This is a genomic window from Pseudomonas sp. 3MAES_34.3B (genome assembly GCF_058145875.1).
The window spans coordinates 3,535,477-3,590,662 of record NZ_CM176960.1; the positions used below are offsets into that span (position 1 = coordinate 3,535,477).

A 55,186-nucleotide genomic window follows, 5' to 3' on the forward strand; every position below is an offset into this window, starting at 1 on the left:
GCCTGGGTGCGATCAAGCAACACACTGGCAGCTATCAGCTGGCGCTGTGGACCTTCGCGCTGCTGGCTGTGGTGGCCTGGTTCGGGCTGCATAGCGTGAAGCGTCGCTGGCGCACCACCTGGGGCGCGGCGGCTGTAACGGCGGCACGCGTTTGAGCACCACGCTGCGCCTGGAATGCGCCCAGGCTACGGCCACCGGCCCACGCTCGGAGAACCAGGATGCGCTGCGCATGGTCACCCCCTCCCCCGCCTTGGCGGCGAGCAAGGGTTACCTGTTCGGCCTTGCCGACGGCGTAAGCCAATGCGTGGACGGCGGCCTGGCCGCGCGGGCGACCCTGCAGGCGCTGGCGCTCGACTACTACGCCACACCGGAAACCTGGCCAGTGAGCCGTGCGCTGGACACGTTGCTAGGCGCACAAAACCGTTGGCTGCAGGCCAATGGCAGAGGCCAGCCGCTGCTCACCACCCTCACGGCACTGGTGGTGCGTGGCAACCGCTTCACCCTCGCCCATGTGGGTGACTGCCGCGCCTACCGCTGGGGGCCGGAGGGTTTGCACCGGTTAAGCCAGGACCACGTTTGGGACCAGCCGGGCATGCAGCATGTGCTCAAGCGTGCGCTGGGGCTGGACCAGCACCTGTTGGTGGATTACCTCGAAGATGATCTGCACGCCGGCGAGGCGTTTCTGCTGCTCAGTGACGGGGTGTGGAGCGCCCTGCATGAGCGGGAAATCAGTAGCGTGCTGCGTGAGGCGCAAACGGTGCAAGCGGCGGCGGACACGCTGGTCCGCCTGGCGCACGCCGCTGGTAGCCAGGACAACGCCAGTGCTCTGCTGGTACGCGTGCTGTCGCCGGGCAGCGTGAACCTGGCGGACAATCTCGCCCGGCTGCGCCAGTGGCCGCTTCCGCCTATGCTCAAGGCCGGGCAGCTGTTCGAGGGGTGGCGGGTGCAGGGGGTTCATGCGCGCAGCCGTCAGTCGCTGGTTTACCGCGTACTGAATATTGAAGGGGAGCCCTGGCTGCTGAAAACGTTGCCTGCCCAGTGTGCCGAGGATGATCAGGAGCAGCAGCGTTTGTTGTTGGAGGAGTGGTTCCTGCGCCGTGTGGCAGCTCGCGCCTTCCCTGAAGTACACAGCGGCACCGGGCGCCAGCACCTCTATTTCGCCATGCGTCAATACCCCGGTGCCACATTGGCCGAGCGCTTGAGTCAAGGCCCGCTGGCACTGGACGCCTGGCATCATCTGGCCGACCGGCTGCTCAAAGCGTTGGGGCTGCTGCATCGGCGCAATATGATCCATCGCGACCTCAAGCCGGAAAACCTGTTGTTCAGGGGGGATAATGAGTTAAAGGTGCTTGATTTCGGCTTGGCCTATTGCCCCGGCCTATCGGCGGTGAGTACGCAACAGGTGGCGGGGACGCCCAGCTATATCGCTCCGGAAGCGTTCCAGGGTGAGGCCCCCACCACCTCCCAAGACCTGTTCGCCGCCGGTGTGGTGCTGTACCAGGCACTCACCGGGCACTATCCCTATGGCGAGATCGAGGCTTTCCAACGCCCGCGCTTCGGCCAGCCGACGGCGCCCAGCCGCTACAGGCCAGAAATCCCCGAATGGCTGGATGCCCTGATGATAAAAAGCGTACAGGTTGACCCCGCCCAGCGCTTCGAAACCGCCGAGCAGTGGCTGCTGGAGCTGCAGCGTGGAGAATCGAAGGGCTTTGTGGCGGTGCGCAGGCCGCTGCTCGAACGTGAGCCGCTGAAGGTCTGGCGCACCGTGGCGCTGCTGTCGCTGGCGGCGAACCTGATTGTGGCGCTGGTGTGTTTGCACGGGTGATGAGAGACCGGTTCGCAGGCTGCGGCAGATGGCAGGCCCCCCCACTCCTAGGGGGCTTGGCGGACAATAAAAAAGCCCGGGCAATTGCCCGGGCTTTTTTGACGCTCAGCGCAAATTACTTGGCTTGAGCTTCTACTTCGGCTTCTACGCGACGGTTGATCGCGCGGCCAGCGTCGGTGGCGTTGTCAGCAACTGGGCGGGTTTCGCCGTAGCCAACAGAGTTCACGCGAGCGCCTTCAACACCGTACTGGTTGACCAGAACGTTACGAACAGCGGCAGCGCGCTTCTCGGACAGCTTCTGGTTGTAAGCGTCGGTACCAACGGAGTCGGTGTGACCTTCAACGGTGGTGGTGGTAGCCGGGTATTGCTTCATGAAGTCGGCCAGGTTCTTGATGTCGGCATAGCTGTTAGGCTTGACGACCGACTTGTTGAAGTCGAACTTCACGTCCAGCTCAACACGTACGGTTTCGGCAACGGCTGGGCAGCCATCAGCGTCAACGGTGGTGTTTGCAGGAGTGTTCGGGCACTTGTCGACGTTGTCGCAAACGCCGTCGTTGTCCGAGTCGGAGCACACTTCAGCAACTGGAGCAGGGGCCGCGGCCACTTCTTCCTGCTGCTTGGCGCCGCCACCGAAGTTCACGCCAACACCAACGCTCGGAGCCCACTCGGTCTCGCCACGGTCGATGTTGTACATGGCTTCAACGCCAGCACGTGCGTACACGTTTTCGGTGAAGTAGTACTTGGCGCCGCCACCAGCGTTGAAGAAGGTGGAGTGGTCACGGCCGCTGTGGCCATGAGCTTCGACGTTGCTGATGCTCTGCTGCGAGAAGCCAGCGGAGACGTACGGACGCAGGCCAACACCTGGGGTACCGAAGTGGTATACGGCGTCCAGAGCAGCGTCGCCGCCGTGGATTTTCTGGTTGCCGGTGCCGTTGTTCGAGCGAATGTTGTGGATGCCGTCGTAGCCCAGACGCAGCTCAACGTCGTCGGTCAGGAAGTAACCGATCGAGCCACCGTAGAGGTTGGCATCGTCCAGATCACGCGAACTGTCGGTGTAGTACTTCTTGGTGAACAGCTCACCCTCGACTGCGCCTTGGCCTTGTGCCAATACGCCGAAAGAGGTTGCGGCAACAAGAGAGCCAATGGCCAGGCCCAAGGTGTTTTTCAGTTTCATCCGTTAAATCCCCATCTGGTGATTGTTAAGCGATCCCACCAGGACTGCGTGGGACAACTCGGCGGCAAGTCTAGCAGAACTTGCACGCCAGTTAGAGAGATTCGCGTTCCGTTAAGTTTCCAGAACGTTGGCGAATTTCTCGCGCAGCTTGTCGAGCGCGCGTTTGTAGCGCATTTTGGTCGCGCTCAGACCCATGTGCATGATGTCCGCGATCTCCTGAAATTCAAGTTCCGCGACAAACCGCAGCACAAGGATTTCCCGATCTATCGGGTTCACATACACAAGCCAGCGGTCAAGACCGCCGCGCTCCTCGGGCTTCGGCGCCTTTTCCTCCGAAGCCTCCTCGACCGGATCAAGACTCAAGGCATCCATCAAGCGACGCTTGCGTCTTTCTTTCCGATACTGCGTGATGCATTCGTTGTAAGTGATGCTGTATAGCCATGTCTTGAACTTCGATTTACCCTCGAAGTTCTTCAAGCCGTACAACACCTTCAACATCACTTCCTGACAGACATCATCAGCGTCCCGATCGTTCCCCAGGTAACGCGCGCATACATTGAAGAGGGTGCGCTGATAGCGGCGCATCAGCTCTTCGTAAGCGCGGGTCACATGAAAAAGCTCTTCATGCGAACGTGCCACCAGTTCCTCGTCGGACAGCGCGCGTGGGTCGTATCGCAATGAAGGCGTTGGCACTTTAGTCAAAACGGTTCGGGCCGCAGGTCAGGTCAGGTCCACCCGCCACCCCGTGGGGGCCGGTGATTTTTCGCGGCGGGCATACTAGCAGAATATGCACGCTCAGCGGCTACTGACCTTCTCCGCAAGCAGGATCCGGTTCGACACCGACACCCATTCACCTTCCTCGGTCACCACCGTGGTTTTCACGGTGCCGATTTCCTCGATATGGCCCTCGAGCTCTCCAATACGCACCTGTTGGCCAACCTGATAAAGCTCGCGCACATAAATCCCGGCAAGGATCTGGCTGGCGATATCGCGACTGCCCAGGCCCATCGCCAGCGCAACCGCCAGACCAACGGTAATCAGCGCGATCACGATCACATGGTTGAGCAGGTCGGTCTTGATCTCCAGCTGGCTGATGGCCACGGAGATACTGATCACGATCACCAGCCACTGCGCCACGCGGCCCAGGCCACCGGCATACTCGATACCCACGCCTTCGGCGGCGCCGCGCACGATGCCATTGACCAGTTGCGCCAGCAGCACACCCACCAGCAGCACCAGCACCGCGCCAAATACCTTGGGCAGGTAAAGCGCCAGCACATCCAGGGTGGCCGAAACGCGCTGCAAGCCAAGAGACTCGGCCGCGGAAACGAAGAAGATAAGCAGCACGAACCAGTAAACGATTTTACCTACCAACGTGGAGATCGGCACCCTGATGCCGGCGCGCCCCATCAGTTTGGTAAGGCCGGTACCGGCCATCAGGCGGTCCAGCCCTACCTTGGCGAGCACCCGCGACAACAGGGCGTCCAGCAGCTTGGCGACCACAAACCCAAGCAGCACCACCACAAGGGCGCCGAACAGGTTGGGAATGAAGCTGGCGACTTTGGTCCACAGGGCGGTCATCGCAGTGACCAGGCTTTGGGTCCAGAGGTCGAGTTCCATGTTCAATCAGCCTTATCCGCGCGCTGCGCGGTACGGGTACGACGGTTCACCGGCGCCACATGCGGCGCCCCTTTGCTTACAGCGATCATGCCGGCCTGGAAGCAACGGCCGATCAGGCCGAACAGGTCCTGCGCGCCCACCTGGCGGTTCGCGGTTTTCAACACGCGGTCCAGGCAGGCGTCATCATCGCGCCCCTGGGGGCTGGCATTGAGCATGTCGCGCAAGGACTGTTCGAATGGGTCGTGCATGATCACCTCACGAATTTGACTCAAAGACGCAGGCCCCCGGAGCCGGGTCACATTCCACGGCAAAACCTTCACACCCAGCGAAGCCGCCGATAGAGCAACCACTGCCCCACCGCCACCGCAAGGGTGACGCTACAGGTAATGAAGAATCCTTCAGGGTTGTTCGCACCCGGCAAACCACCCACGTTCATGCCCAGCAACCCGGTGATGAATGTGATCGGGAGGAAGATCCCGGTCACCACGCCAAACCGGTACATGGTCCGGTTCATCCGCTCGCTGAGCTGCCGCTGCTCGGCCTCGAGCAGCAGGGCCACCCGTTCGCGGTTCAGCTCCAGCTCTTCCAGATAGCGGATCAGGCTGTTGTTCAGCTCGTTCCAGTAGTCACTGTCCTGGCCCGCGAACCAGCCAGGGCAATTGCGGGCCAGCAGTGCGAACAAGTCACGCTGGGGGGCAAGGAAGCGCCGCAAACCCGCCGCCCTGCGCCGAAGATGCAGAAGGCTGGAGTGCTCGGGGGCGTAGCCGTCTTCGGCATCCACACGCTCTTCTTCGGCATCCAGGGTTTCGGTGAGTTGGTCGACTACGGCCTGAATGCGCTCGGTGAGGCGCTCGGCAAGATAGAGCACCAGGTCGGCAGCGTTCCGGGGCCCATCGCCAGCGGCAAGGCGGGCAACCAGGTCTTCGGTGGCGCGCAACGAACGCAGCCGTAGGGAAATCACCCGGCGTTCCTCGGCGAAGATCCGCACCGACACCATGTCTTCAGGCTGGGCGCCCGGGTTGAGGTTGATGCCTCTGAGGAACAGCAAAAATTGCGAGTTGGGCAGCGGCACCAGGCGAGGCCGGGTGTTCTCCTCCAGCAGGAGGTCACAACTGAAGTCGTTCAGCCCGCTACGCTCGCGTAACCAGGCGTGGGTCTGGGGATGGCCACGATCCCAGTGCAGCCACAGGCTTTCGTGCTCGCCCAGGCTCAGGCCTGGGAGTTCATCGCGGGTGATCGTACGTGCACCGCCCTGCCCGTTCAGCACCAGGGCGTGCACCAACCCACCCGAATTGTCGTGTTCAACCATCAGTGACTGCAAATCCTCTGCTTTTTATTCAGGCATGCTCAGGGGAACCGCCGAAACGATCACACCGTTGTTGTCGGCGTACAGGTAATCGCCGGGCTTGAGTGTGACCCCTGCGAAGGTCACCGGCACATTGAGGTCGCCGATTCCGCGCTTGTCGGTCTTCATGGGATGGGTAGCCAGCGCCTGCACGCCAAGGTCGGTCTGCGCGATCATGTCCACGTCACGGATGCAGCCGTAGATCAGCACACCTTCCCAACCATTGTGTGCAGCCTTCTCCGCCAGCAAGTCGCCCAGCAGGGCACGGCGCAGCGAACCACCGCCATCGACGACGAGCACCTTGCCCTTGCCGTCGGTTTCCACCTGCGCCTTTACCAGCGAGTTGTCTTCGTGGCACTTGATGGTCACGATCTCGCCACCAAACGAGTCGCGGCCACCAAAATTGCTGAACATCGGTTCAAGCACTTGCACGTGTTCGGGATAGGCATCGCACAGATCGGGCGTCAGGTAGTGCATGGTGAACTCCTTTTTCGCGAGTGAGCAGGCCTGCTAGATGTCCAGGCCGAGACGATCGCCATCATAGGCCACCGGCCAGCGGATAAGCGAGCCACAGTGGCCTTGCCGTGGCCGGCCGCTGTGCACATCGAACTCAATACCGTGGCGACGGCAGCGCAGCACGCCGTTCGCCAGGGTACCGTCATGCAAGGGCGCGCCCTGATGCGGGCAGCGGTTCTCGAATAACAGGTGCTGGCCCTGGTCCACGATGAGTAATAACTGGCGGCCCGCCACGGCGAATGCCCGCTTGTAACCGTCATCGAGATTGACCAGACGCTCCAAGGCTACAAACACAAGGTTCACCTCATCGGGAAGTGGTTCAGAGCTTAGCCTCTGCCTCTGTTGCAACGCTAGCCTGAGGCAGCCTACGCGCAGGCGCGGCCAGCCAGCGCTGCACCAATGGCCATACTTCAGCCTGGGCGGCCTTGCTTACCAGCATGTCCACGTGGCCGAAATCCTGGCTGAAGCCCTGATCGCGGCCTAGCAGCAGGAACTGGCCCTGTGCGCCGAAACACTCGAACAGCTGCTCGCAGGCCCAGGGCGGGTCTTGCCGGTCTCCAGCCCCCGCCACCGCCAGCACTGGCAGGTGCACACCCGCCAACCCGTCACGCCAGTCAGGCGCCTTGCGCCCCATCCGTCGCCGCAGGCCGTGCCAATGCAACAGCTCCAACGCCACACCGGCAGGTTCATCTTCCGGGCCACGCTTGAGGCGAGGGCCGGACACATGGTCCATACCCCGCATGATCAAGCGCCCGAGCCAATTGAAGGGTGCCACCCGCAGCGGCCAAGGCGCACGGCTCACCTGGCTGCCGAACAGCGCCACGCCAGCAAGCTCATCGGCGGCAAGGGTTTGCTCACCCAGCGCCCTTGCCAGGGTGATACCGCCGAGGGAGTGGCCGAGCCAGTAGGGCCGCTGCCCGCTCAGCTCGGTCACGAAGGCGTTGATCACAGGGAGGTCATAGCGGGCGTAATCGGCCACACCGTTGTGCCGATAGGCCTGGTTGCGCGGCGACAGGCCGTGCCCGCGCATCTCGGGAATCCACACGTCGTACCCCGCCCGCGCCAGGGTCGCGCCCAGCCCGATGCCTTTGGGGGAATACCAGAAGCGGCGATTGGAAAAACTGCCATGAAGCAGTATCACCGGTGCACCGCGCCCTCCGGCAGCATCGGCCAGGCCCAGGCGCGTAACGGCCAGTTCCACGGTAGGGTCAGGGCTGTTGGCAGCCTTGATCCGGTAGACGTCTTCACTGAGGTCGCCGCATCGCTCCGCACGGAGCAAGGCGACTGGAAATAAACGGCTGCTGCTTTGCATGGTTCAGAGGCTTTCGAAGGAGAAAAAACACACCCCCGGCTGGCGCTGAGGCCAGGCGGGGGCGTGATTATCTGCTTAAGCCTGCCCTTCTGCCAGGAAGAACCAGGTTTCCAGGACAGAATCGGGGTTCAGCGACACGCTTTCGATCCCCTGCTCCATCAGCCAGCGGGCAAGGTCCGGGTGGTCCGAAGGCCCCTGGCCGCAGATGCCGATGTACTTGCCAGCCTTGTTGCACGCCTGGATGGCGTTGGCCAACAGCTTTTTCACGGCCGGGTTTCGCTCGTCGAACAGGTGGGCAATGATGCCCGAGTCCCGATCCAGCCCCAGGGTGAGCTGGGTGAGGTCGTTGGAGCCAATGGAGAAGCCGTCGAAGAATTCCAGGAACTCCTCGGCCAGGATGGCGTTGGACGGCAGCTCGCACATCATGATCACCCGTAGGCCGTTCTCCCCACGGGCCAGGCCGTTGGCCGCCAGCAGGTCGACCACCTGGGAGGCCTCGCCCAAGGTGCGTACGAACGGCACCATGATCTCAACGTTGTCCAGGCCCATGGTTTCACGTACACGCTTGAGGGCGCGGCATTCCAGCTCGAAGCAATCCCGGAACGATTCGCTGATGTAACGCGAGGCGCCACGGAAGCCCAGCATCGGGTTTTCTTCTTCGGGCTCGTACAGCTTGCCGCCGATGAGGTTGGCGTACTCGTTGGACTTGAAGTCCGACAGGCGCACGATCACCTTTTTAGGATAGAACGCGGCAGCCAGGGTGCTGATGCCTTCCACCAGCTTCTCGACGTAGAAGCCTACCGGGTCGTCGTAGCCAGCGATGCGCTTGTCTACGCTGTCCTTGATTTCCACCGGCAGGTCGGCGTAGTTCAGCAGCGCCTTGGGGTGCACGCCGATCATGCGGTTGATGATGAACTCCAGCCGCGCCAGGCCCACGCCGGCGTTCGGCAGCTGGGCGAAGTCGAAGGCACGGTCGGGGTTGCCCACGTTCATCATGATCTTGAACGGCAGCTCCGGCATGGCATCGACGGAGTTTTTCTTGATGTCGAAGCCCAGTTCGCCTTCGAAGATGTAGCCAGTGTCGCCCTCGGCGCAAGACACCGTCACGCCCTGCCCGTCCTTGAGCAACTGGGTGGCATTGCCGCAGCCCACCACGGCAGGAATGCCCAGCTCACGGGCGATGATCGCGGCATGGCAAGTGCGGCCGCCGCGGTTGGTGACGATGGCGCTGGCGCGCTTCATCACAGGCTCCCAATCCGGGTCGGTCATGTCCGACACCAGTACGTCACCGGGCTGCACCTTGTCCATTTCGGACACATCACGGATCACCCGCACCTTGCCTGCGCCGATGCGCTGGCCAATGGCGCGACCTTCCACCAGCACCGTGCCTTTTTCCTTGAGCAGGTAGCGCTCCATCACATTGGCGCTGGAACGGCTTTTCACGGTTTCCGGGCGGGCCTGCACGATGTACAGCTTGCCGTCGTCCCCATCCTTGGCCCACTCGATGTCCATCGGGCGGCCATAGTGTTTCTCGATGATCATGGCCTGCTTGGCCAGCTCGCTGACCTCGGCGTCGGTGAGGCAGAAGCGCGCGCGCTCGGCCTTGTCCACGTCCACGGTTTTCACCGAGCGGCCTGCCTTGGCTTCATCGCCATAGACCATCTTGATGGCCTTGCTGCCCAGGTTGCGGCGCAGGATGGCCGGGCGGCCGGCTTCCAGCGTGCCCTTGTGCACATAGAATTCATCAGGGTTCACCGCACCCTGCACCACGGTTTCGCCCAGGCCATAGGCGCCGGTGATGAACACCACGTCACGGAAGCCCGACTCGGTGTCCAGCGTGAACATCACGCCTGCGGTACCGGTTTCGGAGCGGACCATGCGCTGTACGCCTGCCGACAAGGCGACCAGCTTGTGATCGAACCCCTGGTGAACCCGGTAGGCGATGGCGCGGTCATTGAACAGCGAGGCGAACACTTCCTTGGCGGCACGGATCACGTTTTCCACGCCACGGATGTTGAGGAACGTTTCCTGCTGGCCGGCGAAGGACGCATCGGGGAGGTCTTCAGCGGTGGCCGAGGAGCGCACGGCCACAGCGATGTCCGGATTACCCTGGGACAGCAGGGCGAAGTGCTTGCGGATTTCGTTGTTGAGCTGCTCGGGGAATTCGGCTTCCATGACCCATTTGCGGATCTGGGCACCGGTACGCGCAAGAGCGTTGACGTCATCCACGTCCAGGGCGTCGAGGGCGGCGTGGATCTGCTCGTTCAGCCCACTCTGCTCAAGGAAGTCCCTGTAGGCCTGGGCAGTGGTGGCGAAGCCACCAGGTACCGATACACCGGCGCCCGCGAGGTTACTGATCATCTCGCCCAGGGATGCGTTTTTGCCCCCCACGTGCTCCACATCATGGACGCCGAGCTTATCGAGGGAAACTACGTAATCTACCAAGGTGATGTCTCCGCAAAAGGATTTGGACCAGGCGCCTTCATGGCGCCCTACGGGGCACAGTGGCCCGAGTCTTCGAAATGCGTGAGAATGCGAGACTCGAGCCCAACGAAACGGGCCGATGATATCTCAGGATTCTTCCGCAGCCTAAGCCCCGGGGCGCAAATGAAACGATCAGCTTTCTTTATCTCTGACGGCACCGGCATCACTGCTGAAACGCTTGGCCAGAGTTTGCTCGCGCAATTCGAAACCATAACGTTCAACAAGTTCACCCGCCCCTATATCGACAGCGTGGAAAAAGCGCGGGCAATGGTGCAACAAATCAACGCTGCGGCGGACCGCGACGGGGTACGGCCGATCATATTCGATACCATTGTGAATCAGGACATTCGCGAGATTCTCGCCACCTCCAATGGCTTCATGATCGACATCTTCTCCACCTTCCTGGCGCCGCTGGAAATGGAACTGGGGTCCCATTCCTCCTACTCCGTAGGCAAGTCCCATTCCATCGCGCGCAACTCCAACTACATGGATCGCATCGAGGCGGTGAACTTCGCCCTGGACAACGACGACGGCGCCCGCACCCATTATTACGACAAAGCCGACTTGATATTGGTGGGCGTGTCGCGATCAGGCAAGACCCCGACGTGCCTGTACATGGCAATGCAATTCGGGATCCGCGCAGCCAACTACCCGCTCACCGAAGAAGACATGGAGCGGCTGCAATTGCCCGCCGTATTACGTGCTCATCGGCACAAGCTGTTCGGGCTGACCATCGACGCTGATCGGCTTACCGCCATCCGCCATGAACGCAAGGCCAACAGCCGTTACTCGAGTTTCGCCCAATGCGAGTTCGAAGTGCGCGAAGTAGAGGCCCTGTTTCGCCGTGAGAATATTCCTAATATCAACTCCACGCATTTTTCGGTAGAGGAAATATCCGCAAAGATTCTCGTGGAAATGGGTGTGGAACGGCGCTTCAAATAACAGGCTGGTTTTCGACAATGCACATACTGCAGTGGGTAAGTTGTCACTGGATGTGCCGACACGTCGCAGGCGTCGCATCCCTGGCATGATGGCACCGTGCTTCAACTGGCGCCATAAAACTACCGTGCTAGAATGCGCCGCCCCGAAAGGCCGGCCGTTGGCTGTTCCTTCCGCCCTGACAAGCCACCGCCCAGGTCACATGAGAACACCCAGACTCCCTTCCCTGCTCGGCCTGCTGCTGGTACCCGGCCTGGGCCTGGCCTCAGAGAAAACCACCTACGGCCTGAACGAGTACGCCCGCCTGGACGAAATCGACCTCGAGGTGGCGGCAAAGCTCGACACCGGCGCCATCACCGCTTCGCTCAGCGCGCGGGACATCAAGCGGTTCAAGCGCAACGGAGAGTCCTGGGTACGGTTTTATCTGGCAATCGACGAAGCCCATCAGCATCCTATCGAGCGCCCGCTGGCCCGGATCAGCCGGATCAAGCGGCGCGCCGGCGACTATGATCCAGACGCAGGCAAGCACTACACGGCGCGGCCGGTGATCGCGCTCAACGTGTGCATGGGCAAGGCCATGCGGCGCATAGAGGTGAACTTGACCGACCGCAGCGCATTCCAATATCCGCTTCTGGTGGGCTCCGAAGCGCTCAAGCGGTTCGACGCCCTGGTCGACCCCGCCTCGAAATACATCGCCGGCAAGCCCGCCTGCGCCCCTGACGTTTCCATCGCCGAGTAGCCTGAATGCGTTCGCTCACCCTTCACCTCAAGCTGCTGATCCTGATCCTGCTACTGCTGGGCGCCGGCATCACGGGCTACCAGATCTTCGCGCTCGGCATCCCGGTTTCGGAAGACGAAACCGACGACTTGTGGAACATCGACGCCAAGGTGGAATTCGTGCCCACCCCGAAAACCCCGGTAAAGGTGCAGATGTACGTACCCCCGCTCACCAGCGACTACGTGAGCCTCAACGAGAGCTTCATTTCCAACAACTATGGCGTGAGCGTCAACCGCATCGACAGCAACCGCAAGGTCACCTGGTCCTCGCGCCGGGCGTCGGGCAACCAGACCCTCTATTACCGGCTGGTACTGACCAAGCGCTACAGCAACGAGAAGCCCAAGTACAAAGGTGCGATGTTCCGCGACAGCCTGGTGCTGGAGGGCCCGGAAAAGATCGCCGCCGAGGCCTTGCTCGCACCGATCCGCCAGCACTCGGCGGACGTGGAAACCTTCATCAGCGAAACCATCCGGCGGGTGAACAACCTCAACGACGACAACGTGAAGCTGCTGCTTGCGGGCGACCCTTCTCCCCAGCACAAGGCCGGCGTGGTCGACCTCCTGCTCTCCATTGCCCATGTGCCGATGGAGCGCGCCCACACGCTGCGCCTGGTAGCCGATCAACCGCAGTCTCCCGAGCTGTGGTTGCGCAGCTTCAATGGCAACAAATGGTTGTACTTCAACCCCGATACCGGCGAGCAGGGCCTGCCCGCCGATCGCCTGTTGTGGTGGACCGGGGACGATCCGCTGGTCACGCTCGAAGGTGGCAAGAAGGTCACGGTCACGTTCAGCCTCAACAATAGCGAGATGAATGCCATCCGCCTGGCCAAGCTTACGGACGAAAGCACCGACGCCGACTTCCTCGCCTATTCGCTGTACAGCCTGCCGCTGCAAACCCAGCAAACCTTCATGGTGATGGTGATGATCCCCATCGGAGTGCTGGTGATTCTGGTGCTGCGCAACCTCATCGGCCTGCAAACCCTGGGTACCTTCACGCCGGTGCTGATCGCCCTGGCGTTCCGGGAAACCCAGCTGGGCTACGGTATCGTGCTGTTTACCCTGATCACCGCGCTGGGCCTGTCGCTGCGCTCGTACCTGGAGCACCTGAAGCTGCAAATGCTGCCCAGGTTGTCGGTCGTGCTCACGTTCGTGGTGGTGCTGATTGCCGCCATCAGCCTGCTCAGCCACAAGCTGGGGCTTGAACGCGGGCTGTCGGTGGCACTGTTCCCGATGGTGATTCTCACCATGACCATCGAGCGGCTGTCCATCAGCTGGGAAGAGCGCGGCGGCGCCCATGCGATGAAGGTAGCAGCGGGTACCCTGCTGGCCGCGTCGCTGGCACACCTGCTGATGACCGTGCCGGAGCTGGTGTACTTCGTGTTCACCTTCCCTGCCGTGCTGTTCATCCTCGTCGCCTTCATGCTCGCCATGGGCCGCTACCGGGGCTACCGCCTTACCGAGCTGTTGCGTTTCAAGGCATTCGTCAAGGATCGCGGGGCAGGCGCCTGATGTTCGGACTGTTCAAAACCTGGAAGGCCCTGCAGGCACGGGGCATCATGGGCATCAACCGTCGCAACGCCGACTATGTGCTCAAGTACAACGACCGGCGCCTGTATCCGGTGGTGGACGACAAGATCATCACCAAGGAGCGGGCGATCGCTGCGGGGATTCAGGTGCCAGAGCTGTACGGCATCATCTCCACGGAAAAGGAAATCGAGCGGCTGGACCAGATCGTGGGCGATCGCCCCGATTTCGTGATCAAGCCTGCCCAGGGGGCTGGCGGCGACGGAATCCTGGTGATCGGAGATCGCTTCGAGGATCGCTATCGCACGGTGTCGGGCAAGATCGTCAGCCGCTCGGAGATCGAATATCAGATTTCGAGCATCCTCACCGGCCTGTATTCCCTCGGCGGGCACCGGGACCGGGCGCTGATCGAATACCGCGTGGTTCCCGATCCGATTTTCAAAAGCATCAGCTATGAAGGCGTGCCGGACATCCGCATCATCGTGCTGATGGGTTATCCGGTGATGGCCATGGTTCGCCTGCCCACGCGGCAGTCCAACGGCAAGGCCAACCTCCATCAGGGGGCGATCGGCGTTGGGGTCGACCTTGCCACTGGGGTTACCTTGCGCGGCACCTGGCTCAACAGCATCATCCACAAGCACCCGGACACCACCAATGACGTCCAGGGCGTGCAACTGCCCTATTGGGACGGCTTCATGGCCCTGGCTGCGGGTTGCTATGAGCTGTGCGGCCTGGGCTATATCGGTGTGGACATGGTGCTGGACCAGAACCAGGGCCCGCTGATCCTCGAGCTCAACGCCCGCCCGGGGCTGAACATCCAGATCGCCAACGACTGCGGCCTGGCCCATCGTACCGAAGCCGTCGAAGCCCATGTGAACGCGCTGAAGGCCGACGGGCGCAGCGAAACGCCCGAGGAGCGCGCCCGCTTCGCACAGGCGGCATTTGGTCACGTGCGCCCCTGAATGGCTGGAGGCGCATCGGCCTTGGCACTACAATCGGCGCCCCTGCGTAAACCGCCGATGCCCTCATGCCCAGCTGTAGCCTCCATCCCCTGCCGTACCTGGCAAGCCCCGCTACATACTTTGCCGCTATCCGCCATGCACCCGGCGCCATCCTGCTCGACAGCGCCAGGCCAGTTGCCGAGCGCGGCCGATTCGACCTGCTCAGCGCCTGGCCCGTAGCAACCCTGCAACCGGCCCTGGATGAAACCGGCGCGGCGTACTTTCAGCGGCTACGATTGGCGCTCGCCAGCCTGGGGCCCGCCGAACTTCCCGCAGGGTGTGAGCTGCCTTTTGCCGGCGGGCTGATCGGCTACCTGGCGTACGACTTCGGCCGGCGCCTGGAAGCCCTGGCCGAGGGCCCCGAGGCTGACTTCAGCCTGCCGGACGCCCAACTGGGGGTTTATAACTGGGCATTGGCCAGCGATCACCTCAAGAAGCAAAGCTGGCTGGTGTTTCATCCCTCGCTGGCAACCCACGAGCGGGAACGCTTGATCGAGCTGTTCGAGGCCTCGGTCGAATCCCCGCCAGGGCCGTTCCGCCTTACCGAAACCTTTACCCATGAGGTCAGCGAGCCGGCGTATCAGCACGCGTTCGATCAGGTACAGGCCTATATCCGCGCCGGTGACACCTACCAGATCAACCTCACCCGCAAGTTCAGCGCCAGGTGCGAAGGGGACGCTTGGGCGGCCTACCTTGCCCTGCGCCGCGCATGCCCCACGCCGTTTTCCGGCTTCATGCAGGTGAATGGCGACACCGCCATCCTCAGCCATTCCCCGGAACGGTTTGTGCGGATACACGACCGGGCGGTAGAAACCCGACCAATCAAGGGCACACGCCCGCGCGGCCAGAATGCAGCGGAAGATGCCGCCCAGGCCGCGCAATTGCTGGCCAGCGAGAAGGATCGGGCAGAAAACCTGATGATCGTGGACCTGCTGCGCAACGACTTGGGCCGCAATTGCGCCATCGGCAGCGTGCGGGTGCCGGAGCTGTTCGCGCTGGAGTCCTACCCCAACGTGCACCATCTGGTCAGCAGTATCGAAGGCACACTCGCCAGCGGCCGGGACGCTCTGGACCTGCTGGCGGGCAGCTTCCCCGGTGGCTCGGTAACCGGCGCGCCGAAGATCCGCTCCATGCAGATCATCGATGAACTGGAAGCGCATCGGCGAACTATTTACTGCGGGTCGTTTCTGTACCTGGACGTGCGCGGCAACCTGGACAGCTCCATCGCCATACGGACCTTGCTGATCGAGCGCGGGTGCATTGCCTGCTGGGGCGGCGGCGCGGTGGTGATGGACTCGCAGGCCGACGACGAATACCAGGAGTCGCTGATCAAGGTGAGTGTACTGCTCGATACGCTCGAGGCGTTGCAGGGCTGATCCAGCAACCGCCGGCACAATTTGATAACCTTGCAGCCATTCGAGCGCGACAAGCGCCAGCACACTGGAACCGCCTGATGAACCACCTCTTTGATGTCGCCGAAGCGGCGGCTGGCTATGCGAGCAAATCCCCGCAGGATGTACTCAAGCTTGCGTTCGAGCACTTCGGCGACGACCTGTGGATATCCTTCAGTGGCGCGGAAGACGTGGTGCTGCTGGACATGGCCTACAAGCTGAACAAGCAGGTCAAGGTATTCACCCTCGACACCGGCCGGCTTCACCCGGAAACCTATCGCTTCATCGAGCAGGTGCGTGAGCACTACGGTATCCCTATCGAGATCCTGTCGCCTGACCGTGAAGCCCTTGAGGCCATGGTGAAGGAAAAGGGCCTGTTCAGCTTCTACCGCGACGGCCATGGCGAATGCTGCGGCATCCGCAAGATCGCGCCCCTGCGCCGCAAGCTGAGCACCGTTCGCGCCTGGGCCACCGGCCAGCGCCGCGACCAAAGCCCCGGCACCCGCAGTCACGTGGCGGTGGTGGAAATCGACACAGCCTTCTCTACGCCGGAGAACACCCTGTACAAGTTCAACCCGCTGGCGCAGATGACCAGCGAAGAAGTGTGGGCCTATATCCGCATGCTGGAGCTGCCGTACAACAGCCTGCATGAGCGCGGCTTCGTCAGCATCGGCTGCGAACCCTGCACCCGCCCGGTATTGCCTAACCAGCATGAGCGCGAAGGCCGCTGGTGGTGGGAAGAAGCGACCCAGAAGGAATGTGGGCTACACGCTGGCAACCTGATCGCCAAGGTGTAGCGAAATAGTGGGATCGCAGGAGGCCGCAGGCGGATTCTGGAGGGGCGTTTAACTCTGTAGGAAGTGGCGGGCCCCGCCACTTCCCACAAGGTCCATGAGAGCCCTGCTACAGCGCCAACCCCACCAGCAGCGCCACCTCCAGGCACTCAAGCATCGCGCCGGCGGTGTCGCCGGTGGTGCCGCCCAAGCGGTGCAGCAGTAGCCAGCGCAGCCACGCAAAGGCGGCGATGCCTACCAGCAACACGCTGCCCAAGCTCAGCCAGCCCGCCAGCAAGCACCCCGCCAATACGACCCAACCCGCCGTGCGCGGCAGGTGATTGGCCAACGCCTCGCCTAGCCCACCGGCCCGAACGTACGGCATGGTGAGAAACACGCCCAGCAATGCGGCCCGCCCAAGCACCGGGACCATCCACCAATAGTGGCCGTGCACCGCCTGCAGCACGGCTACCAATGCTGCGAACTTCAATAGAAGCAGCACAATCAACGCCACGACGGCCATTGGCCCGCTGCGCGGGTCTTTCATGATGGCCAGGGTGCGCTCCCGGTCGCCGTAGCCACCCACCCAGGCATCGGCCGTGTCCGCGAGGCCGTCCAGATGCAATCCGCCGGTGAGAAAGATCCATACAGCGAGCAGGATCGCCGCATGCAGCAACAATGGCGAGCCAGCCAGTAACGAATCCACACCCGCCAGCAACGCGGCGAACAGCAGCCCCACCATCGGATACCACAACAGCGACCTGCCGGTTTCTGCGGGCGTGGGCATACGCCGCAGCCGCACCGGCAGGCTGCTCAGAAATTGCAGTGCGATCCACCACGGCATCACAGGGTCACCAACGCGCCAGCATGGTTGATGGCAACCCGATGCAGCGCGCCATGGGCCACTTCCACTTGCAGCAGGTCGCTGTCCGGCAAGCCTCGGGCGCGCGCTAGCAACAGCCTCATCACCCCGGCATGGCTCACAACCAGCAAGCGCTTACCCAGGTGTTCTTCTACCAATGCTGCCAGCGCGCTTTCGATCCGCGCGATGAATGCCAGGAGAGGCTCTCCGCCAGGCGGCGTGTAAGCGAACGGGTCCTGCCAGAAGCGCCCCAGCGCCTCGGCCTGGTCCACCATCAGGTCGGCGGCGCTGCACCCTTCCCATTCACCGAAATGCAACTCGCTCAGGCCGGGCACGGTGATACAAGGCAACGCCAGCCTCTGCGCCAAGGCACAGGCAAAGGCCGCGCAACGTTGCAGCGGCGACGTGACGATGCCGTCCCACGGCCCCTGCCCTTCCACCGCCGCCTCCAGGGAAGCCCATCCAGCAGGGGTAAGCGCGTCATCCAGGCTGCCTCGGAAGCCACCGCCCCGCTCGGTTTCGCCGTGACGAAGCAGGTCGAGCCACAGCTTCATTCCGGACGGTCCGCCACGGCTGCCTCGGCAAACGTGGCCATGCCGCCGTGCAGCTCACACGCCAGGCGCATCAGCGGCACCGCCAGCGCCGCGCCGCTGCCTTCACCCAGGCGCAAGCCGAGCGCCAGCAGCGGCTCGGCGCCCAACGCCTGAAGCACACGTTTGTGGCCAGGCTCGGCACCCTGATGCGCGAAGAACAGCCACGGCTCGCAGCCCGGGTTCAGGCGAGTGGCGACCAGCGCCGCCACGGAACAGATGAACCCATCCACCAGCACGGCCACGCCCGCCTGGGCGGCACCAATATAGCTACCCACCAGCGCGGCGATCTCGAAGCCGCCATAGCAGGCGAGCGCGCTCAACGGATCAGTCGCTTGTTGCTGGTGAAGCCGCCTGGCAGCTTCGATCACCTCGGCCTTGTGCGAAACCCCTTTGGCGTCCAACCCGGTGCCTGGCCCCACCAGCTCCGTGGCGGGGCAATCCAGCAACACGCAACCCAGGGCGCTGGCCGCCGTGGTGTTTCCGATGCCCATTTCCCCACCAATGAACAACTGGGCGCCCGCGGTTGCCGCATCCTGGGCAGTCTCTCGACCGACCTGCAACGCCTGCTGGCATTGCCCCTCGGTCATGGCCGGGGTTTGCGCAAAGTTGTGGGTGCCTGCGCCAAGGCGCACCTGTCGCACGCCGGGCAGGTCCAACGGCGCCACGGTGCCCAGATCTACCACCGCCATGTGCGCACCCAGGCTGCGCGCCAATACGCTGATCGCCGCGCCACCGTTGATGAAGTTGCGCAACATCTGGCCGGTAACGGCCTGTGGATAAGGCGATACCCCTTCGGCCACGATGCCATGATCCCCGGCGAACAGCCCGATGTGCACCTCGGCGACGCGCGGGTGCGCCTGCCCTTGCAATGCGGCAAGCCGCACGGCAATGGCTTCCAGCTGGCCAAGGGAGCCCGCGGGCTTGGTAAGTTGGCGCTGGCGCTCCAGCGCGCCTTCAGCGAAGCGTGCGTGCGGCGTGGCGCAGGGCTGCTGCCACCAGGCAGTGGTCATGGGGTCGGTCCTTTAAGGGTAAGAGGAAGGCCGGCAACGGTAAGCACTACCTGATCGCAGCGCTCGGCGATGGCCTGGTGAAGCCAACCGGCTTCATCCACGTATCGGCGGGTAAGCTCGCCCAGCGGCACGATACCCATGCCGGTCTCGTTGCTCACCAGAATGATCTCACCGGGCAGCTCCGCCAGCGCCGCCAGCAGGGCGTCGCGCTCTGTGCCAAGGCGTTCAGGGCTGTCCAGCATCAGCAGGTTGGTGAGCCACAGGGTAAGGCAATCCACCAACAGGCAATGCCCCGGCGCGGCATGGCTGGCCAGGGTGCTTGCCAACGCCAGAGGCTCCTCGACCAGCGCCCAGTGGGCGGGGCGCCGCGCCTGATGAAGGCGTACCCGTGCATCCAGCTCGGCGTCCCGGGGCTCGCTGGTGGCAATATAGGTCACGGCCAGGCCGCTGGCGGCTGCCAGGGTTTCCGCCAGCCGGCTTTTACCGGAGCGCGCGCCGCCCAGGATCAGTCGCAACATGTCAGGGCTCCCCCGCGCACAGGTCGCGCAGCCGGGCAGTGTCCATGTGCTGTTCAACGAGATCTGCCAGGCGCTCGATGTCGCGCTCGCGCAGCGCGTCGTAATCCAGCTGCGTCGCGCCCTTCAATCCCGCCCAGCGCAGCACGGCGGCGCAGGCCGCAGGCTCCTCGAACAGCCCGTGCACGTAAGTACCCATCACCTGGCCGTCAGTGCTCAGGGCTCCGTCGCCGCGGCCGGGGGCCAGCCACAGCGCGGGCCGTGACAGATCCGGGCCCTCGCTAACGCCGGCGTGAATTTCATAACCGCGCACCGGTGCGTCGTCGAACACCAGCCGACCCTGCACGTTGCGCAGCTGCTTTTCCGCCGCCAGGGTGGTTTCCAGCGCCAGCCAGCCGAGGCCCTGGCTGTCACCGGCGGGGCCTTCGACGCCCAAGGGGTCAGCGATGCGGGTGCCCAGCATCTGCAAGCCGCCGCAAATCCCCAACACCTTGCCGCCGTAGCGCAGGTGGCGAGTGATTGCTTCCTCCCAGCCGCTGTCTCGCAACCGGGCCAGGTCTGCCCGCACGCTCTTGGAGCCCGGCAGTATGATCAAGTCGGCAGGCGGCACTGCCTCGCCAGGGCGGATAAAGCTGAGCGCCACCTGAGGGTGCAGGCGCAACGGGTCGAAGTCCGTGTGGTTGCTGATACGCGGCAGCACCGGGACCACCGCCCGCAGCAGCTCGCCTTCCTTGACGGGCTGGCGGCTGTCCACGGCGTCTTCGGCTTCCAGATGGAATTCGTTCAGGTAAGGCAGCACGCCCAGCACAGGTTTGCCGGTATGTGCTTGCAGCCAGTCCAGCCCGGGCTGGAGCAATGCCAGGTCGCCACGAAACCGGTTGATCACAAAGCCCTTCACCCGGGCCTGCTCGCTATCGGACAGCAGCGCCAGCGTGCCAACCAAATGCGCGAACACCCCGCCCCGGTTGATGTCAGCCACCAGAATCACCGGGCAATCCACCGCCTCGGCGAAGCCCATGTTGGCAATGTCCCCTTCGCGCAGGTTGATTTCGGCGGGCGAGCCGGCGCCTTCCACCACCACCACTTGGTAGGCCGCATTCAGGCGCGCATGGGATTCCAGCACAGCCTGCATGGCGGTCGCCTTGTAGCCGTGATACCGCAGCGCGTTCATGTTACCCACGGCCTGGCCATGGATGATCACTTGCGCGCCGGTATCGCTGTTGGGCTTGAGCAGCACCGGGTTCATATCGGTATGCGGCGCCAGCCCGCAGGCCTGGGCTTGTACCGCTTGCGCCCGGCCGATTTCGCCGCCGTCGGCGGTTACCGCGCTGTTCAACGCCATATTCTGTGGCTTGAACGGCACCACCGTGACGTTCTGCCGGCGCAGCCAGCGGCACAGTGCAGTTACCAATGTGCTCTTGCCCGCGTCCGACGTGGTGCCTTGCACCATTAATGTAGCCATCAGCTTTCCTTGTTGAACGCGGCAAGCCCTTCACCGAGCCGCTGCCAGTGAGCGGCTTCAAATGGCAGACCGAAGCGCAGGCTGGACGTAGCACGGAACAGCCGCACCAGAATGCCCTGCCGGGCGAGGCGAAGGTACAGGGCTTCGGCCTGGGGGGTGCGCACCCACTGGAACAACCCGCAGCCGCCGGCCGGGGGCCAACCGTGATCACTCAACATTGCCGCCAGTCGGGCGCAAGCGGCATTACAGCGGTCGATCTGCTGGCGATGGCCTGCGTTATCGAGCAGGCAGGCTTGCCCCAGCACACGGGTGGGCCCGCTCACCGCCCAAGGGCCCAACTGCTCCGCCAGGCCAGCCAGCAAGCGGGCCTCCGCCAGCACAAAGCCCAGGCGCACCCCCGCCAGGCCGAAGAACTTGCCGAAGGAGCGCAGCACGATCAGGCCCGGTAGGTGTGCCTCGGCCGCCAAGCTGAAGGCAGGCGTGAGGTCCATGAAGGCTTCGTCCACAACCAGCCAGCCGCCGCGTGCAGCGAGCCGGGCGTGCCAGGCAAGCAGGCGTTCACGGTCAAACAGGCGGCCGGTGGGGTTGTTCGGGTTGACCAGCACCAGTACATCCAGCCGGTCCAGGTAGCCCTCGACTTCTTCGTCGTTGATTTCACGGACCACATGGCCACCTTTGCGCCAGGCTTCGGCATGCTCGGCATAACAGGGCGCCAGCACGCCAACCTTGCCGCTGCGACGTAGCCGCGGCAAGGCCTGGATGGCGGCCTGGGAGCCTGCCACCGGGAGCACCTGTTCGGCGCCGTAGTAACCACAGGCGGCCGCTTCTAGGCCGTCGTCGGTTTCCGGCAGGCGAGCCCAGGCGGCGACCGGAATTGGCGGAATAGCCCAGGGCCAAGGCGCGATCCCGGTGGACAGGTCCAGCCAGGCCGGGGCTTCGATGCCGAATTCCCGAGCCGCGGCTCGCAAACGCCCGCCGTGTTCAAGCATAGAATTGCCCTCCTAGACAGATGAGCAGCAGCCATAGCCATACGCCCCGCTGCACCAGCGCCCAGGCCCGCTCGATCGCCCCGGCATCCGGCTCTGGGCCTTCGCCCAGCTGCGGGCGCTCGTGTAGCTCACCGTGGTAGGTGGCGGGCCCACCCAGCGCTACGCCCAGGGCACCCGCACCGGACGCCATCACCGGGCCGGCGTTGGGGCTGTCCCAGAGCGAACCCTGACGCCGCCAGCAACGCAGGGCCAGCGCCGTCTTGCCCAGCACTGCATAGGTGAGCGCAACGAGCCGGGCAGGAACGAGGTTCAGCAGGTCGTCAATGCGCGCGGCGGCCCAGCCGAAACGTTCGAAGCGCTCGTTACGATAGCCCCACATGGCATCGAGGGTGTTGGCGAGGCGGTACAGCACTACGCCGGGCACGCCACCCACCACGAACCAGAACAGCGCCGCAAACACCGCATCGCTGCCGTTCTCCAGCGCCGACTCGGTGGCGGCCTTGGCTACCCCGGTAGCGTCCAGTGCATCGGTATGGCGGCTGACCAGCCGGCTTACGCGCTCGCGGGCCTTGCCCAGGTCGCCCTCTCGCAATGCGCGAGCCACTGGCTCAAGGTGCTCACCCAGGCTGCGCAGGCCCAGCGCCCAATACAACACCAGCACTTCCACCACACTGCCAATCACCGGCAACCAGGACAGTAGGGTCAGTACCAGCACCGGTGGCACCACCGCCATCAGCCAGGCCGTGACGCCATGACTGCGCCAGCCATGGCCGGCGGAATTAAAGCGCTGCTCCAGCCGCTGGGCCAGGTTGCCGAAGCCCACCAGCGGATGCCAGCGGCGTGGCTCGCCCAGTAGCGCGTCCAATGCAATTGCCGCGACACAAGTAAGGGCGAGGTTCACGGCTGCGCCCCCCAAATATCCTCGAACATCAATTCATGTAGCGGGCGCTCTTGTGCCCAGCCTTCCAGTACCAACATTGGCGCGGCGTAGAAGTCAGCCACCGGCCCGAGACACAACACCGCCATGGGGCGGGCGCCGGGTGGCATGTTCAACAATTCGCCGAGGCGGTCGGGATCGAACAGCGACACCCAGCCCATGCCCAGCCCTTCGGCGCGCGCCGCCAGCCACAGGTTTTGCACGGCACACGACAACGACGCCAGGTCCATCTCCGGCAGCGTACGGCGGCCGAATACATGCTGCTCGCGCCCATCGCCCAGGGCGACCACCAGCAGTTCGGCGCAATCACGCACGCCTTCCACCTTGAGCTTCATGAAGTCATCCGAGCGCTCGCCCAAGGCCTGGGCCGTGTTCAGCCGCTCGGCCTCCACCAGTTGGTGGATGGCTTCGCGCAATGCAGGGCGGCGGATACGAATGAACCGCCACGGCTGCATCAGGCCCACGCTCGGGGCTTGGTGGGCGGCGGCAAGCAAGCGGTGCAACACCTCGGGCGCCACCTCGCCACCGCTGAAATGGCGCATGTCCCGGCGCTCTGCGATGGCACGGTACACCGCCGCCCGCTCTGCGTCGCTGAAGGCGTGCTCAGTCATCAGCAGGGCCTCCCGGCTGTAACAGCGCCGCGGCTGCTGCAAGGTTCGAAGGGAAATAAAAATGGACGTAGGAGGCCGTGAGCCTGCCGCAACGGTACACCGCCTCGGCACCCCGCCCGCCGTTGGGGCTGCGCCCACGGGCAACAGCTTCCCATGGCGTGGTAGTCAACGAATGATGGTAGGTATGGCCGCGCAGGGTGCCCTCGTCCAGCGCCACCTCCTGCAGGGCCAGGGCGGCAAGGCGTTTTTGCAGCGTGGCCTCGCCTGGCATCAGGCCAAGCAGTGGCGCCCGCTCGCCGTCTACATCGGTAAGGCCTTCCAGCAAGTAGAGCATGCCACCGCATTCCGCCAGCAACGGCTTGCCCGCCTGATGATGGGCGCGAATGCTTTCCAGCATGCCGGTATTGGCCGCCAGGCGCTGGTGGTGCAGCTCAGGGTAGCCGCCAGGTAAATACAAACTGTCGCAGGGTGGCAGCGCGGTATCGCTGATGGGCGAGAAAAACCGCAGCTCTGCCCCCATGGCACGCAGGGCGTCGAGGTTGCCGTTATAAAGGAAGGCAAACGCCTGGTCCCGGGCCACCGCCACGCGCACGCCTGTGAGCAACGGTGCCACAGGTTCGTTCTCAGGCGGATAGAAGCTGACCGGCGCCGGCAAGGCGTCATCGCAGGTTGCCGCCAAGGCCTCGGCGGCTGCATCCAGCCGACGGTCCAGGTCCTCGAGCTCGCTGGCTTGTACCAACCCGAGATGACGGCTAGGCAAGCCGATGGCTTGCTCACGCGGCAGGCCACCGAACCAGCGCAGGCCCTCTGTGAGGCTATCGCGCAGCAACTGGCCGTGACGCTCGCTGCCTACGCGGTTGGCAAGCACGCCCGCGAAGGGCAGCTCCGGGCGGTATCGCGCCAGCCCCAACGCCAAAGCCCCGAAGGTTTGTGCCATGGCCGTGCCGTCGATCACACCGAGCACCGGCACTCCCAGCTCGATGGCCAAGTCTGCGCTCGACGGGGTGCCGTCAAACAGTCCCATCACCCCTTCCACCAGAATGAGGTCAGCGGTCTCGGCCGCTTCCCAGAGCAGCCGGCGGCTTTGCGCCGCACCTACCATCCACAGGTCCAGTTGATACACCGGCGCACCGCTGGCGCGTTCGAGGATCATGGGGTCGAGGAAATCCGGGCCGCACTTGAACACGCGCACCCGCAGCCCGCGATTGCGATGCAGGCGGGCCAGCGCGGCGGTCACGGTGGTTTTCCCTTGGCCTGAGGCCGGAGCGGCAATCAATACCGCGGGGCACTGGCGCGGCGTACTCACCACTCGATGCCCTTTTGCGCGCGGATACCGGCCTGGAAGGCGTGCTTGATCAGCCCAAGTTCGCTCACAGTGTCTGCGGCCTCGAGCACTTCCGCTTTCGCGGCGCGCCCGGTGACAATGGCATGCTGCAGCGGCGGACGGGCCTTGAGGTCGGCAACCACCTTTTCGACGTCCAGGTAGCCGTGCTTGAGCGCTATATTCAGTTCGTCGAGCAGCACGAAATCCACTGCGGGGTCGGCCAACAGCTCCCGGGCTACCTGCCAGGCAGCCTCGGCGGCAGCGATGTCCCGCTGACGGTCCTGGGTTTCCCAGGTGAAGCCTTCGCCCATCACATGGAAACTTACTTCGTCGGGAAAGCGGCGGAAGAAAGCCTCTTCGCCGGTGGTCTGGCGGCCCTTGATGAACTGCACCACGCCACAGCGCATACCATGGCCCAACGCGCGCGCCAGCATGCCGAAGCCCGAGCTGCTTTTGCCTTTGCCATTACCGGTCAATACCAGGAGCACACCGCGCTCGTCCGCGGACGCAGCGATGCGGGCATCGACTACGGCTTTTTTCCGCGCCATGCGGGCCTGGTGGCGCTCGTCGCGCTCGGGGGATTCGTTCATCGCTGCTCTCCGCTCGCTCGCGGGTGCGCACCAACGCTGCGCCAACGCCACAAAAGGCGGGCAGCATGACGTCAGTGCCGCTCTCACCCGCGCGGCGATCTGTTAATCAACGGGCGGGGCTCGCACCGTATCAGGGGTTTCAGGCCGGTCTCCGGGCTCATGAGCGGGCGTTGCCCCACTCGCACGCCTTCCCGGTTGCCCAGTGGCCCATGCGCGAGCGTTGACTCATCTACCGTTGCGGGGGCAGCGCCGGCATTGCTCGTGGCGAACCGCCCGATGCTCACCGGCTTCCCTGTTTCACCCTGGCAAGCGAACGCTGCCCGGGCACCTGAAACAATCGGCGAAGGGTAAGGGGTTGGCCCGGTAGCGTCAATCAAACATGTTGAACCTCCGCCGCCTCGCTGCCTCTACGGTACATACCTCGGTTGCCAGGAAGCTGATCATGCCCTTCTCCCGCCTTGCTCTCACCGTTTTGATTGCCGCCAGCGTTGCAGGCTGCGGCGAAAGCTCGAAGCTACAGGTGTCCGATGGCACCGGCCCGGCGCCCAAGCTGCCAGAGCCCAACAAAACCCTGATGCCTACCGTGAACATCGCTCCAGCGGTAGGCTGGCCGGAAGGCGTGAAGCCCAAGGCAGCGCCCGGCACGCAAGTGAGCGCGTTTGCCGAGGGCCTGGACCACCCGCGCTGGCTGTACGTACTGCCCAACGGTGACGTGTTGGTGGCCGAAACCAACTCGCCACCCAAGCCCGACGACAGCAAAGGCATTCGCGGCTGGGTGATGAATAAAGTGATGGGCCGTGCGGGCGCGGGCGTGCCCAGCCCGAACCGAATTACCTTGCTGCGCGACAAGGACGGCGACGGTATCGCCGAAACCCGCGAGGTGTTCCTGCAGAACCTGAACTCCCCGTTCGGCATGACTTTGGTGGGGCAGGACTTCTACGTTGCCGATACCGACAAAGTGCTCCGCTTCAAGTATCAGCCTGGCGCTACCCACCTGGAGGGGAACGGCGAAACCGTCACTGACCTTCCGGCCGGCACGATCAACCATCACTGGACCAAGAACGTCATCGCCAGCCAGGACGGCAAGAAGCTGTATGTGACCGTGGGCTCCAACAGCAATGTGGCGGAGAACGGCCTGGACCAAGAACAAGGCCGCGCCGCGATCTGGGAAGTGGATGCAGCCACCGGCCAGAAGCGCCTGTTCGCCAGCGGTTTGCGCAACCCGAATGGGCTGGCCTGGGAACCCCAGACCGGCAAGCTATGGACGGCCGTGAACGAACGGGACGAGATCGGCAGCGACCTGGTGCCGGACTACATCACGTCTGTGAAAGACGGCGCCTTCTATGGCTGGCCGTTCAGTTATTACGGCCAGCACGTGGATGCGCGCGTAGAGCCCGGCGACGCGACCATGGTGCAAAAGGCAATCGCACCCGATTACGCGGTCGGCCCACATACGGCCTCGCTGGGCCTGGCGTTCGCCCAGCCGAACCAACTGCCAGCACCCTTCGACCACGGCGCCTTCATTGGCCAGCACGGCTCCTGGAACCGCAAGCCGCACAGCGGTTACAAGGTGCTATTCGTGCCGTTCGCCAACGGTATGCCTGCCGGCCAACCGGTGGACCTGCTGACGGGCTTTCTGAACGACAAAGAGGAAGCCATGGGCCGCCCGGTGGGCGTGATTGGCGATAACAAAGGCGGTGTGCTGGTGGCTGACGATGTGGGCAACAAGATCTGGCGGGTAACGCGGCAGTAACTACGACTCGCGGGGCGGTGAGCAGCCGCCCCCGGGCTTCTACGGCGTAGCGGTCTGCGCCAGGCGCTCTGGCTGGATCACCCGTTTGGCATCAAGGTAGGCCTTCTGCCAATAGGGCTTGTCGAGGTAATCCAGGCGCACCGTACCGCCGGTACGCGGCGCGTGCACGAAACGCCCCTCCCCCACGTAGATCCCCGCATGGCTTACCTGGCCATTGCCTTGAGTCGAGAAGAACACCAGGTCCCCTGAACGCAGCGCGTTGCGGTCGACGCTGGGCGCATGCATGGCAATCAGATCCCGAGTGGAGCGCGGCAGGGCGATATTGGCGGCGTCCCGGTAGACGAAGCCGATGAGGCCGCTACAGTCAAAACCCGAATCCGGGGTGTTGCCGCCCCAGCGATAAGGCGTGCCCACCAAACCAATGGCCCGGAATAGCACGTCGTCGGCCTTCACCGAGGAATAGTCGGTTGGGTCGAGAATAACCGGGCGAGGCACTACCGCCACCGGTGCGGGCTTGGGTGGTGGAGGGCTCGCGCAGGCGGCAAGCAAAAGAAGCGGCGCAAGCGCCAGAGTGCGCAAACGGGAGAAAACCATGGGCGGGGTTCCGAGTTCGACTGCCGATGAAGAATAGCGCTTAACCCGCTGTATTCCATAAAAAAGGGCAGCGAAAGCGTGACCGCTCGTCGCTGCCCTTTATGGACCGACTGGCTTACTTGCGGGCGACCTCGGAAACGGGCGCCATGGCCAGCATACGCTTGGCCTCGATGTAAGTTTTGCTCCAGTAGGTATCGCCCAGGTTGTCCACCCGCACTCCACCACTGCGGCGGCTGCTCGAATGGATGAACTGGTCGTCGCCCAGGTAGATACCGGCGTGGCTCACGCGGCCGCGGCGGCCGGTGGTGCCGAAGAACAGCACATCACCCGGCTTGAGATTGTTGCGGGCCACCAGCGGCGCTTTTACGTTGATCATTTCGCGGCTGGAGCGTGGCAGGCTCATGCCCGCTTCTTCACGGAACAGGAAATTGATGAAGCCAGTGCAATCGAAGCCGTTTTCGGTGGTACCACCGAACTGATAGCGGGTGCCGATCAGCGACTTGCCGCGCTCCAGAATGCTGTCAGCCAGCAGGGGCAAACGGTACGGTTCGTTGCGGGAGAACGCCGCCAGGTCGTCCTTGTCGGCGACGTCGTCTTCGTCGAACAACGAAGCCGTTGCGGGGGTAAGGCTGTGAGGCTGCGCTAAGGGAGCGCGCTCGGCGGTAACGGGGGTGGACACCTGCTGTTGCGAAACCGGTGACTGGGCTGCGCAGCCGAACAACAGGGTAACAAGTGCAAGAGGCACGAGGGGTGCGAAGCGATTCAGCATGGGCACGACCGTGTCAGTAAGTGGATGAAGGGGCGAATATGCCTTCTATCGGCACCATTTGCAAATTTTATAGAACAATTTGTGACTTGTGGTGCCAACGGTCGCATCTAACGCGGAATCGCCGAGCCAGAGCGGGTGCACAAATAGCTGGCGCGGTGTAACTCCTTGAAGAATCGCCAAAAATCCTGACCCGCCAAGGGGTCGGCGCCGAGGATGACCCGAAACGTAATTGCCGCTCCGCTAATCCGCTCCACTGCCCGATAGGTTAAAACTATCAAATAAGCGTAGCGAGCCCTGCGCCAGCCCATTGGCGGCACAAAGATGACGGAGGATACAGCAAAAGCCTTGCCAGGCTGAGGGTTATTTAATGCAAGTGTGACGGGCGGCTACCAGCCGAGTGTTTCCTTGAGGAAAGGGATGGTGAGCTTGCGCTGCGCCTGCAACGAGGCCTGATCCAGGCGCTCGAGCAAGTCGAACAGTGCGCTCATGCTGCGGCTGCCACGGGTGAGAATGAAGTGCCCCACCTCATCAGTAAGGTGCAGGCCGCGGCGCGACGCCCTCAATTGCAGCGCGCGCAGCTTGTCTTCATCCGAAAGCGGGCGCATCTGGAATACAAGCGCCAAGGTAAGGCGGGACTTGAGGTCGGCCAGCTTGACCGGCAGCTCCCGCGGCGAATGCGAGGCGGCGATCAACAAACGGCGGCCGCTGTCGCGCAGGCGGTTGAACAGGTGGAACAGCGCCTCCTCCCAATCCGCCTTGCCGGCGATTACGTGAAGGTCATCCAGGCATACCAGTTCGTACTGCGCCAGGTAGTCGAGGATACCGACCCCGCGGTCAAGCAGTTGGGCCAGCGGCAGGTACACCGCAGGCTGCCCCTGCTGCTCCATGCGCAGGCACGCCGCCTGCATGAGATGGGTGCGCCCCACCCCCTGCTTGCCCCAAAGGTAGATCAGGCTTTCCGTCCAGCCGGCATCCGCATCGCACAACCGCTCGACGTAGCCGAGCGCCGCAGCGTTGGCTCCGGGATAGTAGTTGACGAAGGTGGCGTCATCGCGCAGGCGCACACCCAGCGGGAGTTGGATCGGCTCTTTCATGCGTCCCGGGGATACGGCCTCAGCTCAAAGGGGGCAAATTCTAGCGGCTTGGCTGGAAGCTGCAAGCCTGACGCGTAACGCGCCGCCAGGCAAGCGTTCTGAACAGGCTCAAAGCTCAGGGTCTTCACCGCCGCCGTAAAGGTCCGATTGCTTGTACAACGTATGCATGTGGCGGATGAGCACCATGATCACCGCCGCTACTGGCAACGCAAGCAACACACCGGTAAAGCCGAACAACTCGCCCCCGGCGAGAATCGCGAAGATTACCGCTACCGGATGCAACCCAATGCGGTCGCCCACCAACAACGGCGTGAGCACCGTGCCTTCCAGCGCCTGGCCGATGGCGAACACAGCGCCAATGGCCGCCAGGTGCCAGGGATCGAGCCCGAACTGGAACAGGCCCGCCGCCAAGGCGGCCGTGATACCGGTGATGAACCCCATATAAGGCACGATGGAAGCCAGCCCCGCCAGCACGCCCACCAACAGGCCCAGTTCAAGGCCAGTGAGCATCAGGCCCACCGAATAAATGACCCCCAGCGCAAGCATCACCATCAATTGGCCGCGCACGAAGGCTCCCAGCACTTCATGGCACTCCCGGGCCAGGGTCACAATCTGTGCTTCGCGCTGACGCGGCAGCAAGCCGCGGATCTTCGCCATCATCAGGTCCCAGTCGCGCAGCAGGTAAAACCCGACTACCGGGATCAGCACCAGGTTGGCCAGCCAGCCGATCAGCGCCAGGCCCGACGCCGTGGCGCGCGCCAGTATCAGCCCGACGATGTCGGTGGTCTGCCCCATGTGGGCCGAAATCGCTTCCTTGATCTTGTCGAACTTCCAGAAGCCCTCCGCCAGCCCCAATCGGGCCTGTATCCAAGGCAAGGCGGATTGCTGCAACCAGTCGAGGAATTGCGGCGTGAGCTCATACAACCGCACCAGTTGCCTGGCCAGCATCGGGATGACCACCACCAGGGCAATCATCACGATAAGTGTGAAGAGCACGAACACCACCACGACTGACAAAGTGCGCGACAGCCTCAGGCGCTCCAGCCGATCCACCAGCGGATCGCCAAGGTAGGCGATGAGCATGCCGACCAGAAATGGCGACAAAATAGGATGCAGTTCAAAGATGAGCGCACACAGGACCAGGGCCGCCCCCAGCCAGAACCAGTGCTTTTTATCTGTCATACCTTGGCTCACCAGTGGAACCTCAGCGGAGCAGGTTCAACCGTAGGCGCCGCGGCGGGCGGCGTTACAGCCCCGCTGGCAGAAACGGGCGCGGGCGCGGCAACCGGCTGAGGAACGGAGGCTGGATCAACCTCCTGCAAATGCGCAAGTGCCAACTGGGCCCGCAGCTGTTCGGCGCTGGCGGTCACCCGGTAAAGCGCCTTGTTGCCATTGACCGACTGCAAGCGGCCACCCAGCGCATCCAGCACGCGGCCGAGTTCGGCATAGTGCTCCAGGGTCATGCCTTCGATTTCTACTGCCAGTTCACCGCTGGCACCGGGCTTCACGATGTACCGCGGCGCCAACTTCTGGGCGACCGCCAGCATCACCGCATCGGCCAGGCTGGCCTGGTCATTGGCCTGCACCGTGCCTTGCTCCTTCTGGTTGCCAAGCCACAAGCGCCATTTGGCTTGCCATTTATCACCGTCAGCGCTGGCGTGAACCGCGAGCAGGGCATCGGCGCCGTAGCGTTGGGATACACCCTGCAACGGGGCCGGATCGGTGCCTTCGAGGTTTTTCGCCGTGGCGGCCAGCTGTTCTTCCAGGTCTGCCAGCGGCAGCTTGATCGGCAGCCCGCGGTGTTTCGCGGCCTGGCGCAACGGCGCTGCGCTGGGCTGGGCGTCGCCGGCCAGCGTTGCACCGGCAGCCGTTTCGTTCAGCCACCAAGCCAGAATGGACGGCCTATTCGCGCCCCAGGTGGCCAAGCCTGCCTGGCGCAGTGCTTTGTCCGTGCTCACGGGGTCAAAGTCCACCTGCAGGGCCTGGGGCGGGCCGGCTTGGTAGCCAAACTGGCTGATGATCTGTTGAGGGTCCTTGCGAACCGCCGCCAGGCCTGCTCCGGCAAAGGCCTTGGGATCGCCGGTGAGCCGCAGCACTAGCGTTTCAAGTGCGCGCTGGGTCGCCTGGTCGCGTTCTTCCGGGGCCTGACTGCTGACCGGCTCGCTCACCTGGTAAAGGTTGGTCACGGTTTCGCCCCAGGCCGCCGGCTGGGCGAGGCTGAGCAGTGAAGCGAGCAAAAGGGGGCGCAGGCGCATGAGCAGGTTTCCAAAGGCAGGGGGTACTGAAGTGAATGGGACACACTTTCCCGTAAAACATTCGCCCTGCCAACTGCCGGGGCCGTCAAATCGGCCAGGCATGGCCACCCAACCTGTGCACCCACGCCCTCCAGCCCCCGTTCTGGCCTGAAGTGACCAACCCTGATAAAATCGCGCGCCTTCGCAGACCCTTGTGGTCGTTTCCTGTATCGCCCCTCTTCAAAGGCCTGGATCATGAGCAAGCAACCCTCCCTGAGCTACAAGGACGCCGGTGTAGACATCGACGCCGGTGAAGCGCTGGTCGAACGCATCAAGGGCGTGGCCAAACGCACCGCGCGGCCGGAAGTGATGGGCGGTCTGGGGGGCTTTGGCGCGCTCTGCGAGATCCCGGCCGGCTACAAGCAGCCTGTGCTGGTGTCGGGTACCGACGGCGTGGGCACCAAGCTGCGCCTGGCCTTGAACCTGAACAAGCACGACAGCATCGGCATCGACCTGGTGGCCATGTGCGTGAACGACCTGGTGGTGTGCGGCGCCGAGCCGCTGTTCTTCCTTGATTACTACGCCACCGGCAAGCTCAACGTCGATGTCGCTACTACTGTCGTTACCGGTATCGGCGAAGGCTGCGAACAGGCCGGCTGCTCGCTGGTAGGCGGCGAAACCGCTGAAATGCCCGGCATGTACGAAGGCGAAGACTACGACCTCGCCGGCTTCTGCGTAGGCGTGGTAGAGAAAGCCGAGATCATCGACGGTTCCCGCGTGGCAGCTGGCGACGCACTGATCGCACTGCCCTCCTCGGGCCCACACTCCAATGGCTACTCGCTGATCCGCAAGATCGTGGACATGTCGGGTGCCGACATCGCCACCGAACAGCTGGGCGGCACGCCGCTGTCCGACCTGCTCATGGCCCCTACCCGCATCTACGTCAAGCCGCTGCTCAAGCTGATCGCCGACACCGGCGCAGTGAAGGCCATGGCCCACATCACCGGTGGCGGCCTGCTGGACAACATCCCGCGCGTATTGCCGGCCGGCGCCCAGGCGGTGATCGACGTTGCCAGCTGGCAGCGCCCGGCGGTGTTCGACTGGTTGCAGCAGCAAGGCAACGTGGACGAAACCGAGATGCACCGCGTACTGAACTGCGGCGTGGGCATGGTGATCTGCGTGGGTCAGGAAGATGTAGCCCGGGCCCTGGAAGTGCTCAAGGCCGAAGGCGAGCAACCTTGGGTGATCGGCGAAATCACCGCCGCCGCCGAAGGCGCAGCACAGGTCGAGCTGAAAAACCTCAAGGCCCACTGATGCCCCTGCCTTGCAACCTGGTGGTCTTGCTGTCTGGCTCCGGCAGCAACCTCCAGGCGATGATCGATGCCTTCTCGCACAGCGACAGCCCTGTATGCATCCGCGCGGTGATTTCCAACCGCGCCGATGCCTTCGGGCTGGAGCGCGCGCGCGCTGCGGGAATCGAAACGCGGGTTCTGGACCACGCAGGCTATGAAGGGCGCGAAGCGTTCGACCAGGCGCTCATGGCGCTTATCGACGGCTTCGAGCCCGCGCTGGTGGCGCTGGCTGGCTTCATGCGTATCCTTACCCCCGGCTTCGTTCGCCACTACCACGGCCGGCTGCTCAACATTCATCCGTCGCTGTTGCCTCGCCACAAGGGCTTGCATACCCACAAGCGCGCCCTGGAAGCCGGCGACACCGAACACGGCTGCAGCGTACACTTCGTCACCGAGGAACTCGATGGAGGGCCTCTGGTCGTACAGGCTGCCGTTGCGGTACAGGCCGACGACACGCCTGAAACACTCGCCCGGCGAGTGCATGCTCAAGAACACCAGATATACCCGCTGGCGGTCCGCTGGTTCGCCGAAGGCAGGCTGTGCCTTGGCAGCCACGGCGTGTCATTCGACGGCCAGCCCCTGGCTGCCAGCGGCCATTTGATCCGCCCATAGGAGACCGTATGCGTCGTGCCCTGCTGTTCGCCCTTGCCCTGTTCACGCTGCCTGGCGTACAGGCCGCGGACCTCAAGCCCTTTTCCGCCAGCTACACCGCAGACTGGAAACAACTGCCCATGAGCGGCACCGCCGAGCGCAGCCTCACGGCCAACCCGGACGGTACCTGGACCCTCGCCTTCAAGGCGTCGATGATGATCGCCAGCCTGACCGAGACGAGCGTGTTGCGCGTGGACAAGGACACCCTCATGCCGCAAACGTACAACTTCGAGCGTGGTGGCCTGGGCAAGGCCAAGCGGGTCGACGTGGACTTCGACTGGTCCGCCAAGAAAGTCACCGGCACCGATCGCGGCGATCCGATCACCTTGCCGCTGAACCGTGGCGTGCTGGACAAATCCAGCTACCAGCTGGCGTTGCAACACGACGTGGCCGCTGGCAAGAAGAGCATGAGCTACCAGGTAGTGGATGGCGACGAGATCGACACCTACGACTTCCGCGTATTGGGCGAAGAAAAAGTCGCAACCAAGGCTGGAAGCATCGATGCCATCAAGGTGGAACGCGTGCGCGACCCCACACAAAGCAAGCGCGTGACCGTGCTGTGGTTCGCCAAGGCGTGGGATTACTTGCTGGTGCAGCTGCAACAGACCGAAACCGATGGCAAGGAATACACCATCATGCTTCAGGACGGCACTGTCGGCGGCAAGCCGGTGAAAGGCAACTGATCCTCCCGCTTCATCGTGGCCGAGCCCTGTTCGGCCACTCCCCTCCCCGCCTCAAGCCTTCTTAAACTATTCTTCACGCGCCTTCACAAAGTGCGACAATTCGCCGCAGCCCGCGCCGCCCGTGGGTTTGAGCGATTCCTGCCGATTTACGCAATACACCGTTGCGCCTGCCCCCGGTTCCATTAGCTGGCTATCAATCCTATAACGGAAGCACGTACTTGTTACGGCAACCCAGAGGAGTGTCAGCATGACCGTGAAAGTAACCGAACGTGACGATGCCCACATGTCCCATGAAGGCGTGGCAGCCGGGGTTCGCATCTGGGACGTTTACCAGCAGGGGCTGCTAGTGGGCATGTTCCACAACGAGCACGAGGCTGTGGCCTACCAGCGTGAGCTTGAAGCCAACGAAGCGAAGCGGGCGGAGTTGCTGGGTGTGCCTTCTTTGCAGGCTTCCTGACCAACAGTCACTCGGGCTTTAAAAGCGCCTCTGTTCGCAGGCTGGGCCGGATGGCCGGCCCTCCCCTGCTCCTGCAGAGTTCATCCTAAGAGCCTGAGAGAGCTTACTCACCTGTGGGAAGCAACTGTCTTGCGCAGTTTTCTTAAGCCCTTATTCGCGAGCTCCGCCTTCGGCTTCGCCGGATGGCCGGCCCCCCAGCTCCCACAAGGTGCGGTGCGGTGCGTTCAATCTGTGGGAAGCGGGCGTTAGCTCGCGAATAGTCAATTTTTCCGCGATCTGGCGTAATACTGTGGACCGCGAGGCCAGCCTTCCGGGCGTTAGCCCGGGAATGGACTGAACCTTCGTAAAAAATCCCGTGCCAGGCACGGGATTCTTCTCACCACATCAGATCATCCGGAATCTTGTACGCCGCGTACGGATCGTCGCCTTCCACTTCTTCGGTTGGCGTGTTGAGCAACACGATACGGCGAGGTTCGCGTTCCTGCACCTTGAGCGCCGCTTCGCGCGGGATCACTTCGTAGCCGCCACCATGATGGACGATCGCCAGGCTGCCGTTGGACAGCTTGCTACGCATCAGGCTATTCACCGACAAGCGCTTGACCTTCTTGTCGTCCACGAAGTTGTAGTAATCCTCGGTGGTCAGCTTGGGCAAGCGGGTGGCTTCAATCAGCTGCTTCACCTGAGCGGACCGCGCCTTGGCCTCGGCCTTTTGCTGCTGCTGGCGGTTCAGCTCTTGGTCCTTGCGCTGCTTCTCCGCGGCGGCTTCCAGAGCGATGCGCTTCTGCGTGTCGTCCGCCTCGGCCTGGCCTTTTTTCACCAGCCGCTGCTGCTTTTGCTGGTCCTTGTTGACCTGCTTCACTTGTTTCTGGTTGACCAGGCCTGCTTTGAGCAGCTGGTCACGAAGGGAAAGGCTCATGGTTTCACTCACTCTTACTCAGCCACAGCCAAGCGGTTTCTTTTCCTGACGTTTAGCTTCGCCCCAGAGTGCGTCCAACGCCTCCAGGTCGCAATCTTCGATGAGTTGGCCCCGGGCGCGCAACTCTCCTTCGATAAAACGAAAACGGCGCTCGAATTTTGCGTTGGCGGCGCGCAAGGCCTGGTCGGGGTCAAGCTTGAGCTTGCGCGCCAGGTTCGCCACGCTGAACAACACATCGCCCAGCTCATCGGCCAGTGCCGCCTCGTCATCGCCGGCCATCGCTTCGAGCAGTTCGTCCAACTCCTCGCGTACTTTGTCCAGCACCGGAAGGGCCGCAGGCCAATCGAAGCCCACCGAGCCCGCGCGCTTCTGCAACTTCACAGCGCGCGCGAGGGCCGGCAAGCCCGCCGGCACGTCATCGAGCAGGGACAATTGCTCCGGTGCGGATGATTTTTCGGCGCGCTCTTCGGCCTTGATGGCTTCCCAACGCTGCTTGATCTGCGCCTCATTGAGGCGGGGGGCATCCGCAGGACCGTACAGGTCCCCGGTGGGAAACACATGTGGATGACGGCGGACCAGCTTGCGGGTGATGCCGTCGACCACGTCGGCGAATTCGAACCGCTGCTCTTCCCTCGCAAGCTGGGCGTAGTACACCACCTGGAACAGCAGGTCGCCCAGCTCACCGGGCAGGTGATCGTAATCCTCCCGCTCGATGGCATCGGCCACCTCGTAGGCTTCTTCCAGCGTATACGGCACGATGCTCGCGTAGTTCTGCTTGAGGTCCCAGGGGCAGCCGGCGTGGGGATCGCGCAGGCGCGCCATCAGATACAAGAGGTCGTCGAGGCTGTAAGGCTTGGCGGGCTGGCTCATGGGGTACGGTTACGCCGTGCTTCGATAATGTTGGGCAGCTGGGAGATACGCCCCAGTAACCGACCGAGTGCATCCAGACCAGGAATTTCGATGGTCAGGGACATCAATGCGGTGTTGTCTTCCTTGTTGGAACGGGTGTTCACCGCCAGCACGTTGATGCGCTCGTTGAGCAACACCTGAGAGACGTCGCGCAGCAAGCCAGAGCGGTCGTAGGCACGAATCACGATATCCACCGGATAGGTGAGCACCGGCACTGGCCCCCAACTGACCTGAATGATCCGCTCGGGCTCTTTGGCGCCGAGCTGCAACACCGAGGCGCAGTCCTGACGGTGAATGCTCACGCCGCGGCCCTGGGTGATATAGCCAACGATGGCATCGCCCGGCAGCGGCTGGCAGCAGCCGGCCATCTGCGTGAGCAGGTTGCCCACGCCCTGGATCTGGATGTCCCCGCGCTTGCCCGGTTTGTTCCCGGTGGGCTTGCGGGTAATGAAGTCGAAGGCTTCAGCGTGGCTGCGGTCCGGCTCGGCCAGTTGCTGGGCAGCATTCACCAGCGGGGCCAGGCGTAGGTCGCCTGCGCCCAGCGAGGCGAACATGTCCTCGGCGGTTTTCACATTGGCTTTTTCGGCCAGCCGCTCGAAGTCTACCTGGGGCAGGCCGAGGCGGCTCAGTTCGCGCTCGAGCAGGGTACGGCCCGCCGCGACGTTCTGATCCCGGGCCTGCAGCTTGAACCAGTGAACGATCTTGGCACGCGCCCGGGAGGTGGTGACATAGCCCAGGTTGGAGTTGAGCCAGTCCCGGCTAGGATTGCCCTGCTTGCTGGTGATGATCTCGACCTGCTCGCCGGTTTGCAGGCTGTAGTTCAGCGGCACGATGCGGCCGTTGATCTTGGCGCCGCGGCAGTTATGGCCGATCTCGGTATGCACGCGATAGGCGAAGTCCAGCGGCGTAGCGCCTTTGGGCAAGTCGATCGCATGGCCGTCCGGGGTGAAGACGTATACCCGGTCCGGCTCGATATCCACGCGCAGCTGTTCGGCCAGCCCGCCGATATCGCCGAGCTCCTCGTGCCATTCGAGCACCTGACGCAGCCAGGAAATCTTTTCTTCGTAGTGGTTGGAGCTGGGCTTGACGTCCGTGCCCTTGTAGCGCCAGTGGGCGCATACCCCCAGTTCCGCTTCCTCGTGCATGGCATGGGTGCGGATCTGCACTTCCAGCACCTTGCCTTCCGGCCCGATCACCGCCGTGTGCAGCGAGCGATAGCCGTTTTCCTTGGGGTTGGCGATGTAGTCGTCGAACTCCTTGGGAATATGACGCCACAGTGTGTGCACGATACCCAGCGCGGTGTAGCAGTCGCGTACTTCGGGCACCAATACCCGCACGGCGCGCACGTCGTAGATCTGGCTGAACTGCAGGCCCTTGCGCTGCATCTTCCGCCAGATGGAGTAGATATGCTTGGCCCGGCCGCTGATATCGGCCTTGATGCCGGTGTCGGTGAGCTCATGGTGGAGCTGGCTCATCACCTCGGAAATGAAGCGTTCCCGGTCGAGCCGGCGCTCATGCAGCAGCTTGGCGATCTGCTTGTACTGGTCCGGCTCAAGGTAACGGAAGGAAATGTCTTCCAGTTCCCATTTGATATGGCCAATGCCCAGGCGATGCGCCAGCGGTGCATAAATGTCGAATACTTCACGGGCAACCCGCTGGCGCTTTTCTTCGGCTGCGTTCTTGACCGCCCGGATGGCGCAGGTACGTTCGGCCAGCTTGATCAGCGCCACGCGCACGTCGTCGACCATGGCCACCAGCATCTTGCGCAGGTTATCCACCTGCACTTGCGTACCGAGCACCAAGGACTGCCGCGGGCTGAGGCTGGCACTGATCGCCGCCATGCGAAGCACGCCGTCTATGAGCTTGGCCACCACCGGGCCGAAACGCTGGGCCACGTCCGACAGGGCAACCTTGCCCTCACGCACGGCGCGGTAGATGACCGCGGCAACGAGCGAGTCCTGGTCGAGCTTGAGATCGGCGAGAATTTCGGCGATTTCCAGCCCCGCCTGGAAACTGGACGTACCATCGGCCCAGGAATCCTTGGCGGTGTTTTCGGGTACGTCCAGATCGCGGGCGAACTGACAGGCCTTCTTGAGCGCCTCCCGGTCAAGCGCCAGGTCGACGCTGACGATATGATCGAGCCACGCATCGAGGTTGATGCTGCCGTCGTTGTTGACCGGCTGTTGCGCTCTCACCTGTACCATCTTGCTTACCTTCCCTATGGCGCGCAGGGTTGCACGCCAATGTTCGCTGGCTTCGACCTCCGCGGCCTGCGAAGGTCACCAGTCACATAGCCAGGCCGTCCTGGCCTTTTTCAAATAACGCCATCGCCTCGACATGGGACGTTTGCGGGAACATGTCGAGAACGCCAGCACGTTTTAAAGCATACCCTTGCCTGCGCAACTCTACGGTGTCGCGCGCCAGGGTGGCGGGATTGCACGATACATAGACGATGCGATCCGGACCCAGCGACGATATGTGGCGAACTGTTTCAAATGCCCCATCGCGTGGAGGATCCAATAATACCCCAGAGAACCCTTGCCCTGCCCAACTGGCCGCCTCTAAAGGCTGGGACAAGTCGGCCTGGTAAAAGGTCGCGGTGTTCAGGCCGTTTCGCTCGGCGTTGACCGAAGCGCGCTCGACCATCCCGGCCACGCCCTCCACCCCGACTACTTGCGCACCCATACGGGCAATGGGCAGGGCGAAATTACCCAGGCCACAGAACAGATCGAGTATCCGCTCTCCAGGCCGGGGCGCAAGCCAGGCCAGCGCTTGCTCGATCATGGCCTGGTTCACCGCTTCGTTAACCTGCACAAAATCCCCTGGCCGATAGGCCAGTTCCAGCTGCCACGGTGCCAAGGCATAGCCCAGCACGGCACCCGGCTGATCAGGGGCAGGCGCCTCGGCACCCTGCCACCACAGCTGAGCGCCCTGCGTAGCGCAAAAGGCGCGCAACGCCGCTTGATCCGCGTCGCAAAGCGCAGCGGTGTGGCGAACGAGCACAGCGGGGGCAGTACCGTGGAACAATTCAACGTGGCCAATGGCTTGCGGGGCTTTCAGTGAGCGGAGTATCCCCGGTAACTCATTGAAAATACGCTGCAAGGGTTGTACCAGCACCATGCAGTGGTCGATTGAAACGATCTGCTGGCTCGCGGCGGCACGAAACCCTACATCGAGCGCCTGGCGCTTGGGGTCCCAACGAACCGCCACCCGCGCGCGTCGGCGATAACCGAACTCCGGGCTTACCAGGGGCGGCGCCCAGGCCTGTGGCTCTACGCCGGCCACCTTGAGCAGTTGCTCGGCCAGCTGCCGCTGTTTCAACGCCAGCTGGTCGGTGTGGCTGATGTGCTGCACCGTGCAGCCGCCGCAGCGGTCCACATAAGGGCACGGCGCAGCACGACGCATGGCCGAAGGCTGGTGTACCCGCTCGGTGCGCGCCTCTACCACCTTGCCGTGGGCGGACAGCACCCGAGCATCCACGTCTTCACCAGCCAACGCCCCGGCCACGAACCAGGTCCGCCCTTCGTTGAACGCAATACCACGACCATCCGCTGCCAGCCGTTCAATGCTCAAGCGCTGCTTCTTGCCTGCTGGAACGCCCGGGGCGCGCTGGCCACCGCTGGGCTGAAAGCGCAGCCCGCCTTGCTTGCGTGCCATCAGTTGGGCGCGTCGAACAGGCCGCTGGACAGGTAGCGGTCGCCGCGGTCGCAAACGATAGCGACAATCACGGCATGCTCCACTTCCTGGCTCAGGCGCAACATGCCTGCCACAGCGCCACCCGAAGAAACGCCGCAGAAGATGCCCTCTTCGCGCGCCAGGCGGCGAGTGATGTCCTCGGCTTCCCCCTGGGCCATGTCGATGATCCGGTCTACCCGGTCGGCCTGGTAGATTTTCGGCAGGTACTCTTCCGGCCAGCGGCGAATGCCGGGGATCGCCGAGCCTTCCATAGGCTGAAGCCCGATGATCTGAACGGCGGGGTTCTGTTCCTTCAGGTAACGCGACGTGCCCATGATGGTACCGGTGGTACCCATGGAGCTAACAAAATGAGTAATGCTGCCGCCGGTCTGCTGCCACAGCTCGGGGCCAGTGCTCTGATAGTGGGCCTCGGGGTTGTCGCCGTTGGCGAACTGGTCCAACACCTTGCCGCGCCCTTCAGCCTGCATGCGCTCGGCCAGGTCACGGGCGCCTTCCATGCCTTCTTCCCGCGTGACGAGGATCAACTCGGCACCATAAGCGGTCATTGCAGCCTTGCGTTCGGCAGTGGAGTTGTCGGGCATGATCAGGATCATGCGATAGCCTTTGATTGCCGCCGCCATTGCCAGGGCAATCCCCGTATTGCCGGAGGTCGCCTCGATCAGCGTATCGCCGGGCGTGATCTGCCCGCGCAGCTCTGCCCGGGTGATCATCGACAGCGCCGGGCGGTCTTTCACCGAGCCGGCCGGGTTGTTGCCCTCGAGTTTGAGCAACAAGGTATTGGTAGTAGCCCCGCCCAGGCGCTGCAGGCGAACCAGCGGGGTATTGCCGACGCAATCGGCGATAGTGGGGTAATGCACGGTCATGGGCTTTTTCGCAATCCGAACGGCGGGGGGCGCTATGATACGCGCATTCGCCGCCAGGCCATATCACGCAAAGGCAGCTTCCTATGCCTAGAGGTTATAAGGCGCAGGTATGCTTGTTCGCGGGCTGGGGCCCGCTCCTACCCGGCGTTCCCTAAGCTTCGTATTACCTCCAGATGCCCTGCCCGGGCGGTTTCGGCCAGCACCGCGCGCAGGCGCAACCGTTGCCCAGGCGAGGCTTGCGCCAGGCGAGCACAGGCCAGCGGGGTGAGCGCACCAAGCCGTGGATAGCCGCCGATCGTCTGGCGTTCATTGCCCAGCACGATGGGTTGGCCGTCCGGTGGTACCTGAACGCCGCCCAAGGGGATGCCCTCGGACACCAGCCCGGCGCCTTTGTACACCAGCGCCGGCCCCAGCAAACGCACGCCCATGCGGTCGGCGCGGCTGTCCACCGTCCATTCGGCATTGAAGGCATCGAACAGGCTTTGCCCGGAGAAATCCGCCGCCTGGGCGCCCAACACGAGTTCCAGCGGTTGGCCCAGGCTAAGGTCGGGAATGCGCGCCACGGCGATTTCCCGGCCCGGCCCTGCCGGCGCGGCGCAACTCAGTACGTCACCGCCGGCCAAGGCAACGCCATTGCCGTGAAGGCCACCGAGGCCGTCCCGGGCGACCGTTGCAACGCTACCGGACGCTTGCACCCCGTTGAACCCGCCCGGCGCGGCCAGGTAGGCGCGTACGCCCTCGGCCGGGGCATTGAACACCAGCCGCTGCCCGCGGCGCAGGTTGAAACTGCGCCAGGGCAGCAGGGCCGCGCCGTCGACCGTGGCTTGAAGGCCTGCACCGGCCAGGGCCAGGTGGCAATCGCTTTCGGCGAGCAGTTCGAAGCCTCCAAGGGTAATTTCGATCACTGCCGCGCTTGGTGGGTTACCCAGCAGCCAGTTGGCCCAGCCCATGGACACCCAGTCTGCGGCGCCGCCCTGAGTGATGCCCAAATGGCGCACGCCGAACCGCCCGGCGTCCTGCAACTGACACAGGGGATGGCTTTTTTCGATACGCAGTTGGCTCACGGTCACTCTCCCAACGGTGTGGTATCGCCGCCCAGTGCCACGAAGCGCTCGCGGCTGATGGCTTCGAAACGAACGCTGTCGCCTGGCTTGAACAGGCTTTCGCCGGCATCGAACAGCAGCACGGGCGTTCGCCCCAGAATGTTCCAGCCGCCGGGCGAGGCGCTGGGGTAGATCGCCGTTTGCCGCTCGCCGATCCCCACGCTGCCGGTCGCGATACGCTGGCGAGGGGTGGTCAGCCGCGGCGCCGCGAGGGCCGGCTCCACCAGCCCCATAAAGGCAAAGCCCGGGGTGAAGCCCAGCGCGAATACCCGATACGCCTTGGCGCAGTGCCGCTGGATAACCTCTTCCACCGCCAGGCCACTGATGCTGGCGAGGCGGCGCAGGTCCGGCCCCACCGAGGGGTCGTACCACACCGGCACGGTATGTTCCTGGCCGTTGGCTGCCGAAGCGGGCTTGAGACCGTCGCAGGCATTGGCTATCCGGCGCCGCGCTTCTTCGGGGGCGAGCGCGGCGATATCGTAATGCACCATCACGGTGGTATAGGACGGCACGAGGTCGATCAGCGCCGAGCCGAAGCTGGCCCGAAGGCGCTCGCCCAGCGCCAGCAGCCAACCCACATTCGATTCGTCGATGTGGTCGAACAGCCGCACCATCAGGGCATCCAGCGCAACCGTTTCGATCGTTCCGGCCTGGCCTTCGCCGAACGCGAAGCGTGCGCCGCTCATGCCTGCGCGGCCTGCAGCGCCTCGCGAATGCGCCGCACTGCCGCCACGGAGGCCGGGTTGTCGCCGTGCACGCACAAGGTGTCGCTGCGCAGCCGCAGCGCGCTGCCGTCCCGGGCGGTCAAGGCTTCACCGCGCGCCAAGGCAAGGGCCTGGGCAACCACCGCGTCGGCGCTCTCATGCACCGCGCCTGGCAGCCGTCGAGACACCAGCTGGCCATTCCCCTCATACGCGCGGTCGGCGAAGCTCTCGAACCACAGCGGCACGCCGTGTTCATCGGCCAAGGCTTGTTCGGCGCTGTTGTCCCGCGTGGCCAATAGCACCAAGGGCACCTTGTAGGCCGCCACGGCGGTGAGCACCGAGGCCAGTATCGAAGGGTTGGCCATCATGTCGTTGTAGAGCGCGCCATGGGGCTTTACGTATTCGACGCGGGTACCCTCAAGCGCGCAGAACGCCTGCAGCGCGCCGATCTGGTAATGCAGCAGGCTTTCGATCTCTTCGCCGGAGCACGCCAGGGAACGCCGACCGAAGCCAACCAGGTCCGGGTAGGCCGGGTGCGCGCCGATGCGCACGCCGTGGCGGGCCGCCAGAGCTACGGTACGGCGCATGGTGAGCGGGTCGCCGGCATGGTAGCCGCAGGCAATGTTGGCGCAGTCGATCAAGGGCATTACCTCGGCGTCGAGGCCCATGCTCCAGGCGCCGTAGCTTTCACCGATATCGCAGTTGAGGACAATCATCAGAGGCGCTCCGGCCGAAGGGAAACCACCCCACGGTAGAAGCCTGCGTTTGCCTGGGTCAACTCAGAAAAAACACCGGGGGGCGATAAGAAAACCTTAAGCGACAGGTTGGCTGGTTTCGGCGATCAACGCCTGGGCCATGGCGACGACGCTTTCCGATAGCGCCATGCCGGGCCCGGTACGCCAGGACGCCACGATGTCCATGGGCGGGGGCGGCTCGATACCTTCGATCAGCTTGAGGCTGCCGGCGCGCAATTCGGCCTCTACCAGCGGCAGGGGCATCAGGCCGATACCGAAGCCGTCGCGGATCAACCGGATGATGGCCGAGGCCGAGTTCACGCAGTTCACCCGGGCGTTGATCAGGTCGGCGCCGTGCAGCAGGTTGAGCAGGTCCTGATGCGGGCGCGAATTGCGCGAGAAGGTCACGATGCGCTCGCTGGCCAGGGCGCGGAGGTCATCGTAAGGGCGGTCCTGCGGTGCGCCTTGTGCCACTACCCAATGCATGGGATAGCGGTCGAGCAAGGCGTTGCGTACGGTGTCCAGGCGCACCATGTCGGTTTGCAGAATGATGTCCTGGTAGCCTTTTTCAAGCTGGTCGCACAGGTTACGGGCGGTGTCGGCAGTAATTTCCACCTCCACGCCCGGCCAGGCCGCGCTGATGCGGCTCACCAAGGGGCTGAGCCAGGTATGGATCACCGTGTCCATCGCGCCGATGCGCAAATGCCCCCTGGCCAGGCCCGGGTCCTTCAACGCGGCCTTGAGCGCGTGGAGGGTATCTACCATGCGCTCGGCATAGTCGAGTACCCGCTGGCCTTCCGGTGTAAGCGTGACGCCGCGCGGGTCTCTCACGAACAGGCGGCTGTCTAGCTCGTCTTCCAGCGCGGCGATGCGGCTGGAAATGGACGCCTGGGTGGTGCACAGCTTCTCGGCGGTCAGCCGAAAGCTTTTCAGGCGGGCGACCCAGACAAAGGTTTCCAGAAATCGAATATTCATGTGAGCGCGGCCCTCCCTCTGCCGGCCAGTATTCCCGCAAGGCCCCGGGATGGGCGATCAAGAAAAAGCTATCAGGGGGCACGGGATTTTCTCGCTGGACGCCAGCGCGCTTGCCTCCCAACAATTCCCACATAACAACAGGGGGCTCCCCGCCCTTGCAACAATAAAAACCTTTGCTTCTGCCGATAGCGACCTACGCGTCACACAGGGCACCTACCATGAACGAATCGCTTAACCTCTGGCCGCTCGCGGGCGTCGCGGTCATCGTCCTCGGCTTCATCCTGCGTTTCAACCCGATGCTGGTGGTGGCGATCGCCGCCGTGGTCACCGGGCTGGCCGCGCATTTTCCCGTGGAAACGATCCTTGCCAGCATCGGCACCGGCTTCATCAAAACCCGTACCCTGCCCCTGATCATTCTATTGCCGCTGGCGGTGATCGGCCTGCTGGAGCGCCACGGGCTTCGCCGCCATGCCCAGCACTGGATCGGCCGTTTCGGGCGCGCCACCGCCGGGCGGCTGCTGATCGGTTACCTGTTCATTCGGGAAACCACCGCCGCGCTGGGGCTTACCAGCCTGGGCGGGCATCCGCAGATGGTAAGGCCGCTGCTGGCGCCTATGGCCGAGGGCGCCGCTGCAAGCCGCCACGGGCCGCTACCTGCGCAGGTACGGCAACGCTTGCTGGCCTTTTGCGCGGCAACGGACAACATCGGCCTGTTCTTTGGCGAAGACATCTTCGTCGCCTTCGGCGCCATTGCACTGATGCACACCTTCCTGCTGGGCGCCGGTATCGACGTCGACCCGTTGCACATCGCGGTGTGGGGCATTCCCACCGCCATCAGCGTGTTCCTGATCCACGGCCTGCGGCTGTATCGGCTGGACCACTACCTGGCGCGGCACGCCGAGGCACAGCAAGCAGCGGGGGCACCGGCATGATCTTGTCCATTCAATACCTGTACTGGCTGGCCGGGATCATCCTGGCGATCACCTGCGCGATGACCCTGGCCGACCGTGAGCACCCTCGGCGCTGGCGCAGCGGGCTGTTCTGGGGATTGTTCGCCGTCGCCTTCCTGGTAGGCGAGCGCCTGCCGCCGGTGTGGGTAGGCATCGGCGTGCTGGCCATGGCCGTCCTCGCAGGCTGCGGCGGCGTAGCGGTGGGCAGCTATCGGCCTCTCGCCGAGAAAGCCCAGCAGGCAGTTGCAGCGCGCCTGGGCAATCGGTTGTTCATTCCAGCGCTGGCCATTCCGCTGCTCACCGTAGCCGTGGCCTTGGGCTTGAAGGGTGTGAAAATCGGCGACAGCTTTGTGCTGGACCCTTCCAATGCCACCTTCGTGGCGCTGGGTGTCGCCAGCGTGATCGCCTTGGCACTGGCCTGCTGGCTCACCCGTGACACCCCGGCGCAAGCGATGCGCGAATCCCGCCGCTTGACCGAGGCACTGGGCTGGGCGCTGGTGCTCCCGCAAATGCTCGCCATGCTGGGGTTGATGTTCACTGACGCCGGCGTCGGCAAGGCGGTGGCGTACCTGGCCAGTACTTACATCGACATGGATTATCGGCTGGTGGCGGTGATGGTGTACGTGCTGGGCATGGCCCTGTTCACCATGGTGATGGGCAATGGCTTCGCGGCGTTCCCGGTGATGACTGGCGGGGTCGGGGTGCCGATCCTGATGGGGGTGTACCACGGCAACCCGGCGGTAATCGCCGCGATAGGCATGTTCTCCGGTTACTGCGGCACGCTGATGACACCCATGGCGGCCAATTACAACCTGGTGCCTGCGGCCCTGCTTGAACTTCCCGACCGCTACGCCGTGATCAAGGCCCAGGTACCTACGGCGTTGGCGATGCTGGTGGTCAATACGCTGCTGCTGTATGCGCTGATGTAGCCGCCGGCTCACTCGCTGGCAAGCGCAACTCTACCCGCAGGCCACCCTGGGCGTTACGGGCAACCAGGGTGCCGCCCTGCCGTTCAATGGCATGTCGGGCGATGCTCAAGCCGAGGCCGAAGCCGCCGTCGCCCGGGCGGGCCCCGTCAAGCCGGGTGAAGGGGTCGAACATGCGCGAGAGGTCCGCCTCAGGCACCCCGCCACCGTGGTCCTGCAGGCTCAAGCGCCAATGATCGCCTTCGCGCTCGGCGCTGAAGCTCACCCGCGCCCCCGGGGGTGAATGGCGGATGGCATTGCGCAAGATGTTCTCCACCGCCTGCGCCAAGCTATTCAAATGGCCACGCACCCAACAGGTCTCGGGGATGGCGCAGTGCAGGCGTTCCGTTGGCCAACCGGTTTCGAAGGCGGCATCTTCGGCCAGCACATCCCACAGCGCGGTTATCTGGACAGGCTGCACCTTGGGCGGGCTGCGCTCGGCATCCAGCCACGCCAGCTGCAAGGCGTCCTCCACCAGGCGCTGCATGTTGTCCACTTCCCGGGCCAGCCGCTCGCGCAGGCGGTCGTTGTCGGGTTCGGCCTCGCAGGCAACACGCAAACGGCTGAGCGGGGTGCGCAGTTCATGGGACAGGTCGTGCAGCAGCCGCTGCTGCATGGTCACGGTTCTGTGCAGCCGCTCGCCCATGTCATCGAAGGCCCTGGCCAGTTCCCCCAGTTCGTCCTTGCGGCTCAGGGCGCCGGGCTCCAGCCGGGTATCGAGGCGGTCCGCCCGCCACTGCTGGGCCTGGCGCCGAAGCTGTTCCAGCGGCGCCACCAGCATGCGGTACAAGCCGATACACAGCAGCAGGGTGAACAGCGCAGGCACGATCCCGTTGGTAAGGATGTGCCAGAACAGCCCATAACGGCCCGGCATGAACCGCTGTGGCAGCTCGATGACCAGCATTCCGCGCTCTGCGTGTTGGGGGAACGGTACCCGCAGCCAGGGCGCGGTGGAGTTGCGCCGGCTCACGGGCCAGTCGATGCCGCGCAGGGCGGTCAGCCGCTGCCGCTGCGCAAAGCTCAGCACGCCTTGCCCGAGCGGGGCGAAATCCGGGCCGATGGCGGTCACGAATACGCCTTCCTGCGCGGCAATGCTGCTCAGCAGGTTATCCAGGCCCGCTGGGCCCTGAGCATTGAGCGCCCGCTCCGCTACGCGGGCATAGTCGCTCAAGCTGGCGCGGGCCTGGGGAGACAGAAACGCGGTGCGCGCTTCCATGTAGCGCCCCCACGACCAGCTCAGCCAGATCATCAACAGGCAGAAGCCGATCAACAGCGCGGCGAGTTTCCAGAACAGCGAGTGGCGGCCTGGCATCAAGCAGTGGCCGCCGTGGCGAACATATAGCCCTTGCCCCAGACGGTGCGAAGTTCATGGCCCAGGTAGCTCAAGGCCTTGAGCTTGCGGCGGATCTGGCTCACGTGCATGTCCAGGCTGCGGTCGTGGCGCGAGTAGCCGCGCTGCAACACATGCTGATAGAGGAACGCCTTGCTCAGCACATCGTCAACGTGCCGATGCAAGGTGCCAAGCAAGCGGTACTCGCATGGCGTAAGCCCGGCGGGGCAATCCAGGTAGTGCACGTCCTGGCCGACATCGTCGAAGCGCAGCTCCACGGGCATGGGGGTGGGGGCAGGCACCCCGCGCTCCAGGTCGACGCGGCGCAGGATAGCCTCCACCCGCACCTGTAGTTCGTCCAGGCTGAATGGCTTGGGCAGGTAATCGTCGGCGCCCCCGCGAAAACCGTCGATGCGGTCCTGTTCCGCGCCCAGCGCCGACATTAGCAACACGGGGGTGCGAGAACGCTGGCGCAAGCGAGCCAGTACTTCCAGCCCATTCATGCCGGGCAACAGCACGTCGAGCAGCACCAGGTCGAAGGGTTCGCGCAGTGCCAGCTCCAGCCCTTCCCCGCCATCCCGGCACCAGGTCACGCTAAGCCCTGCCGCCCCCAACCGATCGCGCACAAACGCGCCGAGCGTGGGGTCGTCCTCGACAGCCAATAACCGGGTTGCATCCGCACTCATAAGATCCATTAACGCCTGCGAAATATTCTCAGTGGCGATTATTCTGCAATAACGCAGCGGCGGCAACTTCCAATGCCCCAGCGGTAGATGATGCAAAGGTGCACGCCGGGCGCGGTAAAGGTATGGTTCGCCAGACATGAGGGGTAGCCCCCGGCGATCGAGGTGCGGGTGTGTTAAGAAAACTGGGAATAAAAGGGCGGGTGATCCTGCTCACCATGCTGCCGGGAAGCTTGCTGGCGTTGCTGCTGGGTGGCTATTTCACCTGGGTGCAGCAGACCGAATTGCAGGCACAACTGCTGGGCCGCGGCGAGCTGTTGGCCGGGCAGCTCGCACCACTGGTGGCCCCCGCTATGGCTGCGCGCGATACCGAGCAGCTCGAGCGGGTGGCGGCGCAAGCCCTTGAACAGGCCGACGTGCGCAGCGTGACGTTTCTGGACGCCGAGCGCGGCCTGCTGGCCCATGCCGGCCCCAGCATGCTCAACCCTATCCCTGGCGGAACCGGAACGAAACTTGCCCAACGCAGCGGCAGCGATGCCACCCGCTACCTGCAACCGGTGTTCGGCCGCGACCGTGACCTCGCCGGCGCGCAGGTGCCCGGCGAGGCGGACCGCCTGCTGGGCTGGGTGGAGATAGAACTGTCCCACACCAACACGCTGCTGCGTGGCTATCGCATGATGTTCGCAAGCCTGGTGCTGATTGCCGCCGGGCTGGTGGTCATCCTGCTGCTGGCGCTGCACTTGGGCCGGGGTATCAGCGCGCCGCTGGGGCATATCAAACTGGCCGTGGCGCGAATAAAGGAAGGCCGCCTGGACTACCGCCTGCCCACCCTTGGCAACCATGAGCTGGACGAGCTGGCTGCCGGCATCAACCGCATGGCGCAATCGCTGGAAGAAGCCCATGACGAGCTTCAGCACAGCATCGACCAAGCCACCGAGGACGTGCGCCAGAACCTGGAAACCATCGAGATCCAGAACATCGAGCTGGACCTGGCGCGCAAGGAAGCGCTTGAGGCCAGCCGGATCAAGTCCGAATTTCTGGCCAACATGAGCCATGAAATACGCACGCCGCTCAATGGCATCCTCGGGTTTACCCATCTGTTGCAGAAGAGCGAGCTCACGCCGCGCCAGCTGGACTACCTCAACACCATCGAAAAATCCGCCGATAACCTGCTGGCGATCATCAACGAGATCCTCGATTTCTCCAAGATCGAAGCCGGCAAGCTGGTGCTCGACAGCATCCCCTTCAACCTGCGGGATCTGCTGCAGGACACGTTGACCATCCTCGCCCCGGCGGCTCACGCCAAGCAGCTGGAGCTGATCAGCCTGGTGTACCGCGATACGCCGGTGTCGCTGGTGGGTGACCCTTTGCGGCTCAAGCAGATCCTCACCAACCTGGTGAGCAACGCCATCAAGTTCACCCGGGAAGGGACAATTGTCGCCCGGGCGATGCTGGAGGAAGACGGCGAGGACGAGAGCACCGCGCAGTTGCGTATCAGCGTTCAGGACACCGGCATCGGCTTGTCGAACGATGACGTGCGGGCCCTGTTCCAGGCATTCAGCCAGGCGGATAACTCCCTGTCCCGCCAGCCAGGCGGCACTGGCCTGGGGCTGGTGATTTCCAAGCGGCTGGTGGAGCAGATGGGCGGCGAGATCGGCGTGGACAGCACGCCGGGCGAAGGCAGCACTTTCTGGATCAGCCTCACCCTGCCCCGCGCCCGTGAAGATGCCGAAGACCTGCCCGCCCCGCCCCTTACGGGCCGCCGGGTTGCCTTGCTGGAACATCACGACCTGGCGCGCCAGGCCCTGGAACACCAACTGCAGGACCTGGGCCTGACCGTGGTTGCGTTCAGTGCGCTGGAGCGCCTTGCCGAAGCGGTGAGCGCCGCGCGCCTTGCCGGGCAGCCCATCGAGCTGGCCGTGCTGGGGGTCACCAGCCAGCAACAGCCGCCCGAGCGCCTGCGCCCACGCCTGCGCGAGCTGCAACAGCAAGGCTGCCACGCCTTGGTGCTGTGCCCCACCACCGAACAGGCGATGTACCACCCCGTTGTGCCCAACCCGCATAGCCAGCTGCAGGCAAAGCCGGCGTGCAACCGCACCCTGCGCCGGGTACTTAGCGAACTGGTGAGCCCGCATCGTCCAGCGCCCGTGCTCGACGACGCGCCGGCGGACCGCCCGCCGCGCATCCTCTGCGTGGACGACAACCCAGCCAACCTGCTGCTGGTGCAAACCCTGCTCGAGGACATGGGCGCGTTGGTGCAGGCCGTGGACAGCGGCCAGGCAGCATTGGAAGCCGTGCAACAACGCTCCCTGGACCTGGTGCTGATGGACGTGCAAATGCCCGGCATGGACGGCCGCGAAACCACCGAACGCATCCGCCTGTGGGAAACCGGCCGCCCAGGCTCGCCCCTGCCCATCGTGGCCTTGACCGCCCATGCCATGGCCAATGAAAAGCGCGCGCTGCTGCACAGTGGCATGGACGACTACCTCACCAAACCCATCAGCGAGCGCCAGCTGGCGCAGGTGGTGCTCAAATGGACCGGCCTGGCCCTGCGCGGCCAGCCGGCCGAACGGCTGAGCGAATGGGCCAGTACCGAGGGCGAGCAGCAGATACTCGACCACGAAGAAGGCTTGCGCCTGGCTGCCGGCAAGGAAGACCTGGCCGTGGATATGCTCGCCATGTTGCTGGCGGGGCTGGATGAAGACCGCCGGGCGATCCAGGCCGCCCGGGACGCCCATGATCAGCACGCGCTGCTGGAACGCATCCACCGCCTGCACGGCGCCACCCGCTACTGCGGCGTGCCCCAGCTGCGCGCGGCATGCCAGCGAAGCGAAACCCTGCTCAAACAGGAAGACCCTAGCGCCAGCGTCGCCCTCGATGACCTCGACCAGGCCATCGTGCGGCTGGCCGAACATGCGCGGATCAGTGCATAAACAGCGAGCACAGGGTTTGGTCGACGCACGTTGTGGGAGTAGGCAGGGCCTGCGAACAGCATTGGCAACCGGTTCCCGGCCATCCCCAGATGGCCGGCCCCCCAGACACCTGCACCGCCTGTGCTACCATGCGCGCCCTTCTTCGGAGGCCCTATGGTCGAACACGATTTCCGCTACAGCCTGCTCACCCCTCAGCACACCCTGATCGAATGCCGCGCGTTGTCGCCGGGGCGTTATCAGGTCACCGGCAACGGCGGCGCCATCCGCGCCGATGACGTGCTGCTGGTCACCCTCAAGGGCAGCCAAACCCTGAGCATGCGCTTGACCGTCGAAAAGGTGCGGCACCTGATCAACCCGGTGGGCCAGTGGACCGCCGTGGCGCGTGGCCCGGTGTTCAAGGAGCTGGCGATTCACACCTGGGACGTGAACTGCGATGGTTGCGGCAAAACCATGAGCATGGAGTTCGCCGTAGACGCCAGCCTTGGCGAAGCGGCCTTGCCAGCAGCCGCGGCGGCGCGGGTATCCGAGCTGGGCTGGCGCAGCGAAGGCGGCAAGCACTTCTGCCCCAACTGCTGAGCCCTAGCCGCCAGCCTTGAGGGCAGCCAGCCGCTGGGCCAAACCTGCAGCGGTCTGCTCGCCCAACAGGGTGGCGCGCACCTTGCGTTGCGGGTCCAGCACAAAGGTAACCGGCAGCCCCTCGGCCTTTGGCAAATCCAGGGTGTCGGCCGGGTCCTCGGCCAGCACGCGATAGTGGATGCCCATGCCGTCGGCGGCCTGGGCCAGCGCCTGGCCCTGCAGCTGATCGAAGTTCACGCCCAGTACCTGCACGCCCTCGTTCGCCACGCGGCTGGCGAACTGGTTGAGCTCCGGGATCTCGCGGCGACACGGCCCGCACCATTCGGCCCAATAGTTAATCACCAGCCACTGGCCCTTCAGGCTGCTGGCGGTCACGGGTTGCCCATGCTGGTCGTTGCCCAGGCCACGGTCACAGGCCACCAGGCATAGCGTGACGAGCACGGCCAACAGGCAGGCCAAACGGCTTCGGATCATCGTCGTCCTCGTCATCGCGGATCAGGCAGGTAGAATACCCGCCACTCGATAGCACAGGCGACCTTTCCATGAGCGACCTCACCCTCTATCACAACCCGCGTTGTTCAAAATCCCGCGCCGCGCTCGAACTGTTGCAGGCGCGCGGGCTGGAGCCTGAAGTGGTTCGTTACCTGGACACCCCGCCCAGCGCCGACACACTGCGTGACCTGCTGAGCCGCCTTGGCATTGGCGCACGGGCGCTGCTGCGCACCGGAGAGGATGACTACAAGGCCTTGAACCTGGCCGACCCTGCCCTCTCGGACGATACACTGATCGAGGCCATGGCCAGCCACCCGAAGCTCATTGAACGGCCCATTCTGGTACGCGGCGACAAGGCGGTGATCGGCCGGCCTGTGGACAACCTGCTGGAGTTGCTGCCATGACCGCCCCCTACGTGCTGGTGCTGTATTACAGCCGCCATGGCGCCACCCGCGAGATGGCCATGCAAATCGCCCGCGGCGTTGAACGCGCCGGGCTCGAAGCGCGCATCCGCACAGTGCCGGCGGTGTCCACCGAGTGCGAGGCCACAGCCCCCAGCGTGCCCGCGGAAGGCGCGGTATACGCCACCCTCGACGACCTTACCCATTGCGCAGCACTGGCCCTGGGTAGCCCTACCCGCTTCGGCAACATGGCGGCGCCCTTGAAGTACTTCCTCGACGGCACCAGCAGCCTGTGGCTCAGCGGCGCGCTGGCAGGCAAGCCAGCGGCGGTGTTCACCTCCACCGCCAGCCTGCACGGCGGCCAGGAAACGACCCTGCTGTCGATGATGCTTCCGCTGCTGCACCACGGCATGTTCATCGCCGGCCTGCCCTATAGCGAATCCGCCCTGCTGGAAACCCGTGGCGGCGGCACGCCCTATGGCGCCAGCCACCATGCCGGTGCCGACGGCAAGCGCCCGCTGGACGAGCACGAAACCGCCCTGTGCCGGGCCCTTGGCCTACGCCTGGGCGAAGCGGCCCGGCGATTGGCGCTGCCCCTGGAGGGCAAGGCCTGAATGCGGGACTACCAATGGTTGCATGAGCATTGCCTCAACCGCTTCGGCTCGGCCGCGGCACTGGAAGCGCGGCTACCCCAGCCGCGTTCCGACGAATACCTGCGTAGCCTGGGCGACGACCGTTACCTCTCGCTGCTTGCCTTGCGGATCTTTCGCGCCGGCTTGAAACACAGCCTGGTGGATGCCAAATGGCCGGCGTTCGAGGCGGTATTCTTCGGGTTCGTGCCGGAGAAAGTCGTGCTGATGGGCGGCGAGCATCTGGAGCGGCTGATGCAGGACGCCCGGATCATCCGGCACCTGGGCAAACTGCGCAGCGTGCCGATCAACGCGCAAATGATCCTGGATGTTGCCCACGAGCATGGCAGCTTCGGCGCCTTCATCAGCGAGTGGCCTGTGGAAAACATCACCGGCCTGTGGCGCTACCTCACCCGGCACGGCAATCAGCTGGGCGGGTTGTCAGCCCCGCGGTTCCTGCGCATGGCGGGCAAGGATACGTTCATCCCTACCCAGGACGTGGTGGCCGCGCTCAACGCCCAAGGCATCGTAGACAAAGTGCCCACCAGCCAGCGGGACCTGGCGGCGGTTCAAGAAGCGTTCAATACTTGGCGCGAACAGAGCGGCCGGCCGTTGTGCCAGCTGTCGGTGATGCTGGCGCATACGGCTAATCACTGAAGGCTTGGGGGTTTATTTGAACGACGAGCGCTGGGTGGCGCTTTTGTCGGTACGCAGGGCGGTGAAGTTGAACAGGTCGCGGTTGGCGCAGCTGTTCGAGTATGTTGAAGTCCACCCCAAGTTCCTTCAGGTAAGCCGGCAGCACATGCTCCGGGAACCCGGGCTGATCCTGGTCCAGGGTCACCGCCACCCGTTCGGAGCGGTTGGGCGACCGGTTGGAAGTGCGCCAGCAGATCCAACTTGGTTTGGCTGTCCCTGGCCGGTTGAAACCCTCGGCCTACCCTCTGCCTTTGTCGCCTACCGCGTGTCGGCCGGTTTCCTCTCGCCGGCGGATCATCTGGAGAGGCACCGACCAGACTGAAATTAACGATAACGTATTTTATCAATAGTTTTAGGGCTGCGCTTATGGATGGGCATTTTTGAGCAGCAGAGATCAATAATTCACGCATTAGGCGCATTGTGCCTAGAAAAGCCTTGACCGCTAGGCGCAATGCGCCTAGTATGGATCC

56 protein-coding genes, 1 pseudogene and 1 riboswitch (1 of these 58 cut by a window edge) are annotated in these 55,186 nt (G+C 63.9%); of the genes and pseudogenes, 20 read left to right on the top strand and 37 right to left on the bottom strand.

The genetic code is table 11. The features are described 5' to 3' along the window. Positions 1 to 155, top strand: partial view of a nitrate/nitrite transporter gene (locus AC3Z8Y_RS15465; RefSeq protein ID WP_490086570.1) — the end only. 1,057 nt of this gene lie to the left of the window's left edge; the window shows 155 of its 1,212 coding nt (coding positions 1,058–1,212); its start codon lies off the left edge, out of view; its stop codon occupies positions 153 to 155. Continuing rightward, entirely contained in the window at positions 152 to 1,825 is a 1,674-nt protein-coding gene (locus AC3Z8Y_RS15470) for a bifunctional protein-serine/threonine kinase/phosphatase (RefSeq protein ID WP_490086571.1), read from the top strand. The genes AC3Z8Y_RS15465 and AC3Z8Y_RS15470 overlap by 4 nt, the downstream gene beginning before the upstream one ends. A gap of 115 nt (positions 1,826 to 1,940) precedes the next feature. Here AC3Z8Y_RS15470 and AC3Z8Y_RS15475 read toward each other — a convergent pair whose 3' ends face one another. From AC3Z8Y_RS15475 to ppsA, 9 genes are all read right to left on the bottom strand, one after another. Continuing rightward, positions 1,941 to 2,999, bottom strand: coding sequence for an OmpA family protein (locus AC3Z8Y_RS15475; protein WP_490086572.1), 1,059 nt, complete (start codon positions 2,997 to 2,999; stop codon positions 1,941 to 1,943). Positions 3,000 to 3,110: 111 nt separating this feature from the next. Further along, positions 3,111 to 3,677, bottom strand: coding sequence for an RNA polymerase sigma factor SigX (gene sigX / locus AC3Z8Y_RS15480; RefSeq protein ID WP_490090014.1), 567 nt, complete (start codon positions 3,675 to 3,677; stop codon positions 3,111 to 3,113). A 117-nt stretch (positions 3,678 to 3,794) separates the two neighbouring features. Beyond that, a complete protein-coding gene (locus tag AC3Z8Y_RS15485) occupies positions 3,795 to 4,619 on the bottom strand; it encodes a mechanosensitive ion channel family protein (protein ID WP_181112582.1) in 825 nt (274 codons plus the stop codon). A gap of 2 nt (positions 4,620 to 4,621) precedes the next feature. After that, positions 4,622 to 4,867, bottom strand: coding sequence for a CrfX protein (locus AC3Z8Y_RS15490; RefSeq protein WP_181112584.1), 246 nt, complete (start codon positions 4,865 to 4,867; stop codon positions 4,622 to 4,624). A gap of 68 nt (positions 4,868 to 4,935) precedes the next feature. Continuing rightward, the gene (locus tag AC3Z8Y_RS15495) at positions 4,936 to 5,928 is read right to left on the bottom strand and encodes a zinc transporter ZntB (protein ID WP_490086573.1); all 993 of its coding nucleotides are present in this window, start codon (positions 5,926 to 5,928) and stop codon (positions 4,936 to 4,938) included. 24 nt (positions 5,929 to 5,952) lie between these two features. Next, the gene (gene rraA, locus AC3Z8Y_RS15500; RefSeq protein WP_490086574.1) at positions 5,953 to 6,441 is read right to left on the bottom strand and encodes a ribonuclease E activity regulator RraA; all 489 of its coding nucleotides are present in this window, start codon (positions 6,439 to 6,441) and stop codon (positions 5,953 to 5,955) included. A gap of 33 nt (positions 6,442 to 6,474) precedes the next feature. Next, on the bottom strand, positions 6,475 to 6,774 hold the full coding sequence (locus AC3Z8Y_RS15505; protein ID WP_181112590.1) for a Rieske (2Fe-2S) protein: 300 nt from the start codon (positions 6,772 to 6,774) through the stop codon (positions 6,475 to 6,477). Between the two features lie 25 nt (positions 6,775 to 6,799). Then, complete coding sequence (locus AC3Z8Y_RS15510; protein ID WP_490086575.1) at positions 6,800 to 7,792, bottom strand: alpha/beta fold hydrolase; 993 nt, start codon at positions 7,790 to 7,792, stop codon at positions 6,800 to 6,802. A gap of 75 nt (positions 7,793 to 7,867) precedes the next feature. Next, a complete protein-coding gene (ppsA, locus tag AC3Z8Y_RS15515; protein ID WP_490086576.1) occupies positions 7,868 to 10,237 on the bottom strand; it encodes a phosphoenolpyruvate synthase in 2,370 nt (789 codons plus the stop codon). A 162-nt stretch (positions 10,238 to 10,399) separates the two neighbouring features. On the opposite strand from ppsA, the gene ppsR reads away from it, so the two are divergent. From ppsR to AC3Z8Y_RS15545, 6 genes are all read left to right on the top strand, one after another. Next, on the top strand, positions 10,400 to 11,218 hold the full coding sequence (ppsR, locus tag AC3Z8Y_RS15520) for a posphoenolpyruvate synthetase regulatory kinase/phosphorylase PpsR (RefSeq protein ID WP_490086577.1): 819 nt from the start codon (positions 10,400 to 10,402) through the stop codon (positions 11,216 to 11,218). Between the two features lie 199 nt (positions 11,219 to 11,417). Continuing rightward, positions 11,418 to 11,954, top strand: coding sequence for a retropepsin-like aspartic peptidase RloA (gene rloA / locus AC3Z8Y_RS15525; RefSeq protein ID WP_490086578.1), 537 nt, complete (start codon positions 11,418 to 11,420; stop codon positions 11,952 to 11,954). A gap of 5 nt (positions 11,955 to 11,959) precedes the next feature. Next, positions 11,960 to 13,501, top strand: a complete 1,542-nt coding sequence (gene rloB / locus AC3Z8Y_RS15530) for an osmotic stress tolerance membrane protein RloB (RefSeq protein ID WP_490086579.1) — start codon at positions 11,960 to 11,962, stop codon at positions 13,499 to 13,501. Then, positions 13,501 to 14,478, top strand: a complete 978-nt coding sequence (locus AC3Z8Y_RS15535; RefSeq protein ID WP_490086580.1) for an alpha-L-glutamate ligase-like protein — start codon at positions 13,501 to 13,503, stop codon at positions 14,476 to 14,478. Before rloB ends, AC3Z8Y_RS15535 begins: the two co-directional genes overlap by 1 nt. A gap of 65 nt (positions 14,479 to 14,543) precedes the next feature. Then, the gene (gene pabB / locus AC3Z8Y_RS15540; protein WP_490086581.1) at positions 14,544 to 15,893 is read left to right on the top strand and encodes an aminodeoxychorismate synthase component I; all 1,350 of its coding nucleotides are present in this window, start codon (positions 14,544 to 14,546) and stop codon (positions 15,891 to 15,893) included. A gap of 77 nt (positions 15,894 to 15,970) precedes the next feature. Beyond that, entirely contained in the window at positions 15,971 to 16,705 is a 735-nt protein-coding gene (locus tag AC3Z8Y_RS15545) for a phosphoadenylyl-sulfate reductase (RefSeq protein ID WP_181112606.1), read from the top strand. A gap of 106 nt (positions 16,706 to 16,811) precedes the next feature. On the opposite strand, the gene AC3Z8Y_RS15550 is transcribed toward AC3Z8Y_RS15545, so the two are convergent. The 10 genes from AC3Z8Y_RS15550 to cobO are packed head-to-tail and all read right to left on the bottom strand — an operon-like array spanning position 16,812 to position 25,574. Next, positions 16,812 to 17,528 (bottom strand): adenosylcobinamide-GDP ribazoletransferase, encoded by a 717-nt coding sequence (locus AC3Z8Y_RS15550; protein WP_490086582.1) that lies wholly within the window; start codon positions 17,526 to 17,528, stop codon positions 16,812 to 16,814. After that, positions 17,525 to 18,097 (bottom strand): histidine phosphatase family protein, encoded by a 573-nt coding sequence (locus AC3Z8Y_RS15555; protein WP_490086583.1) that lies wholly within the window; start codon positions 18,095 to 18,097, stop codon positions 17,525 to 17,527. Before AC3Z8Y_RS15555 ends, AC3Z8Y_RS15550 begins: the two co-directional genes overlap by 4 nt. Continuing rightward, a complete protein-coding gene (gene cobT / locus AC3Z8Y_RS15560; protein WP_490086584.1) occupies positions 18,094 to 19,146 on the bottom strand; it encodes a nicotinate-nucleotide--dimethylbenzimidazole phosphoribosyltransferase in 1,053 nt (350 codons plus the stop codon). Before cobT ends, AC3Z8Y_RS15555 begins: the two co-directional genes overlap by 4 nt. After that, positions 19,143 to 19,664: a bifunctional adenosylcobinamide kinase/adenosylcobinamide-phosphate guanylyltransferase gene (gene cobU, locus AC3Z8Y_RS15565; RefSeq protein WP_490086585.1), complete on the bottom strand. Its 522-nt coding sequence runs from the start codon at positions 19,662 to 19,664 to the stop codon at positions 19,143 to 19,145. The genes cobT and cobU overlap by 4 nt, the downstream gene beginning before the upstream one ends. 1 nt (position 19,665) lies before the next feature. Next, positions 19,666 to 21,123, bottom strand: coding sequence for a cobyric acid synthase (locus tag AC3Z8Y_RS15570; protein WP_490086586.1), 1,458 nt, complete (start codon positions 21,121 to 21,123; stop codon positions 19,666 to 19,668). Next, the gene (gene cobD / locus AC3Z8Y_RS15575) at positions 21,123 to 22,112 is read right to left on the bottom strand and encodes a threonine-phosphate decarboxylase CobD (protein WP_490086587.1); all 990 of its coding nucleotides are present in this window, start codon (positions 22,110 to 22,112) and stop codon (positions 21,123 to 21,125) included. Before cobD ends, AC3Z8Y_RS15570 begins: the two co-directional genes overlap by 1 nt. Then, the gene (cbiB, locus tag AC3Z8Y_RS15580; RefSeq protein ID WP_490086588.1) at positions 22,105 to 23,013 is read right to left on the bottom strand and encodes an adenosylcobinamide-phosphate synthase CbiB; all 909 of its coding nucleotides are present in this window, start codon (positions 23,011 to 23,013) and stop codon (positions 22,105 to 22,107) included. Before cbiB ends, cobD begins: the two co-directional genes overlap by 8 nt. Next, positions 23,010 to 23,660, bottom strand: coding sequence for a 5,6-dimethylbenzimidazole synthase (bluB, locus tag AC3Z8Y_RS15585; protein ID WP_490086589.1), 651 nt, complete (start codon positions 23,658 to 23,660; stop codon positions 23,010 to 23,012). Before bluB ends, cbiB begins: the two co-directional genes overlap by 4 nt. Further along, positions 23,653 to 24,966: a cobyrinic acid a,c-diamide synthase CobB gene (locus AC3Z8Y_RS15590; RefSeq protein WP_490086590.1), complete on the bottom strand. Its 1,314-nt coding sequence runs from the start codon at positions 24,964 to 24,966 to the stop codon at positions 23,653 to 23,655. The genes bluB and AC3Z8Y_RS15590 overlap by 8 nt, the downstream gene beginning before the upstream one ends. Beyond that, positions 24,963 to 25,574, bottom strand: a complete 612-nt coding sequence (gene cobO, locus AC3Z8Y_RS15595) for a cob(I)yrinic acid a,c-diamide adenosyltransferase (RefSeq protein ID WP_490086591.1) — start codon at positions 25,572 to 25,574, stop codon at positions 24,963 to 24,965. Before cobO ends, AC3Z8Y_RS15590 begins: the two co-directional genes overlap by 4 nt. 125 nt (positions 25,575 to 25,699) lie before the next feature. Continuing rightward, a riboswitch (cobalamin riboswitch) is annotated at positions 25,700 to 25,921 on the bottom strand. A 95-nt stretch (positions 25,922 to 26,016) separates the two neighbouring features. On the opposite strand from cobO, the gene AC3Z8Y_RS15600 reads away from it, so the two are divergent. After that, positions 26,017 to 27,327, top strand: a complete 1,311-nt coding sequence (locus tag AC3Z8Y_RS15600) for a PQQ-dependent sugar dehydrogenase (RefSeq protein ID WP_490086592.1) — start codon at positions 26,017 to 26,019, stop codon at positions 27,325 to 27,327. 39 nt (positions 27,328 to 27,366) lie between these two features. On the opposite strand, the gene AC3Z8Y_RS15605 is transcribed toward AC3Z8Y_RS15600, so the two are convergent. From AC3Z8Y_RS15605 to AC3Z8Y_RS15625, 5 genes are all read right to left on the bottom strand, one after another. Further along, positions 27,367 to 27,921 carry a C40 family peptidase gene (locus tag AC3Z8Y_RS15605; protein WP_490086593.1) on the bottom strand — a complete coding sequence of 185 codons (555 nt, stop codon included), beginning with the start codon at positions 27,919 to 27,921 and terminating at the stop codon, positions 27,367 to 27,369. Between the two features lie 115 nt (positions 27,922 to 28,036). Next, entirely contained in the window at positions 28,037 to 28,690 is a 654-nt protein-coding gene (locus AC3Z8Y_RS15610) for a C40 family peptidase (RefSeq protein ID WP_490086594.1), read from the bottom strand. A gap of 386 nt (positions 28,691 to 29,076) precedes the next feature. Further along, entirely contained in the window at positions 29,077 to 29,784 is a 708-nt protein-coding gene (hda, locus tag AC3Z8Y_RS15615; protein ID WP_490086595.1) for a DnaA regulatory inactivator Hda, read from the bottom strand. A 108-nt stretch (positions 29,785 to 29,892) separates the two neighbouring features. After that, entirely contained in the window at positions 29,893 to 30,966 is a 1,074-nt protein-coding gene (locus AC3Z8Y_RS15620) for an AI-2E family transporter (RefSeq protein ID WP_490086596.1), read from the bottom strand. Positions 30,967 to 30,974: 8 nt separating this feature from the next. Continuing rightward, a complete protein-coding gene (locus AC3Z8Y_RS15625; protein WP_490086597.1) occupies positions 30,975 to 32,039 on the bottom strand; it encodes a DUF2066 domain-containing protein in 1,065 nt (354 codons plus the stop codon). 234 nt (positions 32,040 to 32,273) lie between these two features. On the opposite strand from AC3Z8Y_RS15625, the gene purM reads away from it, so the two are divergent. The 4 genes from purM (at position 32,274) to AC3Z8Y_RS15645 (ending at position 35,161) form a co-directional block, all read left to right on the top strand. After that, positions 32,274 to 33,332, top strand: coding sequence for a phosphoribosylformylglycinamidine cyclo-ligase (gene purM, locus AC3Z8Y_RS15630; RefSeq protein ID WP_490086598.1), 1,059 nt, complete (start codon positions 32,274 to 32,276; stop codon positions 33,330 to 33,332). Beyond that, positions 33,332 to 33,982, top strand: coding sequence for a phosphoribosylglycinamide formyltransferase (gene purN, locus AC3Z8Y_RS15635; protein ID WP_490086599.1), 651 nt, complete (start codon positions 33,332 to 33,334; stop codon positions 33,980 to 33,982). The genes purM and purN overlap by 1 nt, the downstream gene beginning before the upstream one ends. Before the next feature lie 8 nt (positions 33,983 to 33,990). After that, positions 33,991 to 34,704, top strand: coding sequence for a DUF3108 domain-containing protein (locus AC3Z8Y_RS15640; RefSeq protein ID WP_490086600.1), 714 nt, complete (start codon positions 33,991 to 33,993; stop codon positions 34,702 to 34,704). 247 nt (positions 34,705 to 34,951) lie between these two features. Beyond that, positions 34,952 to 35,161 (top strand): hypothetical protein, encoded by a 210-nt coding sequence (locus tag AC3Z8Y_RS15645; RefSeq protein WP_490086601.1) that lies wholly within the window; start codon positions 34,952 to 34,954, stop codon positions 35,159 to 35,161. A 376-nt stretch (positions 35,162 to 35,537) separates the two neighbouring features. Here AC3Z8Y_RS15645 and AC3Z8Y_RS15650 read toward each other — a convergent pair whose 3' ends face one another. From AC3Z8Y_RS15650 to AC3Z8Y_RS15690, 9 genes are all read right to left on the bottom strand, one after another. After that, positions 35,538 to 36,077, bottom strand: coding sequence for a DUF2058 domain-containing protein (locus AC3Z8Y_RS15650; protein WP_181112648.1), 540 nt, complete (start codon positions 36,075 to 36,077; stop codon positions 35,538 to 35,540). A gap of 18 nt (positions 36,078 to 36,095) precedes the next feature. Next, positions 36,096 to 36,947, bottom strand: a complete 852-nt coding sequence (gene mazG, locus AC3Z8Y_RS15655) for a nucleoside triphosphate pyrophosphohydrolase (RefSeq protein ID WP_490086602.1) — start codon at positions 36,945 to 36,947, stop codon at positions 36,096 to 36,098. After that, complete coding sequence (gene relA, locus AC3Z8Y_RS15660) at positions 36,944 to 39,190, bottom strand: GTP diphosphokinase (protein ID WP_490086603.1); 2,247 nt, start codon at positions 39,188 to 39,190, stop codon at positions 36,944 to 36,946. Before relA ends, mazG begins: the two co-directional genes overlap by 4 nt. An 82-nt stretch (positions 39,191 to 39,272) precedes the next feature. After that, a complete protein-coding gene (rlmD, locus tag AC3Z8Y_RS15665) occupies positions 39,273 to 40,643 on the bottom strand; it encodes a 23S rRNA (uracil(1939)-C(5))-methyltransferase RlmD (RefSeq protein WP_490086604.1) in 1,371 nt (456 codons plus the stop codon). Continuing rightward, entirely contained in the window at positions 40,643 to 41,545 is a 903-nt protein-coding gene (gene cysM / locus AC3Z8Y_RS15670; protein ID WP_490086605.1) for a cysteine synthase CysM, read from the bottom strand. Before cysM ends, rlmD begins: the two co-directional genes overlap by 1 nt. A gap of 137 nt (positions 41,546 to 41,682) precedes the next feature. Further along, positions 41,683 to 42,609 carry a 5-oxoprolinase subunit C family protein gene (locus AC3Z8Y_RS15675; protein WP_490086606.1) on the bottom strand — a complete coding sequence of 309 codons (927 nt, stop codon included), beginning with the start codon at positions 42,607 to 42,609 and terminating at the stop codon, positions 41,683 to 41,685. 2 nt (positions 42,610 to 42,611) lie between these two features. Next, entirely contained in the window at positions 42,612 to 43,334 is a 723-nt protein-coding gene (locus AC3Z8Y_RS15680; protein WP_490086607.1) for a 5-oxoprolinase subunit B family protein, read from the bottom strand. Continuing rightward, positions 43,331 to 44,068, bottom strand: a complete 738-nt coding sequence (locus AC3Z8Y_RS15685; protein WP_490086608.1) for a 5-oxoprolinase subunit PxpA — start codon at positions 44,066 to 44,068, stop codon at positions 43,331 to 43,333. The genes AC3Z8Y_RS15680 and AC3Z8Y_RS15685 overlap by 4 nt, the downstream gene beginning before the upstream one ends. A gap of 96 nt (positions 44,069 to 44,164) precedes the next feature. After that, positions 44,165 to 45,061: a LysR family transcriptional regulator gene (locus AC3Z8Y_RS15690; protein WP_490086609.1), complete on the bottom strand. Its 897-nt coding sequence runs from the start codon at positions 45,059 to 45,061 to the stop codon at positions 44,165 to 44,167. A gap of 218 nt (positions 45,062 to 45,279) precedes the next feature. Between AC3Z8Y_RS15690 and AC3Z8Y_RS15695 the strand changes: the two genes are divergently transcribed. Next, on the top strand, positions 45,280 to 45,993 hold the full coding sequence (locus AC3Z8Y_RS15695; RefSeq protein ID WP_490086610.1) for a DUF969 domain-containing protein: 714 nt from the start codon (positions 45,280 to 45,282) through the stop codon (positions 45,991 to 45,993). Then, a complete protein-coding gene (locus AC3Z8Y_RS15700; RefSeq protein WP_490086611.1) occupies positions 45,990 to 46,940 on the top strand; it encodes a DUF979 domain-containing protein in 951 nt (316 codons plus the stop codon). The genes AC3Z8Y_RS15695 and AC3Z8Y_RS15700 overlap by 4 nt, the downstream gene beginning before the upstream one ends. Here the strand turns inward: AC3Z8Y_RS15700 and AC3Z8Y_RS15705 are convergent. Together AC3Z8Y_RS15705 and AC3Z8Y_RS15710 are read right to left on the bottom strand one after the other, a co-directional pair. Further along, a complete protein-coding gene (locus tag AC3Z8Y_RS15705; RefSeq protein ID WP_490086612.1) occupies positions 46,909 to 48,288 on the bottom strand; it encodes a histidine kinase sensor domain-containing protein in 1,380 nt (459 codons plus the stop codon). The two genes, AC3Z8Y_RS15700 and AC3Z8Y_RS15705, sit on opposite strands and share 32 nt — an antisense overlap. After that, the gene (locus tag AC3Z8Y_RS15710) at positions 48,288 to 49,001 is read right to left on the bottom strand and encodes a response regulator transcription factor (RefSeq protein WP_490086613.1); all 714 of its coding nucleotides are present in this window, start codon (positions 48,999 to 49,001) and stop codon (positions 48,288 to 48,290) included. The genes AC3Z8Y_RS15705 and AC3Z8Y_RS15710 overlap by 1 nt, the downstream gene beginning before the upstream one ends. Before the next feature lie 161 nt (positions 49,002 to 49,162). On the opposite strand from AC3Z8Y_RS15710, the gene AC3Z8Y_RS15715 reads away from it, so the two are divergent. Both AC3Z8Y_RS15715 and AC3Z8Y_RS15720 read left to right on the top strand, forming a co-directional pair. Continuing rightward, the gene (locus AC3Z8Y_RS15715) at positions 49,163 to 51,922 is read left to right on the top strand and encodes a response regulator (protein ID WP_490086614.1); all 2,760 of its coding nucleotides are present in this window, start codon (positions 49,163 to 49,165) and stop codon (positions 51,920 to 51,922) included. A gap of 153 nt (positions 51,923 to 52,075) precedes the next feature. Beyond that, positions 52,076 to 52,498 carry a hypothetical protein gene (locus AC3Z8Y_RS15720; protein WP_490086615.1) on the top strand — a complete coding sequence of 141 codons (423 nt, stop codon included), beginning with the start codon at positions 52,076 to 52,078 and terminating at the stop codon, positions 52,496 to 52,498. Positions 52,499 to 52,501: 3 nt separating this feature from the next. Here the strand turns inward: AC3Z8Y_RS15720 and AC3Z8Y_RS15725 are convergent, their stop codons facing one another. Continuing rightward, a complete protein-coding gene (locus tag AC3Z8Y_RS15725; RefSeq protein WP_490090015.1) occupies positions 52,502 to 52,969 on the bottom strand; it encodes a TlpA family protein disulfide reductase in 468 nt (155 codons plus the stop codon). 71 nt (positions 52,970 to 53,040) lie between these two features. Between AC3Z8Y_RS15725 and arsC the strand changes: the two genes are divergently transcribed. Genes arsC through AC3Z8Y_RS15740 form a run of 3 tightly spaced genes read left to right on the top strand, consistent with a single transcriptional unit; the run spans position 53,041 to position 54,677 of the window. Further along, positions 53,041 to 53,394 (top strand): arsenate reductase (glutaredoxin), encoded by a 354-nt coding sequence (gene arsC, locus AC3Z8Y_RS15730; RefSeq protein ID WP_490086616.1) that lies wholly within the window; start codon positions 53,041 to 53,043, stop codon positions 53,392 to 53,394. After that, a complete protein-coding gene (gene wrbA / locus AC3Z8Y_RS15735; protein ID WP_181120203.1) occupies positions 53,391 to 54,005 on the top strand; it encodes an NAD(P)H:quinone oxidoreductase in 615 nt (204 codons plus the stop codon). Before arsC ends, wrbA begins: the two co-directional genes overlap by 4 nt. Then, positions 54,006 to 54,677, top strand: coding sequence for a DNA-3-methyladenine glycosylase I (locus tag AC3Z8Y_RS15740; protein ID WP_490086617.1), 672 nt, complete (start codon positions 54,006 to 54,008; stop codon positions 54,675 to 54,677). 91 nt (positions 54,678 to 54,768) lie between these two features. Here AC3Z8Y_RS15740 and AC3Z8Y_RS15745 read toward each other — a convergent pair. Next, positions 54,769 to 54,934 (bottom strand): annotated as a pseudogene (locus AC3Z8Y_RS15745) (tRNA 2-thiocytidine(32) synthetase TtcA); the annotation flags it as partial. Between the last annotated feature and the right edge of the window lie 252 nt (positions 54,935 to 55,186).

Excerpts from the sequence above, each read along its gene's own strand:
- rloB (WP_490086579.1), top strand. The coding sequence starts at position 11,960 with ATGCGTTCGCTCACCCTTCACCTCAAGCTGCTGATCCTGATCCTGCTA.
- AC3Z8Y_RS15650 (WP_181112648.1), bottom strand. The coding sequence starts at position 36,077 with ATGAGCCTTTCCCTTCGTGACCAGCTGCTCAAAGCAGGCCTGGTCAAC.
- AC3Z8Y_RS15490 (WP_181112584.1), bottom strand. The coding sequence starts at position 4,867 with ATGCACGACCCATTCGAACAGTCCTTGCGCGACATGCTCAATGCCAGC.
- hda (WP_490086595.1), bottom strand. The coding sequence starts at position 29,784 with ATGAAAGAGCCGATCCAACTCCCGCTGGGTGTGCGCCTGCGCGATGAC.
- cobT (WP_490086584.1), bottom strand. The coding sequence starts at position 19,146 with ATGACCACTGCCTGGTGGCAGCAGCCCTGCGCCACGCCGCACGCACGC.
- AC3Z8Y_RS15640 (WP_490086600.1), top strand. The coding sequence starts at position 33,991 with ATGCGTCGTGCCCTGCTGTTCGCCCTTGCCCTGTTCACGCTGCCTGGC.
- AC3Z8Y_RS15695 (WP_490086610.1), top strand. The coding sequence starts at position 45,280 with ATGAACGAATCGCTTAACCTCTGGCCGCTCGCGGGCGTCGCGGTCATC.
- AC3Z8Y_RS15720 (WP_490086615.1), top strand. The coding sequence starts at position 52,076 with ATGGTCGAACACGATTTCCGCTACAGCCTGCTCACCCCTCAGCACACC.
- AC3Z8Y_RS15475 (WP_490086572.1), bottom strand. The coding sequence starts at position 2,999 with ATGAAACTGAAAAACACCTTGGGCCTGGCCATTGGCTCTCTTGTTGCC.
- AC3Z8Y_RS15495 (WP_490086573.1), bottom strand. The coding sequence starts at position 5,928 with ATGGTTGAACACGACAATTCGGGTGGGTTGGTGCACGCCCTGGTGCTG.
- AC3Z8Y_RS15600 (WP_490086592.1), top strand. The coding sequence starts at position 26,017 with ATGCCCTTCTCCCGCCTTGCTCTCACCGTTTTGATTGCCGCCAGCGTT.
- AC3Z8Y_RS15485 (WP_181112582.1), bottom strand. The coding sequence starts at position 4,619 with ATGGAACTCGACCTCTGGACCCAAAGCCTGGTCACTGCGATGACCGCC.
- cobO (WP_490086591.1), bottom strand. The coding sequence starts at position 25,574 with ATGAACGAATCCCCCGAGCGCGACGAGCGCCACCAGGCCCGCATGGCG.
- purM (WP_490086598.1), top strand. The coding sequence starts at position 32,274 with ATGAGCAAGCAACCCTCCCTGAGCTACAAGGACGCCGGTGTAGACATC.
- rloA (WP_490086578.1), top strand. The coding sequence starts at position 11,418 with ATGAGAACACCCAGACTCCCTTCCCTGCTCGGCCTGCTGCTGGTACCC.
- AC3Z8Y_RS15645 (WP_490086601.1), top strand. The coding sequence starts at position 34,952 with ATGACCGTGAAAGTAACCGAACGTGACGATGCCCACATGTCCCATGAA.
- AC3Z8Y_RS15690 (WP_490086609.1), bottom strand. The coding sequence starts at position 45,061 with ATGAATATTCGATTTCTGGAAACCTTTGTCTGGGTCGCCCGCCTGAAA.
- AC3Z8Y_RS15605 (WP_490086593.1), bottom strand. The coding sequence starts at position 27,921 with ATGGTTTTCTCCCGTTTGCGCACTCTGGCGCTTGCGCCGCTTCTTTTG.
- mazG (WP_490086602.1), bottom strand. The coding sequence starts at position 36,947 with ATGAGCCAGCCCGCCAAGCCTTACAGCCTCGACGACCTCTTGTATCTG.
- AC3Z8Y_RS15710 (WP_490086613.1), bottom strand. The coding sequence starts at position 49,001 with ATGGATCTTATGAGTGCGGATGCAACCCGGTTATTGGCTGTCGAGGAC.
- AC3Z8Y_RS15570 (WP_490086586.1), bottom strand. The coding sequence starts at position 21,123 with ATGGCTACATTAATGGTGCAAGGCACCACGTCGGACGCGGGCAAGAGC.
- AC3Z8Y_RS15685 (WP_490086608.1), bottom strand. The coding sequence starts at position 44,068 with ATGATTGTCCTCAACTGCGATATCGGTGAAAGCTACGGCGCCTGGAGC.
- rlmD (WP_490086604.1), bottom strand. The coding sequence starts at position 40,643 with ATGGCACGCAAGCAAGGCGGGCTGCGCTTTCAGCCCAGCGGTGGCCAG.
- purN (WP_490086599.1), top strand. The coding sequence starts at position 33,332 with ATGCCCCTGCCTTGCAACCTGGTGGTCTTGCTGTCTGGCTCCGGCAGC.
- ppsR (WP_490086577.1), top strand. The coding sequence starts at position 10,400 with ATGAAACGATCAGCTTTCTTTATCTCTGACGGCACCGGCATCACTGCT.
- AC3Z8Y_RS15535 (WP_490086580.1), top strand. The coding sequence starts at position 13,501 with ATGTTCGGACTGTTCAAAACCTGGAAGGCCCTGCAGGCACGGGGCATC.
- AC3Z8Y_RS15700 (WP_490086611.1), top strand. The coding sequence starts at position 45,990 with ATGATCTTGTCCATTCAATACCTGTACTGGCTGGCCGGGATCATCCTG.
- relA (WP_490086603.1), bottom strand. The coding sequence starts at position 39,190 with ATGGTACAGGTGAGAGCGCAACAGCCGGTCAACAACGACGGCAGCATC.
- cysM (WP_490086605.1), bottom strand. The coding sequence starts at position 41,545 with ATGACCGTGCATTACCCCACTATCGCCGATTGCGTCGGCAATACCCCG.
- cobD (WP_490086587.1), bottom strand. The coding sequence starts at position 22,112 with ATGCTTGAACACGGCGGGCGTTTGCGAGCCGCGGCTCGGGAATTCGGC.
- AC3Z8Y_RS15545 (WP_181112606.1), top strand. The coding sequence starts at position 15,971 with ATGAACCACCTCTTTGATGTCGCCGAAGCGGCGGCTGGCTATGCGAGC.
- pabB (WP_490086581.1), top strand. The coding sequence starts at position 14,544 with ATGCCCAGCTGTAGCCTCCATCCCCTGCCGTACCTGGCAAGCCCCGCT.
- cobU (WP_490086585.1), bottom strand. The coding sequence starts at position 19,664 with ATGTTGCGACTGATCCTGGGCGGCGCGCGCTCCGGTAAAAGCCGGCTG.
- AC3Z8Y_RS15555 (WP_490086583.1), bottom strand. The coding sequence starts at position 18,097 with ATGAAGCTGTGGCTCGACCTGCTTCGTCACGGCGAAACCGAGCGGGGC.
- AC3Z8Y_RS15625 (WP_490086597.1), bottom strand. The coding sequence starts at position 32,039 with ATGCGCCTGCGCCCCCTTTTGCTCGCTTCACTGCTCAGCCTCGCCCAG.
- rraA (WP_490086574.1), bottom strand. The coding sequence starts at position 6,441 with ATGCACTACCTGACGCCCGATCTGTGCGATGCCTATCCCGAACACGTG.
- AC3Z8Y_RS15740 (WP_490086617.1), top strand. The coding sequence starts at position 54,006 with ATGCGGGACTACCAATGGTTGCATGAGCATTGCCTCAACCGCTTCGGC.
- bluB (WP_490086589.1), bottom strand. The coding sequence starts at position 23,660 with ATGACTGAGCACGCCTTCAGCGACGCAGAGCGGGCGGCGGTGTACCGT.
- AC3Z8Y_RS15620 (WP_490086596.1), bottom strand. The coding sequence starts at position 30,966 with ATGACAGATAAAAAGCACTGGTTCTGGCTGGGGGCGGCCCTGGTCCTG.
- AC3Z8Y_RS15510 (WP_490086575.1), bottom strand. The coding sequence starts at position 7,792 with ATGCAAAGCAGCAGCCGTTTATTTCCAGTCGCCTTGCTCCGTGCGGAG.
- AC3Z8Y_RS15680 (WP_490086607.1), bottom strand. The coding sequence starts at position 43,334 with ATGAGCGGCGCACGCTTCGCGTTCGGCGAAGGCCAGGCCGGAACGATC.
- wrbA (WP_181120203.1), top strand. The coding sequence starts at position 53,391 with ATGACCGCCCCCTACGTGCTGGTGCTGTATTACAGCCGCCATGGCGCC.
- arsC (WP_490086616.1), top strand. The coding sequence starts at position 53,041 with ATGAGCGACCTCACCCTCTATCACAACCCGCGTTGTTCAAAATCCCGC.
- AC3Z8Y_RS15705 (WP_490086612.1), bottom strand. The coding sequence starts at position 48,288 with ATGCCAGGCCGCCACTCGCTGTTCTGGAAACTCGCCGCGCTGTTGATC.
- AC3Z8Y_RS15610 (WP_490086594.1), bottom strand. The coding sequence starts at position 28,690 with ATGCTGAATCGCTTCGCACCCCTCGTGCCTCTTGCACTTGTTACCCTG.